Below are 54,514 nucleotides of genomic sequence, written 5' to 3'. Positions count from 1 at the left end.
TGTCGCGCCGCCCGGCGTTGGCTCAGCCAGTCCCGGCTCGGCTCCTCCCCTGCCGGCGCCGCTTCCAACACTGGCGCCGGCCCGCCTTCGAACGTGGCCAGTGGGTGCAGCGGGTAATTGCCTGGCGTGGCCTGACGCGCCACTTTCCCCTGGAAAAAGGGTTGCTCCGTTTCCACGGTCTGGCCGATAAATTCTCCCGTCTCCAGGGTTATGGTATCCTGCAGGCGCACGAGGTTGCGTTCCTGCCAGCTCACGCTCTGGTTACTGCTGCTGCCCGCGCCGCGGGCGCCGCCGCTCTGGCTGCGGCCCAGGCTGGCCGATACCATCTCCCGGTCTTCCTTCCCCACCAGCTCCGATACGAACTTGGCCGTTTCGAGCGAGTTGACTTTGCCGAAAAACTGGTTGTTGAGGTTGCTCACCATCACCTGCATCTTCTCCCGGCCGTAGGCGTCAATCATCTGGCTCAGGTCCTGGGTCATGTAAATCATGGCCACCTTGTTGCTGCGCGCCGTGGCCGGTATCACCTCCAGGTTGGGCACGTAGATGGTGGCCGCCTCGTCAAGGAACACGTAACTCGGGTGCTTGTGCTGCTGGTTCATCAGCTTCAGGGCCACGGCCACGATGCAGCTGATGACCGGGGAGAAGGTTTCCTTGAGCGTGGGGTCGTTGCCCACGACCAGCACCTTGGGAGCTTTCTTGTCGTTCAGCTCCAGGCTGAACACCTCCCCTCTTGCCTCGTCCGGCGTGAGCACCCAGGCAATTTCCGGCGAGTTGATGCGGGTGAGCACAATCTGCAGCGAGGCTATGACGCCGGCTACTTGTTTCTCGGCCCGCTGCTTGACGGCCGTGGTGATGGAGCGTACCATGTCCCCGCACTCGGGGTCCGAGTCGAGCATGCTCAGCACGTGGGTAAAGTCCGGGTGCAGGGCCGTGTTCACCACGTGGGGCAGGGTACAGAACGTAGGGAAGTTTTTCTTATAGAACCAGATGATGGCCGTCAGAAAAGCGTTGGCGCTGGTGTCGAAGAAGTCCATTTTCTTGATGCTCTCCGGGTTCAGGTTGGCCATGATGGCGCGGGCGTACTCGTTGGCGTACGCCACCACCGGCATCTTGTCGGCCCGCAGCGGATTCACTCGCTCGCTGCGTTCCAGGTCTTTAAAGTTGATGATGTGCAGCTGCACTTGAGCGGGCTCCCGCCCGGCCGCCCGGGCTTTGGCATCGGCCAGCACAAAGGCTTTCTGCGCGGCTTCGGCCAGCACAGGAAACTTAAAGTCGTAGATGAGGCCAGCAAAGCCTTTCTCGGTGAACTGCTCAATCAAAGGCTCCCCGATGGAATAGGACTTGCCCGCTCCGGCGCCGCCCAGCACCAGCGTGCCCCGAAACGGGTTGGGAATGTTAATCCAGCCCCCGTCGGTCGTGGCCAAGCTGAAGCCGTGCTCCGACTGCTGCTGCTGGCGCTCGGTGCGCAGGCCAAACCGCTCGGTCTTGTGCAGGGCCCGCACCACACCCGCAACCAGGCCCGCGCCCAGAACCAGCCCGGCGGCCGTGGGGTAGAGCCAGGCAATGATGCCCGCCGAAAACGGGGCCAGGGCCAGCAGCAGCGTCCCGCTGAGTGAGCCCACCCCCGCGGTCGCCAACTGCACGCGCCGCAGCTGTAGCTGCGTGGGCTGCCAGCGCCGCTGCCCGGGCCGGGCGGGGGGCATTTTCAGCAGCACGGCCAGCAGCCCCCCTCCCACCAGCACCGCGCCGCGAACCAGCAGGCCATAGCGCTGGTAGAAGCTTCCCAGACCGGCCAGCAGACGGGTGGTGATTGAGGTGCCCAAGCCCGCTTTCGGGCCCGCAGCGGACGCGGCCCCCGCCATCAGGTCCGGGTGGGTCAGCAAGTAGTACTCGCCGCCGGCCAGCACCATCAGGAGGAAGGTTAGGCCGACGTAGAAGCCGGTCAGGCGTTGGTTGCCCGGCTGCCGGGGGGCGCTCATCATGCTCATGCAGAGTTTATCTAAAGGGTAGGGTTTGATTGAATCACAGCTCGGCTTCCCATTGTCCGCGCCGGCGCGGCTCGCCTATATCCTCGGTTATCACTTGCTCGGGGCCTCTGTTGGCGCGCACGACTTGCTGAAGGCTGTGCAGGGCCTGCCGCACCTGGTGCCCGGTATTGGCGCGGGCCGGCTCCTCGCGCCCCGTGGCCAGCAGGTGGTAGGCGTTGTCCAGCGGCTGCCCCTGCCGGGCCCGGTCTTCCAGCCGCCGCAGCCGGTCGTAGAAAATGGGGTCGTAGCCCCGGGCCTGCGCGATGCGCTGCACCCGCTCCGCCTCCAAGCGCTGGCTCGGGTCCGCCTGCCGGTTTATTTGCTCGACGCGCTCCGCAATCCGCGCGTTGCGTTTCGGGTTAAGCGCAGAAACGGTGGGGGCCTGCTTTCGTTTTGGGGCCGGGCCCTGGTACTGAAACTGGCGCTCGAATTGCACCCGGGCCTCGTCCTGCCAGTCGCGCAGACTGAACCGGCTCACGCGCCCGCCGGGGTTGAGCGTTACGCGCTGATTCCGGTCTCGGGCCGAGACCACCACGTGGATATGAGCCTGCAGGCCGGGGCGCGGCTGGCCCGCTCTGGCTTCCCCTTCTTTCACGGCTGGGTCGGTGCCACGGTGGGTGCGCTCCTGGTGAATGATGGCGCCCCACACCAGGTCATCCTTCCCCACCGCCCCGCCGTCTTTCAGACGAAAGCCCGCCGCGTAGGCCGCCATCACCTCCCGGGTGTAGGCGCGCAGCTTCGCTTCATCACCGCCCCCGATGTGCGCCAGCTCTTCCGGGCTGGGACTCAACACTAGGGAATAGAACTTGGCCTCGTTGGCCCGCAGCCCCTTCACGTTGTTATCGAGCGCCCCCATTACGGATTCCCGGTCCAGTGCCTCCCGCTGCCCGTCAAAGAACTGCGCTTCCTGGCCGTTTTGCCGGGCCTCGTGGGTCAGGTAATTCAAGGCCTGCGCCGCACTGCCCTGGTTATTATAGGCTTTCTTGCCGTTGGCTTTGGGGTTAATTAGCTTGGCGTGCATGGTATTATTTCCCGTTACCAGGCTGTTTATTCAGCGCCTTAATGTTCAGGGCCGCCAACCCGGCGGCCGTTGCTTCCGCAATACGCTCCTGATTTTTGCGCTGGATTTTATGCAGGGCCTCCCCCCCTTCCGGGGCCAATAAATTCTCTACCACCCGCAACGTTTGCTCCTGCACGGCCTGCTGGCTCAGCTGGGAGCGCACCATTTCCAGCAGCAAGCCCCGCTCCTGCTCCTGTAGGTAAGAGAACACCCGGTCGCCCAGCCGCTTTACTTCTGCCATGATGAGCTGCCCTTCCCGGGCCTGGGCTTCCACCGGGTTCAGGCTCCTTTCTGCGAAGTAGCGAATGGCCGCGTCGGCGTATTCCGTGCGGGTCAGGCCCAGCCGGGCCGACTCCGCTCCTACCAGTCGGTGCGCCGGGCCGCTGACCGTAAGGTGCTTCAAGGCCGGGCCCGTGCTTGGCGGGGTCAACGATGATGATTTCTGGTCCTGCATAGTCGATTTTTAACTACTAGCTGCTGTCTGTTAAGACTTTAGAGTCTCATTTTATGCTTTATCAACTCTGTTGATAAATAAATACCCTTTAATCAGCGCGTTAGCGCAATTAAAGGGTAGTCTTCTTGCTAACTACCCTGCTACCTTCTCTATTGACATTTCCGAGACTAGGGGCGAGCTGACTAGGTCGGTTGCGGATATCGCTGCCTCCCCCGGTAGCCCGTGGAGATTCTGCTTTGGGTTGGAGCACGCTGTTCTTCTGGTGAGAGGTTAAGTCTGCTGCTTGTTCGGTATGCACCGCCGCACCAGCAATGCCCAGTCGGAAGGTGATGACGCCTTTTTATTATTTCCTAGGAAACAAGGAAAATAGAAACTCTAACCTTGCATCCCTGCCGCTTTACGACCCGTATTCGGGTTTGTTTCTTAGGATTTTAGGAAATAAGTTTCTTAAGAGCTTTTGATAAATGTTTACTGAGAAGTTGGTAAACAATGATTTTTGTTTCCTTTGTTTTATGTTTTTTAAGAAATAAGTAATCCAAGAAATCAAGCATCTTATTTTCTCGTAACATGATTGCTTTATTTTCTAGGAAACAAAAAAACAAGTTTACAAGTAAGTTTGAAAACTGAGAAATAAGCTGCTTATTTTGCAACCAGCCAGCGCCCGTTGCGGCTTTACCCGTTAGTTCCCTCGTTCTATGAAAATCATCTGCGTTGCCAACCAGAAGGGTGGCATTGGTAAGAGCACCCTCATCACCGTACTGGCCGGCGCGCTCTCGGCCGACTATGGCTACCGCGTACTCGTGGTCGATGCCGACTCCCAGCAAACCCTGGCCGGGGTGCGCCTCACCAACGACCAGCCCAGCGTGGAGCAGGAGCGCCTGGCCGGCACGCTCGCCGAGCCGGCCTTTCCCTACGCGCTGGAGTCCGTGGGCATGGGCCAGGTGTACGACCGGCTTGATGAAGTCAGCGACGACTACGACGTGGTGTTCATCGACGTGCCCGGCCGCTCGGATGACACGGCCATGATTGACGTGCTCAGCGGCGCCAACGTGGTGCTCGTGCCAGTGGGTGCCTCCGACGCCGAGCGCCTGGCCACGATTTCCTTTATGCAGCTGCTGCAGGAGATTTCCCGGCTCTCGCGGGAGCAAGGGCTGGACTTCCAGTTCTTCGGCGTGCACTCGCATCGTACCAACCTGAAAGAGGAAAAGGACATGGACGAATTCACCGACGCCCTGGGCCTCCCACGCCTGCTGGCGTCGCTGCGCCAGCTCGGCTGCTACAAGCGCCTGTCCACCCGCTACAGCTACCTCAACCCCGCCTACCGCCGGGCGGTGGGGGCCGATGCTTCCGTGGAAGCGGAAGTACGCGCCCTGTGCGACGAACTCATTGCCCGCGCTCAACTCACCTCTGAACTCGTAGCGTAATGGCCAAGATTCAACGCCTGAAAATCTCCACGGACGAGAAGATGTCCATGCTGCGCGGGCAGCCCGGCCACATGCCGGCCGCCCCAGCTACCCTGGAGCCCACGGCCGCAGCCCCAGCACCCGTGGCGGCACCAGCACCCGTGGCGGCACCAGCACCAGTAGTTGTTCCACCGGTAGCCGCCGGAGCTGAAGTTCCCGCGGCACCGACGCCAGCACTTCAGCCAGCCGACCGGCCACAGCTAGTCGCGGTAACCCCGGCACCCAAGAAGGGGAGGGGCCGCCCGCCGAAGGTGCAGGCAACGGCCCCGGTGGAAGGCAGCTCCTCGGGGCTGCAGCCCTCCCTGATTCGCCTGGAAGGGGAAACCCAACGGGCGGCCCTTGCTTACATCCATGAGGAACTGATGCATCACAGCCGACGGGTGTATTTGAAAGAGCTGGTCGACGAAGCGGTTAACTATTACCTGCAGCACGGTCCGCCCGCCAAAGGCCGGTAGGGGAAGAGTGAACCATCAAGCGGCCAGCTACCAGCGCAGCTGCGAGCTCACTTCGGTGAAGGCGTCCTGCGCTTCCAGCTGCTCCTTTACCTCTTCGTACGTGCCTACCCGCAGGGCAGCCACAAACTGCTGGGCGCCGCTAAGCATGCGGATGTACAGGCTTGAGTCCGATTGCCGGCTCAGGCGGCGCAGCGCATCCAGGTAGGCTTCCCGGGCCCGGGTGGTGACGATAATCCGGCACTGGCCGGCGCTGACCAGCTCGGCGTTCATCATCAGACGGGCCAGGCGGCCGTTGCCGTCGTCGAAGGGGTGCACCTCGCTGATTAAAAACATCATGAACATGGCCCGGGCCAACGGGTCCGTCAGGCCCTGGTACAGGGCAAAGCCCTCGTGTAGGGTGCCGCGCACCAGCTCGGGCTCCACGAAGTTGGTCAGGCCGGCCTGGTTGGCGTATTCCTTCCACTGACCGGGCCGCTTGTCGGGCCGCGCCTGCATGAGCTGGCCGTGGCGCCGCTGCAGCAGGGCCAGCAGCTCTTCCGCCGAGCGGGGCACGACGCGCATCTCGGCCGGGTTGCTGCAGAGCTGGTACGTGCTCAGCACGTCGTGCGAATCGGCGTGCCGCCCGCCCACGGCCTGGCCCGTTTCCACCATCCGGTGCGCCTCGTCCACCTGGAAGACCGTGCCCTCAATGAAGTTGGAGAAGTACGCCTCGAAAAACGCCACCGTGTAATACGCCGGGGCCCCAGGAGCCGGGTCTACGCGTTCCGGCAGGGCCGTGGTGCGCAGCGCCCCCGCGAGCGTGGTAAACAAGGCCACCCGGCCGGCATCGAAGGGCAGCCCCAGGGCCCGGGCCCGCGCAACCGGCGAGGAAAGCACTTTAATCGAGTGGGTGGTGAGCAGGGCGCCCACAATGCGCTGCAGCGCGGCCAGCTCATCGGGCCAGTTCAGGGCCGTGGCCACGTCGCGGGCCTGGTCGCGCAGGGCATTCAACCCGGCTTCGCCCCGCACGCGCAGCACCATCTCCAGCCGCTCTTCCACCGTCTCGATGGGCAGGGCCTTGCTGACGCCCCCCTTGCGGACGCGGGCCGGCTGCAGGTTCTCCAGCAACCCCCGGGCTTCCGACGCGAAAAGGATGTCGCCTCCCCCAAAGGGGGCGTCGCCGGGCTGGGGCCCGGGCCCTTCGAGCAGGTGCACCGTCAGGCCAGGCAGTTCAACATTGCGCGTGTATTTATACGTTAGAAACAGGTGTCCCTCGCTGGAGGGCTGGCCTTCGAGCTGGGAGCGGTGGCTAATAATGGCCCCCGGAAAAAGATGCTGGACAATCGGCAGCCAGTTCTTGCGCACCAATACGGCCGGGGGCGTGCTCAAATCCGGCGAGTAGATACGCGGCGCTACTTCGCGCAGCTCTTCCCGCTGACGCGCCTGCCGAATCCGGCGGTTTAGCGCCGGGTCCGACGTGCCAAATACCAGTAACGGCCACTGTACATTTTTTTCCATTAAGGAGCTGCCGCAGGCTGATGGTGTTAATTATTTGCTGTTAAAGCGACAATTTCGGCTTTTATTTTTGATTAACGAATATTTGGCACGAGAACTTGGCAGACACTTAGGCAAGCTGCGCCACGCATGTGCCCTTGGATACCAGCCAGGATTTATCGGATATTCCATGCGGCGCAGTTGGGCAAAGCGGCGGCGCTCAGACCGAGCTGGTAAGTAGTCAGGGGATTAAGCGTGGCGCGCAGCCGGGCGGCACCTTTTGGGTCAGCCTGCTGCTCTAGCACAGCCCCCAGTATGGCGCGGGCACGGGGCGGGGCCTGGCGGAGGGCCAGTTCCACGAGGCGGCGCCGCCGGGCAGGAGAGAGGCCTTTCACAAAGCGCTGCACGCGGGCCAACACCTCGTCGGGCCGGGCATCGGGAATGCGGCGCAAATCGCGCAGCACTTCCAGCCACTGCAGCAGCGGCACGTCGCTGGCCTGCTCCGGCGCCGGGCGCACAACAAAGGCCACGCGCGGGGGCCGGTTGCGCCGCAGCTTGGGAGAGGCAACCACCACTTCGGCCGGCACCTGGGTGGTCAGGCCAAGCTGGTTGTAGAGGGCGGCGCCCACCGGATAAGCCGAAACAACGCCTTCTCCGGCGGTTAGCGTCCGCAGTACGGCCCCTTCGGACGGCTGCAGCGCGCCAAACCGGCTGGTCTTGGGCCGGTAGTACTGGCCCTTGGCATAGCGCCTGACCACGCCTTCCCGACTCAGGCGACTCAGCGCCGCCGCGACGGCCCCGAAAGTAGCCGGGTCAGGACTCAAATCCGTATACGTCAGCAGCTCGCCCGGCTCAAAAGCCTGGACTTGCTGGCGGACGCGCTGCATAATGGAACCGGTCATGGCAGCAGGAATAACAAAGGCAAAAGTACGCAAAAGTGTCAAGTTTTTACATGTAAAAACTTGACACTTTTCACGTCCGGCTGGTTCCGGCAGGTAGGCCCGCCGCAGGGGCCTGCACCTCGGCTAGGACCACGGCGATAATATCCTGCACGGGCTCATTGAGCAAGTCGGCCACGCGCAGCAGCTCGGCAATGGTGAGGGTGGAGGGGTCGGCCTCGCGCTGCTTGATGGTGCGGTAGGTCATGCGCAGGTGTTCCATCAGCTCGCGCTCGGTGAAGGTGTAGCGCCCGTGCCGCAGCAGGTCGCGGAAACTGCGGGGCGGCACTTGAGTTGGGGCGGGCTGTGGGGGAGGGGAGGAGGGCATAAAACGGTAGGGTAGCGTTGGGACGGAAAGACGGGAACAGGGCGGCGGTACCCCACTGCCCCCGGCCCTGCCGATGGAATCAGCACTCATCGGGCGAGCAGGGGTGCGCATGCTGGCGCGCCTCCTCGGCCAGCGTGTGGTCTTCCCACGCGGCCACGCACTGCATGATATTGGTCAGCCAGCGGCCCAGGCGGGCGGGGTTGGTTTCGGCCAGAATCCGGCCGGTAGCCGTGCGGCGCTGCTCATCGGTAAAGGCGGGGTGCTCCAGCAGCCGGGTCAGCTCGATGCGCTGCGTGGCCACGACGACCGTGGTCAGGGAGGGCAGCGTTTCCTGCCCCAACACCACCAGCGGCAACGAAGGGAGGGCCGGGCGGGGCGGCACCGGGCCGGCATTCAAAGGGCGGGCATCCTCCTCGCTGGTTGCCAGTTCTACCGACGCGGCGGGGCTGGCAGGGGTCGGCTGCGGGTCGGGCTCAGCATCGTCTGCGCCCGTGGTACCGAGGATAAACTCGGCGGCGCGTTGGGCCCGGCTGGCAGCTTGCACCACCAGCTTTTTATCCCCGCGCAGCTGCTCCAGCCAAAACTGCAGATAAGCGGCCGTGTTCTCCAGCGTCGCGCTGGGGTCTAGACCTGCATGGCCACACAGAAAAGCGGCACCCATCTCGGCGGTCAGCTCCTCGCGGGCGTAGCCGGCGCGGCCACTCGGACGCAATGCTTCGGCTAAGTCAGAACGGTCCAAACGGCTGGCGTGGCCGGTGGCGTGGGTCAGCTCGTGAAACAGGGTTGAATAGTAAGCCTCCCCACTGGTGAAGGTTTCCGGGCGGGGCACTTGCACCAAGTCGGGACCGGGAGTATAAGAGGCCTGCGCGCCGCCGTGCTCGATGCGAGGACACGTCGCCCAACCGGCTACCAAGGCTTCGGCCGCGGCCAGGGGCTCGTGCGCCCGGTCCTGGGGCTGCTCGGGCAGGACGATGTCCACACCTTCCACGTCGTCCACTGAGAACACCGTGAAGTACTTGATAAAGGGCATTTTCTCTTCTTCGCCGGTTTGCTTGTCGGTGCGGGTCGTGACGTTGTAGTAAATCACGGGCATGCCCTTGGCACCCTTGCGGATGTTGCCGCCCAGCTCCTTGGCCTGCCGGAATGTGAGAAAGAACGGCGTGCTGCCAACCAGGTGCAGCAAAAAGGCATTGATGCCGGTGTAGGCCCGGCCGCTGACGTAGTTGCGGGGCAAACCGTAGGCAGCGTGCCAGGGCTTGCGCCATGCAATCTGACCGGCTTCGAGGGCCTCAATTACCCGGTCGGTTACAATCTGGTACACATCGGGGCGGGCAGTGTTGTGGGCGGCGGGGCGGGCTTGCTTTTTCATCGCTGAGTAAGGGCTAAGTGACTGTTTCTAAAACCGTTTCCTTACTTATTAAACGCATTTATCACATCTTTTGTTGCTTTTTAAACAACAATTATTGATTTATTTGCACTTCCTAAAACATTTCTCCCCCACTGCCCCTGGCGCCAGAATTACCTTGGGTAGTGGTCGCATCTGTAACCTGGGGACGGTGGAATGGCGCGGCCATGTGCGTCCGTATGGGAGACCGGCGTTTAAGCTTTAAAACGAAAACGCCCGATTGGATAACCAACCGGGCGTTTCAGCGAGCCGAGCCGCGACTTACTGCGCGGAGCCAAATTGCTGCTTGAGAAACTTAAGCAGGCTTTGACGGGAAGCTTCCCCAATTTGAATCAGCGGGGCGCCGTCGTTGAGATAAAACAGGATGGGGTTGGCCTTGGTAACGGCTTCGGACCAGGCCTCGGCGGACAGAGTTGGTGGTAGTTGCAGCAGGGGTTGGTATTCGTCCCGGATAAGCTGTAAAATCAGGCCTTTCATGGCCGGGCAGAAGTTGGAAAATGGCCGGTGACCGGTAGATATCATAACGGAGGGTACTAGCGTGGAAGGGAATACAAAGAGGGTCCCGGCTCGCCCGCACTAGCGGGGGCCGAAAAAAACAGCCCCATCCGCCGGCTATAAGCAAGCCGCGGGCAGCCGCAGAGTTGCGGTGGGGCGTTTACCAGGAAGTTGGATTAGCCTCGATGTGGACCCACAAACAGGGCCGGACGCTCGGAAATAGGCAGCGGCCGCAGAGCAGCGGGTGCCAGGGTCTGGTCTGCTAAGAGCAGGCCAAACGGAGCATGGAAAGAAGTGGGGCCTGTTTTTGCCAGCATGGTGGGCAGCTTGCTATTCCTGCAAAACTAAAGAATCAACGCACATGTTCGGGCGCCTGGCCTTGGAATCAGCCGGCTTTTACCGCTCGGGACCGGCGTTGCGCTCGGTCAGGTTGCTGGCCGTAACGCCGCTCGGTGCCAGGCGCTGCCGCTCGGCTCGGTCAGCCGCGTGCTCGTGCAGATGGGCGCCGGGCTGGCGGGCCACGTCATCGAGCGCGGCACTTACCCGCGCCAGGTTCGGCTGGTCGAGCCGGTAGCTGACCTCGATTTCGCTGTGGCGCTGGTGAGTGGCCGTGTCGGTAGCGCTGCGCAGCGAGCCGGTGTTCAGGCCCGCGGCGCGCAGCTGCTCTGCTACGGCTTCGGCCTGACCGGTTGCCCCCGGCCGCGGCTCGGGCTCGTCGATGCGAATGATGGCCGTTTTCGTTACCGATTGCTGCTCCGGGAGCGCCGCGGCCAGTTGGCGGCGCTCGGCCTGCTCTTGTACGGGTTCCTGGAGCGCTACGAGCGGCGACTTATCCAGCGCATCGAGTGTCTGGCTGAGTTGACGCAGGCCGCCGGGGGTACCATGGGGATGGTAGCGGACGTCGAGCTCACTGCGCAGCTGGCCACTGGCGGGGTCCGTTTCCGCGCGCAACTCCACTTGCGCCCCGGCTTTGCGCAGCAGCTCCCGCATCTGCTGGGCCTGGCTGGGCGTGGCCTCGTCTGCCGGGGTGGGTTCGTTCACCGTCAGCTGCACGGCCCGCTGCAAGGCTGGGTCGCCGGTGGCCGCGCCGACTACGAGCCCAGCGGCCTGGCGCTGCTGCTCGGCCTCTCGGCGCTGGGCTTCGGGAGATTGAGCGGCCAGCTCACGCTCCGTTTCCCGCTGCTGGGCCTGCTGGCGCTGCTCCTGCTCCTGACGGGCTTTTTCCTGGCGCTGCTGCTCCTTGGCCAGCTCGTCGGCGCGGGCCTGCTGGGCAATCTGCTCCTGGCTGAGGCCCTGGCTTAACAGCTCCAGGTCACGGTTAAAGTCCTTGCTGATGGCGTACTCGGTGCGAAGGAAGTTCTCGGGCTGCCGGCCGGGCTCCTGGGGCTGACGCTCCAGCTGCTCGCGCTGCGTTTCGCGCTGGGCGTGCAGGGTACGGACCAGGTCTTCGAGGGCGTGGCTGTCGGCGTTGGGCACGACCAGGCGCACGACGGTTTCCTGCCGGGTGGCCCGCTGCACTTCCAGGGCCACGGCATCGTCCGCCGCCGGCCGTAGCTGCTGTACCTGCGCGGTGAGCTGGCTCAACTGCTCGGTGCCCTCGGCGCGGCTGGCGTGGTGATACTCCACGCGCAGGGCGGTGTGGTACTTGCCGGCGGCCGTGGCGTGCCACTCCACCGGGCGCGGGGCCTCGTCGTAGGCCACCTGGCCGTCGGCTACTTCGCGGGCCCGCCGCGGCACCTGCAGCTCGTTGAGGTAATTGATGTTGAAGCGCCGGCCGGCGGCGTCGTTATCGTTGGCCAGCACCACTTCCCGGGGCTCCTGCTTGTCGATGAGCTTTTGAATCAGCTCCACCTGCCGCTCGGTGACGGTGCCGCTGGTGGCCACGTACAGCGTGTTGGGCTGCCCTTGGGCGCCGCGGTGGTGCAGCTGGTGGTAGCTCATGGCATCCACGGGGCTCTCCGACACCACCAGCCGCTGCACCGGCGTGTCTTTGCCCTCGGTGGGATGCGACACCCACACCCCGGTTTTGGGCAGCTGCAGCAGGTGCTTGTACTCGTTGTTGCGCTGCTCCACGGTGGCAATGCCGTGCTCGTTGTAGAGCGGAAAAGCCGTGTTGCGGAAATTGCCCTGCTGACTGGTGAACACCCGCCCTTGAAAGGCGGGGCTGTCGATGGTCTCGTCCGATAAATGCCGCTGGTGCAGGTAGCTGCGGTCCGTCAGCGACGCATGGGTGCCCATCACCGCCGCGACGAGGCGGGCCCGGCGCTCGGCCTCCGATTCCATCTCGGCCGGTCCGGTGTGCGTGGGCGCATACGCCACCGGGGTGGGCAGTGGGGGAGAAGTGGCCGCCTGCCAGCCTTGCTCGGGCTCGCCCAGGTACTGGCGCAGGGTTTGGCGTACCTGGCCCAGCGTCTGGTTTTCGCGGGTTTTTACGAAGTCGATAATGGAGCCCGAATCCCGGTCGTCGCCGGGGTTCAGGTACACCTGGTGGTCGCCCTTGCGGGAAACGATGAGCATCTCGCCGTCCTTTTCCAGCTGGTGCCAGTGGCCGCGGGGGCCAGCCTTTTTCACGTCGTAGCCGTGGCGCCGGGTGGCGTAGTCTACCAAGTCGATGGATTGCTTGAAGCGGTCGAGCTCCTGGGGGTCGTTGTCGCGCGGGGGAGGAGTTGCGGGCATAGAAAGGGAAAGGAAGGGGTACAAACCAGCCGCGCCGCCGGAGTCCGGGGCGGGAATAAGAGCCAGAAGACTGGCCGGAAGGCAACAGGGGAGGGGCGGCTAGCTGACTAGCTGCTCGTGGGCGGCCAGCTGCTCGCGCAGGGTCGCGAGCAGGGCGGCGTCAGCAAAGAGGTAGTGCTCGCAGAGCTGGCCGTTCACGTACAGGCGCACCAGCTCGGTCTCGAAGCCGAACACGCGCAGGTGCTTCTGCACCAGACGGTACTCTTCGCGCTGCAGGCTGCCGGTTTTCAGGCCCACGCTGGTTGTGTAGGGAAAGCCAAAGGCGGTGCAGGTGGACCGCAGGCCCCCGTGGGGCAGGCTGCGCAGTCGCAGCTGCACGTAGCGCCGGGCCTCGTCATAGGCTATGGCCAGGGCCGGATTAGGCAGCTGGGGGCCCAGAGCGGCCGGGGTAGTCGCAGGTTTGCTGGCCGGGCGGCGGGAAGCAACGGAAGCAGGCATAGGGAAAAGAGCAACGTGGAGCGGTTAGGCTCCAGGGCCTTTCCGCTAGTTAGGGGATGAAGTGGTAGGTGGCGCCGGGGCGTCGAAGGGTGGGTTGTCGAAGAGGTTGAGCTCGGCCTTGAAGCGGGTCAGGCTGTCGGGCGAGGTGAACAGGAAAAAGTGGCGGCGCGACTGGTGCACGATGATGCGCAGCAGCTCAGTGGGAAACTGGAAGTGAGTCATCAGCCGCTGCAAGAGCACGGCCTGGGTTTCCTCCTCCAGCTTTTTGATTTCAATCAGCCGGGCGTAGTTGAACTTGTGCTGCTGGGCCCAGGGCTTGAGCTGCCCGTGCAATAGCGTGTTGAGGCGGTGGCGGATGTAGCGCAGAACGGTGGCATAGGAAACGATGAGCGCGGGGTCAGGAAAGCCCGCATTGACCGGCTCTACTGGGGTGGTAGCCGGGGGAGTGGGAATAGAAGTGTTCATGCAGCAGCAATTGGAGGGCGCGCAAGGTAGCAAACCAGCCGGCCGTCTGCACTACCGCACTTGCTGCGGGCATTTAACCACGTCGGCTCCGGGGCGAGAACACCCATAAAGCTTCGGCGTAGCTGCTTCAAAACTTCTCCTAAAGCAGAACTTATACGGAAGTGCTCCGTATAGTTGCCGCAATTGCTCATAAAAAACTTCGACCTGTTGCTTGAAACCCATGCTGTGGTTGGTGCTCTTTCTGCTCCTAGTAGCCCTGGGCGGGCTTTGGTGGCGCTACGCTATGCCGGCTGGCGCTGGCAGCGCCCTAGCCCCGCCCGCGCTCGACGGCAACCACGCCTCGCTGCGCACCCGGCACTATCGGCTGGCCGACTTCCAGGATGCGCCGCCGCAAGCACCTCCCGCACCAGCCCCGGCGGCCGATGTGACGGAAACAGAATCGGAAGCAGCCCCAACGGACGCCCCGATGGAAGCGGCCGCGTCAATCACAGATGAAAGTCAGGCCGAAGACCAGGCTCCCGCGGCTACGGCCGAAGCGGGCCTGCTGCCCGAAGGCGCCAAGCACAACTACATCACGGCCCCGGCGCCCACGGCGACCGACGCGCACAACCGCGGCGTGGAGCTGACCGCCGCCGAGCGGCGGGCCAAAATGCGCCTGGTGATGAATGAGGCGCTGGAAAACCAGCGCTCCGCACCCGCCACTGCCTGAGGCGCGCGCCTTTACACTCACCCTATTCACCTTTTCACCCTCCTACTTTTTCCATGCAAACACCCCTGTTCACCTCCCTGCGCCGCGGCGCGACTACTGCCGCCGCCCACGGCCTGAATCTGCTGGCGGCCGGCCAGACCTACCAACCCTCCAAGCTGGAGCAGCGCGGCTACGCGCTGCTGACGGTGCTGGCCCTCTCGACCAGCGCGGCCCGGGCCCAAAGCGCCGAAGCGGCGCTCACGCAGGTTAAGGAAAAGGTGATTGGCATCGTGCAGGTCATTTTCGCCATCATCCTCATTATCGGCCTGATTCGGGTGGTGATGAAGTTTATCCAAGGCTCCCCCGACGCGCTGGGCTCCTTGGGCTGGCTCGTGGGCGGGGTGCTGCTCTGGTTCGGCTTCCAGCTCTTCAAGGACGACCTGGTGAGTGCCGTGGGCGGCAGCGAAGGCGGGGGCTTGACCAACTAAGCCGCGGCCATGCGCTCCTATAAATCCATCGAGCGGCCCGCTCAGGTGCTAGGCATGAACCTGCAAGACCTTGGCCTGCTGGTGGGCCTGTTCATCGGCTCGGTGCTGCTGCTGGGCTTTCTGGGCATGGCGGTCAAGATTCCGCGCCTGGTCTACCTGCTGGTCATCCTGGCGGAAATCGGCCTCCTCCTGGGCCTGCGCTACCTCACCCGAACCCAAGCGCCCGGCTTTTTGATGGGGTGGCTCTCCTACACCTTCATTCAGCCCCGCCGCCTGGCGGTGGGGCCATTACCTCTTCCCGCTCATGGCAAAAACACCCAAAACAACCGCGTTTAACGCGGTGATGCCGGTGCATTCCTTTGAAGAAAACAAGGTGGTCTTCAAGGATGGCCGTGTCGCCGTGGGCTTCGTGATTGAGCCGGCCGAAATGGAAAGCTGGACGGTCGAAGACTACGACGCCTTCCAAACCGCGCTGGTGGGCGTGCTGCGCCCGCTCCCCGTGGGCACCATCGTGCAGAAGACGGACGTCTACTACGACCGGCCCTACCGCGAAGACAAAACGCAGCAGACCTACTTCGAGGGCAAGATGAACAAGCACTTCTTCGAGCGGCTGGTCTTGTTCCAGAAGTCCTACCTCTTCCTCTCCTTCGCCCCAGTCGCGGTGAAAACCACCCGGACCAATGCCGTGAATGCCTTGGTGGCCCGTGCCGGAGAAGCCCTCATCAAGAATCCCTTCGCGCAGCTTGTGCAAACCCTGGGGGTGGCCGAGGCCAGCGCCGTGGAATTTACCCAAGGCCTTAAAAACCTGGGTGGCGTGGCGTTTGAGCGCCTGAGCAGCCGCGAGATGCACCAGCTTTATTTGCAGTACTTCAACCTCAATTTCGATGGCCAGCCCACGAGGCAGGAGCGCGAAATCGGCAACGACCTGGGCACGCTCAGCGTGGGCGAGCACAAGGTCAACATCCTCTCGATGGTGGGCCAGGGCAGCGAGGCCCACGCGGCGGTCAAGAACAGCTACGGGGTCACCGCGCCCATGCTCTACCCGCTCACCCATGTACTGCAGTGCCCCCACGTGCTGACGCAGGCTCTGCTCGTGCAGGACACCCGCGCCGAGCTCAGCAGCCTGGATACCGACCGCAAGCTCAATGCCTCGCTCTCGTTTCTTTCCACCCAGGACAATGCGCTACGGGCCGCGGAAGTCGAGGAGTTCACAGCTGAAGTGCGGGCTGAAAACAAGCAGATTGTGGGCCTGCACCTCTCGCTGCTACTCTGGGACACCAACGACAACAGCCGGCGTGAAAACGTCGAAAAGGCCACGGCGGCGTTCCGGTACATGTTCGGCACAGAAAGCGTGGTGGAAAGCTACTTGGCCCTGCCGGTGTTCTTTGGCCTGCTACCGGGCAACGCCTACCAGGTGCCGGACCGCTGGCTGACGAGCACCGCCGACCGCGGCGCCTGCTACACGCACTGGACGGCCACTTATAAGACTGACCCGGTAGGGGAGTACCTCACCGACCGGTTTAGGAATCTGGTGCAAGTGAACCTCTTTAACACGGCCCTGGACAACCAGAACGCCATCGTCATCGGGCCTTCGGGCTCGGGCAAGAGCTACACCTTCGGCAACCTGATTGTGCAGCGCTTCGAAAAAGGAGCCCGTCAGATTATCATGGACGTGGGCGGAACCTACCGCAACGTGCTGCAGTCGCTCAACGGCGAGGACTTCGACAACACCTACTTCGAGTACGACCCTGCCCGGCCGATTGAGTTCAATCCCTTCATCGTGCCGCGCGACGCTTCGGGCAAGTGGCTCTACAACGACGAGAAAACCAACTTCCACTTGGCCCTGCTCGCAGCCCTCTGGAAGGGCGGCAAGGATACCGGCCTAGATAAGTCGGAGCGGACCATTCTGAGCCGCTTTCTGATTGAGTACTACACCTGCCTGAACGAGAGCGACCGCCTGAATCAGAAGGACGAGGAGTTTCCGGGAATGGAAAGCTTTTATAAGTTCGTCGAGCAGTTCGACCACGAAATGCAGAAGCCCGTGGCTGTACCCGGAGAAGGGCAAGAAGCTGACCCACTGGACGGAGCGCGCCGGCAGTACCAGAAAAACCTGAAGTACATCGACATGCACCAGTTCTTCCTGGTGCTGGGCCAGTACATCAGCGGCGGCCGCTACGAGCGGGTGCTTAACGCCCGGCGCGACGTGGATTTGAGCGAGTACCGGCTCATCTGCTTTGACCTGGCCAAGGTGCAGGCCGACCCCGACCTCTACCCGGTGGTGGCCATGCTCATCACCGAGCTCTCGCTGGACTTGTTCCGCAAGTTCCCCGACGACATCAAGTACATCGCCCTGGACGAGGCCTGGACCATGCTCTCGGGGGTGCTTTCAGAATTCATCGAGTCGATGTACCGCACCATCCGCAAAACCAACGGCTCGGTGACCATCATCACCCAGGGCATCACCGAGATTACCAGCAGCAAGATTGGGCCGGCCATCATCAACAACTCGGCTACCAAGATTATCCTGCGCCACGTCAACCCCGACTCGCTGGCCCAGCTGCAGCCCCCGCTGGGTTTGACCGGGCACGAGATGGATTTGATTAAGTCGGTGCGCTCCACGGATGCGCTGCGCGAAATCTTTATCAAGCAGGGCGCCAAGGGCAAGATATTCGGAGTGGAAGCCTCGCCCCAGCTCGATGCTATTCTCACCTCCAAGCCCGTGGAGCGCAACTACCTCAACAAGCTGGTCAAGTTCTACCAGCAGACCAACCGCAAGCCGGTGCTCGACAAGAGCGGCCGGCTGCAGTTGGACGCCGATGGAAACCCGCAGTACGAGCCCGTCAAGGTGCAGCGCCTGGACTACGCGGTGGACCAGTTCGTGGAAGATAAACAGGCCCGCACGGGCGTACTGGCCAAATGAGCGGCTGCTACCTAATGGTCGCCTACGGGGCCGACCCGACGTTTCTGAGCGCCTGCGACCAGACCCTGCAAATCGTGCTGCGCGCCTGCCGCTTCATCACGCCCACCTTCATGCTCATTGCCTTACTCTACACGGTCGGGCGCGGCTTTCTCTCGGGCCATGGGCTCTCCATGGACTGGGGGCCCATCCTCAAGGCCGTGTGGATATTCTTCCTGCTCTTCTTCTATAAGGAGCTGATTGACACGCTCAGCTCGGGGGTCGCCAATTTCACCCGGCTCTTTGCCACCCCGGACGGCTCGACGGCTGCCTCGGCGCTGGGCGCGACCATCAGCAGCGCCGAGACCCTCTCGCAGAAAACGGTGGTCGAGCAAGGGGTGGACGAAATCAGCAACCTGCTGAAAACCATCACCTCGTTCAGCTTAACCAACATCCTGCTGCAACTGGTGACCGGGGAAGTGGTGCTGCTGATTAGGCAAATCATGCAGTTCATCCAACAGTTCATTCTCGGGTTCCTGTTCGTCTGCGGCCCCATCTCTATCTGCCTCTCGGTGATTCCTTCCTTCGGCCAGCTGGCGATGAAGTGGCTGCAAAACTTCCTGGCCGTGCAGTTCTGGGGGCTCTCGTTTGCCCTGCTTGATTTGCTCTACACCTACTACACGGCCTCCAATACCACGTTCGGCGGGGTGTTCGCGGGGCCCGCGGCCGTCGAGCAGGACACCAAGCAGCTGGTGGTGTCGGTCGCCTTTATCATGCTCTACCTCATGGTGCCCTACCTGACTAGCCTCATCATCGGCTCCTCGGCCGCACAAAGCTTTGTGGGCTCGGTGGTGGGCATGGCCGCTTCGGCGGCCGCGGCGGGGGCCGGCGTATCGGCGGGCATGAACGGCGGCGGACACGGCGTATCCGGCGCCATCGGCCGGGCCATGGGCGGTGGCAGCAAAGCGGCCAGCGGCAGCGCGGGCGGCGGCGGTGATGGTGGTGGCAGCTCTGGCGGCGGAACACCGGCACCGAGTGGCGGCAGCTCGGCCTCGGCGGGCCTGCCCACCATCACCATGTCGGACGCGCTAAACCCTACTTACCGACAACGCCCCTCCGGGCTGTGGACGGTTTAACCAATCCCTCTTTTTTCCGATGAACCATTCAACCCGTTACTTGGCCCTACTCGCTCTAGGTTTGGCCAGCGCCTGCCAATCCCAGGAGGAAAAGTCGGCCACGCAACTTGTCGACGCCCTGCAAACCAGCGCCAACAGCCCCGCTGAGCAAGCCAAAGCGGATGCTTGGAAAGCAGCCACTACGTTGCCTCCGGCCCTGCCCGCGTCGGCGCTGAACGTAGCGCCCGGGGTGGCCCAGATGCTGCCTGAAGAAGGGTACCTGGAGCTGGTTTCGGTCACCAGCCAAGCCCCAGTACCGGCCATCCTCGCCTTGCCCGCCGGCTTGCGCAGCGCCCAGCGGGGCTATCCCAAAGTTGGACCCGGCTACCGCATCCCCTTTGCGGCCACGCTGCGCTGGAAGCCCACCGGCTATGGCAAGAGCAAGCCCAGTATCGGCAAGCTGCAACTGCCCTCCACCAAAGATTCGCTACGCATCTTTTTCATCAGCGACATCGACCGGGGCGGCCAAGTGGTGCCGATGCGGCCCGCGCAGCCCGTCACGGTTCAGGGGGTGCTCTATACCTATGCCAAACCCGGTGGCGGTAAGGACACCGGCTTGCTAACCTACCCCTACCGGGGCCTGCAAATCTCCCTGCCCCTGGCCAAATAAGGGGCCGTGGCGAAGAAAATTCCGGCCTCCGACACCCCTCTTGATGACTTAACCCGCATTTGCTATGGATTCTGCCAAAAACCTAAGTACCTCTTTCTCCACCATGCGCAACCTCGCCATGGGAAGCGTGCTGGCCCTGCTGCTCGTGGCGCTGGCGGCGGGATTCCTGGTGTACCGGGCCTACGAGAACAGCGGCCGGCGCGTGTACGTGGTCGGCCAAACCGGCTCGGTGGCCGCGCTCTCGGCGCCCACCACCGAAACGCACACCGCCTACGAGGCCCGCAACCTGGTGCGCAACTTCATGCTGACCATGTTCGGGCACGACCAGTACACCTACAAAACCAACCTGGATGCGGCGCTGCCGCTCATCGAAGGTCGCGGGGGTCGGCGCATCTACGACGGGTTCACCCGGGGTCAGGTGCTGCAGAATTACGAGCGTTACGCCGCCCGCAACGTGGTGACGGTGGACAGCGTGCTCGTGGACATGAATCACCGCCCCTGGTCGGGCCGGGTGTACATCAAGCAGCGCATTTTCATCGGGGGCGAGCAAAAGGAGCCCCTGCCGCTGGCCGCCAAGTTTAACCTGGTGGAAACCAACCGCTCGGATGCCAACCCCTACGGCCTGCTGATTACCAACTTCGACTACATCCCCTACAACCCGCAGGTGTCGCGCGAGGAGCTGCAAGCCCTGAAAGAGCAGGAAGCCGACCGGCAGCGCGCCCTGCAGGAAGCGCAGCGTAGCGCGGGGGCCGGAGCTCCCGACGCCGGCATCGCCCCGGTCTCCCCCGTGGCTCCTGGTCAGGCCTCGCCTGCAGCGCCCGGCAAATAAGTCTCTTCCTTTCTAAAGCGTATTCCTATGTTGTCTAAACTTCTGCTGGCCCTGGGCCTGCCGGTGCTGCTGGCCTCGGCCAGCTCAGCCCAAACCACTTCTGCCACGTCGGCCCTGCTGCGGCCGTCTTCCTCCGCAGTGCACGGCGCGCCCACGTTGCTGGACGTGGCCGTGTCGGACAGTTCCACCACCTACCTCGTGTTCAGCGGCCCCGTGTCGCTGGTCGACGTGGGCATGGCCAACAATTACCTGGTCAAGATTGAAGCCAACGCCGTGTTTGTGCGCGCCCGCCGCAAGGCCGCGCCGCCAACCCCCATGCTCATCCGCTTCGGCAGCAAGTACTGGATGGGACGGCTTGTGTACGTGAACCGCCCCGTGCTGCAGCTCTACGACTTTCAGAAAGACGGGGCCCTGGGCTTGAGCAATGGTGCTGGCTCTGTGGCAGGCGCGGCGCCGGAAAATGAGCTGGCACTGGACAAGGAGCGGGAAAAGAAAGCCGCGGTGGAGGGCAAGCTCTCCGCGCTGCGCAAGTCCAAGGAGGAGCACCAGGCGGTGGCCGTGGTCGACAACGACCTGGTGCTCTCGCTGGCCAACGTGCGCAATGACCGGGACTTTACCTACCTGCGCTTCAAAGTCATCAACCACTCGGCCATCGACTACAATGTCGATTTCACCGACTTCCAGCTGGTGGAAAATGCCCAAAAGAAGTTTCTGGCCAAGAAAAAGAACGAAGCGCGCCGCCCGCTGGCCCCCTCGGGTGGCGGGACCAACCAGGTCGTGTCGGGCCGCACCACCGGCTACCTGACCTACGCCATTCCGCTCTACGCGGCGACCGACCGGGGTTACCTGGAGGTGACGCTGCGCGAGTTGAACGGGGCCCGGGTACTGGTGCTGCCGGTGCCGTCGCGGGTCATCAATCGGGCCTCCACCATCTAATCCTGCCTTCTTTATGGAACCTGCAAACCCCCATACTCAATCTCATTCCACGGGCTCGGCCGAGCACAACGACCACGAACGCCTGGGAGCGGACCGGCCCACTGCTGACAAGGCAAAAGCAACTCCGCTGGAGGTGCTGCGCAACAACTGGATACCCCTGACTGGCCTGCTAGTCCTGCTGGTCGCCGGGGGCCTGTTCCTCTGGCTGCGCTCGGCCACGCAGGCCGCCCAGCAGCAGAAGGAAGTCGTGGCGGCGGCTTCGGAAAACATCGAGCCGGAGATTAAGGCTGCTCCCACGGAGCCAACCGCCCCCGTTTCGCCCTCGGCGCAAATCGAGCAGCAGCGGCGGCTGGAGCAGGAAGCTCAGAGCACGCCGGTTCGCCCCAACACCGACGAAGTAGTAGAAGCCTTTGTGGCCGATACCCTGGGCCAGGCCCTGCGCCGGAAGAGGCGGGCCGCGGCGGCTACCCTGGCTGCCCGTCGCCGGCAGGAGGAAGCCCGCTTGGCCGCGGCCGACGTGGACACAATTGAAACGACTCTACAAGACCCTACCACGGGTTCTTACCACGCGCAAACGCTGGTGGTGCCCCGGCGTCGACCTGGCCAGGTAATAGGCTCGACGGCCCGTCGGGTTAGCTACCGGGCTGGCCGGGGCTTGCGGACCGGGCTGCTGCCCGCGACCGATACCGACGGCACGCCCTTTGAAACGGACCCGGACGTGCTGGCCATGCTGGGCTCCTCGCCGCCCGAAACCCGCGCTGCCTACGAGCGCATGACCGGCAAGCGCTTCCGTGACCCCAAAGCGGCTGCGCAAACCCTGGCCAATCGTACCAACGCTTCCGGCAGGGATGGCTTCAACACCGTCAAGGTGGGAAACTCCGCCCGGATGATGGCCCAGGGCAGCCAGGCCGAGCTCACACCGGATGTGTTCTTCAAGTGCGTCATCAACGGCGAGCAGAAGGTGCGCACCGGCTCGGTGGTTTTGCTGCGGCTGCAGGAAGACGCCGTGGTGTCGGGCGTGACTTTCCCCAAGAATTCCGTCTTCGCTGGCATTGCCTCCGTGGGCACCAACAACGTGATGCTGGAAGTCAACCGCCTCGGGCCCACTCGGGTCGCGGCCAGCATCTACGACTACAACTACCTGCCGGGCATCATGATTGACCCGGTGAAGCGGGTCGCGAAGGATGCCAGCCTCGCGGGCCAGGACCTGCAGCAGCAATCCATGCAGGAAGTGAGCACCGCCATCGACCGCTCGGCCTCGGCTGCCAACTCGGTGGTGGGCGTGGGCGGGCGCGTGGCCATGAACGTGCTCAGCCGCCCGAAGACCCGCACCAAGCTGCGGGAGGTGCTGCTGCCCGATGGCTACCCCATCCTGATTACCACGGCCGCCGCCGGCCAGCTGGGACCGGCCACGGCGTCGGGACGCTAACCCTTTCCATTCACCAATTCTACAACCATGAAAAAGACTCTTTTTCCGGCCCTGGTGGCTGTCGCGTTGATACTTGTCCCGGCCGGTCAGGCCCGGGCGCAGATGGTCGTTAACGACCCGGTGCACATGGGCGTGCACATCGGCGACTTCGCCAAGCGTCTCGCGCAGTGGACCGAAACGGTCAAAAACTACCAGGTCGTGAAGGATGCCCGCCAGATTGCCGGCGTAACCAAGGACATCACCAGCGAAGTCCGCAGCCTGACGCAGGAAGCCCTGGACTTGCAGAAGCAGGTGCAGGCGGACCTGCGCAAGGTGCAAAGCATCCAGGATTTGCGGCTCTCCAACCCGCAGGAGCTGTTTGCGCGGGCCCTGGCCATGTCGGGCCGGAGCCAAACGAATCAGATGATGCCAGTCTATGCCAAGGCCCAGCGCCTGCGGCAGGCCCTGCAACTGACTAACCCCGCGCAGGACGTGAACACCATGTACGATGTGTTCTCGCGCTTCGGCAGCAGCTCCACCGACCCCAATGGCAACCTGACCAGCGACCAGTACCAGGCCAAGCGGGAGGAGTCGACGGTTTCCCTGTTCGCGGCCGAAGAGATGATGGCCAAGCGCAAGCTGGCCATGGCTGTTAACTACTACAAGATTGCCGACGAGATGACCGCGCAAAGCGTGGAGATGCAGGCCACCCTGAAAAACCCCGGCCGCTACGCCATGACGGAGGGGGAGCGGATGGCCGCCCTCAATTCCTCCAACGACAACATGATTAAGGCCATGCAGCTGCGCGAGCAGGGCGACCGCCTTTTCATGGAAGCCTCGCAGGCGGGGCCGGCCCATCAGGCCGCCGAAGCCGTGTACGCCTCGACCCTGAGCCGGAACGCGCTCATTAAAATGGACCGTAACCGGCCGCGCTAGCCCTATGAAAAAGCTTCTTTTGCTGGTGCTGTTGACCGCAGGGGCTGGCATCTTGCCGGCCTCCGCGCAGCGCCACGTTAAACACCTCGCCTCCTGGGGCGCCCACGTCGGCCGCTCTGCAAAGGGCGACTACTACGAGCTGAGCTACACGCCCATGCTCACCAACCGCCTGGCCCTGCGCCTGAGCGGCGGCTACGAACACGGTACGCTGCCGGCACGCGGAGAATATTCGGGTTTCCAGGGCCGCGTGCTGCTCTCCCCCCAACTGTTCCGCCTCGGGGAGGTGGTTTACTTCCACCTGCTGCTGGGCGCGGGCGCCGGCTACGAGTGGACCAACCAAAACGGCAGTGGGGAGCTGGCTGCCGGGTCGGCTGAGCCCCAGCGCTACACCTATGGCCCGCAAGCCGGCCTCGAAGCCGATGTCTTCCTGGGCAACCGCCTCTCCCTGGTCGCCACCGGCACCAAAGGCTACCTCTTCAATAACCCGCTCATTGACCGCTGGCCGGGTATGGCCAGCGTCGGCCTGCGCTATCACTTCCGCTAAACCTTCCTTTCTGAACTATGAAACGACTTGCCTATCTGCTGCTGAGCTACGCAGCCCTGACCGCGGCCGCTGGCTGCTCAAAAGATGACGCCACTCCCACCGGTCCGAAAGAATACCAGGTAGAATACAAGGTTATCTCAAACGCCCCGGCATCAGATTACCTGAGCTACACCAACGAAAGCGGCGGCAACACGACGCTTAACAATACGCCCCTTCCGGCCAGCTACCGATTTAAGCGCACCATGAAACGGGGCGACAACCTGACCATCCTGGCCAGCATCGACGGGGGCACGGCAGCCTCGGAAATCACCTGCGCCATTCTGCTGGATGGCAAAGAGGTGAAGAAAGAAACGGGCCGTGGCGTCGATGCTCAGGCCGTTCCGGTTTACGTTATCGAACAATAATTCATTTCACCACTCGTCCCCAATCGCAAGGTGCTCAACCACATTCTGGTTGGGCACTTTGCTTTTACCACCGGTAGTATCGACACCGGGTCCTTGCCTTAAAGAGCGAGGCCTTTGTCCTTTTACTGTAATTGCCGGTGCGCTCTGCCGATTGCGGCAGTCCGTTCCGGCGTCATTCCCGCCGCGTCGGCAAATTCCGGCCAGCGCGCCACCTGCGTGAGCACGTCGGCCACGAGGTCGTCGGCCCCGCGGATGTTCATTTCCCGGGCCACGGCCTTAAGGTCGGCCCGGTTAAAGCCTTCGCGCTTGCCGTTCAGTGACATCTGGTGCTGGCTCGTCCAGCGGTTGCCCGGCTGGTAGGCATAAGCCACGTCATAGGCCGGGGCCAGCCGCCACTGCCCGGCCAGGTCCATGAGAAAGGAGATATTTTTGGTGTGGTCGTCTTGGTTGCGGGCCACCACGTTGAACACCATCCGCCGAAAGAACTGCTCGGCCGCGGTATAGGGCAGGCGCAGCGTGCGCATCACTTGGAAGGCCTGCTCGTAGGAATAGGCGGCCGGCTGGTTGTAGTCGTAGTGCGCCAGCGCGCACAGCGTCTGGGCGTGCACCTTTTCGCCTTCCGCCGTGCGGTCAAAGCGTCGGGTCATGAAGTGGGCGCGGGGGCCTTCCTCGTACAGTCGACACTCGCTCATTTCCAACCCGCTGGCCCTGGCCATGAGGTAGTAGGCGTATTCCAGCCGGCCGAAATCCTGGGGGTCGGCCAAAGCTTGGTCGCGCACTCCGTCGAGCTTGAGCAGCCAGTAGCCGAAGCCTTCGGGTGCTGTCACCTGGCCCGAGCGCACCTCCTGGGTGTCTTCATTGAAGGCAATGATGGCCTTAGGCCGCGCCCCGCCGGCCGAGGTGCCCACCGCCAGCAGGGCCGCCAAGCCGTCCGCGGCCTCGTCGCGCAGGCTGGCTTGAAACCCTTCGCGCTGGTTGAGCACATCCTGGGCCAGGTGCACCAAGGCTTCGATTTCCAGGGATTGTGCTCCGGCCGCGCTGCTGCCTACTTGCGGCTCAAACTCCAGGGCTCCCATGCCGCGTTTGGCGATGTAGCACAGGCGCTCCACGGGCGAGAAGTCGGCCGGGTCGCGGCCCTGGGTAGCCAGCCAGGCGTTGATGAGCTGGTTGCCGAACCGGTCGGGCAGCGCATCGGCCAGCAGGCCGGGCAGCCCGTGGTAGGTTTCCCGGTTGAGCTGTGGAAACGCGTACACCTGGTCGGCGCGGGTGGGCAGGGGCATCATCAGCGGCGCCACGTTCAGGCCGGTCCGTACAAAGGCGGGGTCGTAGGCGAACGTTGCCAGGGACCGGGCCGCGTCCCAGCGCACGGCGCCGACTAGCTGCCCCCACAAGCGAACCAAAGCGAGGTCTACCATTCAGCGGGCGGCGGCGGAGGTGGGGTATTGGAAGTAGGTGGGTAGGCGTTGCGGCGCTGCTTTTTAGCCATGCGGGCCATAACCAACGGGCTGATTTCAGCTCTCGTCATCAAGGCGTCCAGCAACTCCAGTTGCTCGAGCGTGCGCAGCAATTGCACGAAGGTGAGCAGGGAGGTGGGTCGGCCGTGCTCAATCTGGCTCAGCGTGGCCCGGTCGATGCCCGCCGCGTCGGCCACCGCCTGCTGGGACTGGTTGCGGTTCAGGCGCACCTGGCGCAGACTGCTGCCCAGCTCGCGCAGGATGGCTAAATCAGAGAGGGCGTACCAATTCATGTTGTACAAACGCAACAAATATGGCCAAATGTAACCTATTTGTTGCGTTTGTACAACATCAAATGACACCTTTCTGGGTGTAGATTATGCAGAAAGCAGTCGTATAACTTTGGAAGCCACTACTCTGAACCCCGCATAACTTATCAATTACCTGACTGGGGCCATATGCCATGACGACTTACTTAAGGAACTTAACTATGGAAAGGCCACTGGTAAAGTCAGAATAATCACCTCACCGGGTATGGGCAACGGCCAGCCCGGGGCCCTTTATGAGCCCATTCAAATGACCATTCCCCTTCTTATAACTGCCTGTTCATTAATACTATAATAACTCCTACTGAACTTGCATTGTCTCGTAATGAGCCAATCATGAGCCAATTATCAACCCTTTAGCTTGGTTTCTGAACCACGGCCAATTGAGGCCTTTACTAACTATATCAAGCCCTTCCGGAAGCTTCCGGTAGCTTCCGGAAGGGCTTGAAACTGCACGTTTTTAGTGAAGTTGATTAGCGCGGAGCTATTCTAGGTATGCGGACTGGGTAGCGGAGAAGCTAGTGTAGGTTCCTAAACGCTTTTCGCAATCTTGCGCATGGCGGCCGGCGAGTCGCCAAACTTGCACAGCGCTTCGCAATGCTGGCGTAGCTCCGAGAACAAGATGTAGTGGATGGTCGCGCCGGCGGCGCGGATGGCCGGCCGCGAGAGCTGCGCCTGCACTTCCTTCTCGCGGGCGTCGGGCACCACCAGGTACAACGCCGTCGCGTTCTCGGGCATGGAAAACGCCAGGTCCGTCAGGCGCAGGATGCCGCTGTAGATGCTGGTGCTCTTTTCCACCTCGAAAGCAGCCACAACTCGGCTGGTGCCGGGCGCAAACCATACGATGTCAATCAGGCGGATGGTGCTGGCCACGTCGGCCGACACGGGCAGCTCGGGGTGCTGGTCGAGGCACAGGAAGGAGAGCTTCTGGCCCCCGCAGAGGCGGTTGCGGTCGTTGATGGCCGTCGTCACGTCGCAGCCCAAGGCCTTGCCCACGCGCAGCAAATGGTGCTGCATCTCGGTGTGCTGGTTTTCTTCCTGCGCTTCGGACTGCACCTCTTTGTGGCGCTTCTGGGCCTGCTGCTGGTACTTATCGCGCTCTTCGTCGGTGGTGAACTGCTGGTCGCCGGCAATCATCTTTTTCACGCCCACATCGAAGAGCAGGCCGCTCAGCGAGCCGTAGTCGAGGCTTAGGTGCTGGCGGTGCTCCTGATTGAGGTCGCGCAGCCGGTCGCGCATGCGCAGGTACTCCGGCCAGGAGCCCAGCTTAATTTTCTCCCCGAACAAGGCATTAAAGCCGTTGACGATGGCCGTGTTGCAGGGCGGCATCAGGGTCGGGTGCAGGAAATACAGGATGCTGGCCACGGCCGGACCCAGCCCCTTGATTTTGCGGCGGTCCAGAATGTCAATTTCGCGCAGCAGCTGCTGCTCGGTGGTGGCGGCCAGGCAGCTTTCCAGGAATTGCCCGAAGGCCCGCTTATTGTCCTCGTGCTCGTAGATGTCGGGGATGCGCAGCTTGGGCTTCCAGTAGAAGGGGTGGGCCGCGCCCTGAAACACCTGCTTTTGCTCGCTGATGACGCTGAGCACGAATTCGAGCGAGGTGCCCTTAAAGTCGTTGCCGAAGCTCCCGGCCTTGATGTCCTTGACCACCTGCTGCACCCCGCGCCGGATGGAGCGAAAGGCCTTCAACCGTTCCTCGTTGTTGATGAACCAGGTGTTGTAAACGGACTCGGGATCGGCCTTGTATTGCTGAATTAAAGGAGGTAGAGCGGCAGACATAAAGGAGCGTAAGGCCAATAAAGCGGCTAAGATGCACAGAAGCGCGCAATAGCGTTCCGCTTCAATCAAGCGCGTTATTTAAGACTTGGCCGTAGGGCACTTACAGGCTCCGCAGGGAATACCTGAAGGGAAGCTATTTAGTCCCGCCGCCACTTTTTTGACGGATTTGGCACAAATGATGTTTACAGCCCAGCAACTAAGCCGGCACTTCTTTTCTGTTGAACTACTGTTCATGCTACTGGCTTTTAGGACACAACCTACCTCCAACTTCCCCCATGAAAATTTCGCACTTCCTGCTGGCCGCTACGTTGTTCGCCGCCCCGCTTTCTCTTTCGGCTCAGCACAGCCACAAACCCGGCGCTGCCGCTCATGGCCATAAGGCTGTGGGTGAAACCCACTCCCATAAATCCCCCCACGGAGGCACGGTGCGCACGGCGGGCAAATACCACATCGAGCTGGTACAGCACGCCAACGAGGTGCACGTGTACCTGCTCGACGGCAAGGAAAACTCCTTGGCCGTTGACCGCACCACCGGCTCCGTCATGCTGCTCAGCACAACGGGCAAAACCAGCACGGTAAAGCTCACGCCCGCTGGCGACCATTTGGTGGCCGCTCTGCCCGCCGGCTCGATGTTGCGCACGGCCATCGTGAGTGTGAAAGCCAACGGCAGCTCGCTCAGCGCCCGGTTTGAAAAGCTGGACGCGGCCGCCAAAGCCAGCCCGGCGGCAGGCACGGCTTATGAGTGCCCCATGAAGTGCGAAGGCTCGGCCAGCGACAAGCCCGGCAGCTGCCCCAAGTGCGGCATGGCCCTCGTTAAAAAAGCCTAAAGGCTACTTAGCTGCCGCAGGCACACGTCCGACCTATTTGTTTAGCCAGCGCAGTCCCATCATTCGTTTGGGGCCGCGCTGGCTATTTACATTCGGTGGCCCGGCATGTCCATGCCGGGCATGGCCTCCATAGGTACCCCCGGCCGCATGGTTAAGTCGCCGTAGCGGGCCGCCAGCCAATACCCCGCCGCCAACATCAGCAGAGTGAGCAGGGTAACCACGGCTTTGCGCAGCCCCGACACCTGAGCCCCCCCGCTCATGTCCATGCCCGGCATCGCGGCCATGTTGTGCCCGGTAGCTGAAGGAGACGCGGACTGGCCGTGGCTCATGCCGGCCATGCCAGCCATCGTATGACCCGCGTGGGCGGAAGCCGCCGCTTCCGGCAAGGGCGAGCCGCCGTGGCCCAGGGCTCGCTCGGTCCCCATCCCGTGCTTGAGCTTGTTCTTTACCAGCCAGTAGTTCACTGGGTAAGAAACCACCACGCCCACCAAGGTAGCCGCCGACATCGAGGCCCAAAACCAGGGGGAATTGGCTTCCATGGCCCGCATGTCCCGGGTCATCAGGATGACCATAGTCGGCAGCATGCCGGCCATCATGGCGTTCATCGACATCCACTCCGGCAGAAACGACTCGCGCACTGCTTCCCCATAGCTCAGGCCCATCATGTCCTTCATAAACAGGGCCTGGAAAATGAACAGCCCAAAGGCAAAGCCGGCGGCGTACTCCAGCCAGATGTCCACGCCCATGCTCAAACCAAAGTAGCCCGTAATGGCGGCGGCTACAATGATGCCCGTGGCGTCGCCGGCGGCGCAGTGAATGGTGGAGCCCACCGCCTGCTTCCAAAGCGGGGCAATGAACTGTTCGTGGGTGCCGGGCGATGGCTCCCGGCAGGAAAACCAGTACACCAGCAGGCCCACCGGCCCGGTGTAGAGCGTCACCAGCACCCAGCCCCACTTCATCACCTTCATTTCCGGGGTGCTGGTAAACAGGTCCCAGGCCACGTAGGCCACGGACAGGGCCGTCAAGGCAAACCAAATCCACAACAAATACTCGGGAAACAGGGGTTCAGGCATCTGGTGCTGCATGGGGCAGGGAAGTAAGTGAAACAGAGAGATGGCAAAAGAACATACCTAAAAGGCCGGAGCCTTAGCGGGGCGGCAGGCGCAGCTGGGCCTCCATGGCGGCGGTCAGGGGGTCAGCGTATACGCCGTAGGCATTGACGAGCACGCCCCGCAGGTCGAGGCCGGGGGCGCTGATGGCGTACAGGATGGACTGGTCGGCCGGGTCGGAGGGCCCCTCGAACCGAAAAACGGCGTCCACCTTAAACTGTTCGGGCGCCAGCCGCAGGTCGCGGGCCGCGCAGTACAGGCAGTCGGGCCGCAGGTTAAAGTCCTCAGTGTAGCCACGGCCGCGCAACTGCTGCATGGCGGTGGAAAGCGTATCGGAAGGTTCCATAGAACAGAAGCAAGAAAAGAGAGCGCAAGGCACTGGACAGCTGATTACTGCGGCCAGATGATGCCCAGTTGCCAGCACTCGGCGTAATCGAGGGCCATGTGCAGCAAAAAGCCCACGCCCCACACGCGGGTAACCCGTGGAAAGAGCATCAGCACGTAGCCGCCCATGGCCCAGTAAGTATGCAGCAGGTGGTAGTTGATACTACAGCGAGCGGGGTCGAACATGGGCGTGGCCAGCACGTGGTCCACGTCCAGCAACAGCGCCGCCGCCAAAATGAGCCAGGCCCGGCGCCAGCGGGGCCGGTAAAACAGCAGGGCCACGACCCCGGGCACCAGCAAGTGGAGAAGAGCGTGCACCATAGGCAGCAGACAGAAGGAAAAGAGGAAGCAATGAAAAGAGCGGCCCCGAAGAGCCGCTCACTTCAACTGAATGCAGCGGGATGACTAGTACTTCTTATTTTTAAGCAGCCAGTCCTGCAGCTCTTTAATTTCCATTTGCTGGTCGGCAATGATTTTGGTGGCCATGGTCTTGGGCGTGGTCTCGCGGCCCAGGGACAGTTCGTCCTCGCTCATCTCGATGGCGCTGGTGTGGTGGTCAATCATGAGCTGGGCAAAGTCCTGGTCCGCGTCGCCGGTGAGCACGCGCAGGTCGTTGTTCTTGTCCATGGTTTCCATGGCCATCATGGCGCGGTCCATGAATTCCATCACCATCGGGGCATGGGCCGGGTGGCTGGTCAGAAAGGCGTTGAACTGCGTGATTTCCGCTTGCTGCGCCGCTATCATCTTCTGGGCAATGTCTTTGATGGTGGCGTCGTCGCCGTCGCTGAGCTCCTTCTGAGCCATTTTGATGGCGCCGGTGTGGTGCATCACCATCATCTTGGCGTAGTCGTTGTCGGGGTCCATGGTGGCGGTCATCATGTCCATCTCCTTGCTCATGTCGTGCATGATGGTCATGAAGGCATTCTGGTCGTGGGGCTGCACCATGAGGCCATCGGCGTCGTCCTTTTTACAGGAAGTCAGGGCACCAAAGGCCAGCAGGGAAGCCAACAAGGGGAGGCGGAAGGAATGTGGCATGGAAAAGGATTTTTAGTCGGAATGATGGAGCAAATGCTCCTGCTTCTTAACGGACTAAGCCCCCCCTGGTATGCGCACAATTTGCCCTCCGGCGTTGTAAAGTTTCCAGCTTTAGGCCAAGTTGTGCAGGCTCAGCCGGCCCGCGCTGCCCGGGCCCAGGGCCTGGAAGTCGGACGGGGACATGCCCGTCACCTGCCGGAACTGGTTGGTCAGGTGCGCCGCGCTGCTGTAGCCCAGCAGGCGGGCCACTTCGGCCACCTTGGCGTCCTGGTAGCTGAGCAGCTCCTTGGCGCGCTCCACCTTCTGGCGGATGATGTACTTCTCCAGCGTCAGGCCCTCACGCAGCGAGAACTGATGCGAGAGGTAGGCGTAGGAGCGGCCCAGCCGCTCGCTGATGAAGTGTGAGTAGGTCTGATAGGGCTGCTGCTCGGCCGGGGTGTAGTGGATGAGCTCCACCACCAGGGCCTTGACCTGCTCCACGAGCTGGTCGCGCGGGTCGTTGACGAGCGCGAAGCCGAACGCCTGCAGCGCGGCCTCCACCACCGGCATGTCCACCGGGCTGCCATCGGCCATGCGCACGTTGGCGGCACCCAGGGCCACGTTGTCCACCACCAGCCCGACCTTCTCCAGCTCGCGCTGCACCACCCGCAGGCAGCGGGGGCACACCATGTTGCGAATGAAGAGACGGGTGGCCCCGGCCGCGGGGGCCGGCAACACCGAAGTGGCGGATTGCAGCATGACGCTTATTTAACGACGAGGCTCCCCCGCAGCATGTGCATGCCGCAGGTGAACTCAAAGGTACCGGCTTGCTTCGGCAAAAACTCAATGGCCGTGGTTTTAAACGGCGCCAGGTCCCGGCGGATGTTGAAATCGGGCAGCAGCAGCTCTTCGGAGCAGGTACCTTCCTCGTCGCGGTAGAAATTTAGCTGCACGGGCTTGCCGTGCTCCACCTCGATGACGTTGGGCGAGTAGCCGCCCTTCACCACGATGTCCACCTGCTGCACGCCCGCCGAAGAGGACACAGCCGCCGCCACCCGGTGCGGGGCCAGGAAGAAAAACCAGCCCACGAACGCCAGCAGGCCCACGCCCACCAGGGTCACAATTATCTGAGAAGTATCCATAAGAACGAGAACAAAAGGGAGAAAAAATAGCCCCGCGTTAGGCCTATGCCTTATAGCCGCGCAGGCGCAGTGAGTTGGTGAGCACCGACACCGAGCTCAGGGCCATGGCCGCGGCGGCTATCATAGGGGAAAGAGTCCAGCCCGTGAAGGGGTACAGCAGCCCCGCCGCAATAGGAATGCCCAGCGTGTTGTAGATGAAGGCGAAAAACAGGTTCTGCTTAATCGTGCGCATGGTCTGGCGGGAGAGGTCGATGGCCGTGACCACGCCCTGCAGGTCCGAGCGCATGAGCGTGATGCCGGCGGCTTCCATGGCCACGTCGGTGCCCCCGCCCATGGCCAGGCCGATGTCGGCCTGCGCCAGGGCGGGCGCGTCGTTGATGCCGTCGCCAACCATGGCCACCACCCGGCCTTCGGCCTGCAGCTCTTTCACTTTGCTGGCTTTGTCGGCCGGCAGCACTTCGGCAAAGAAGCGCTTGATGCCGACCTGCTCGGCCACCTTAGCGGCCGTCTGCTGATTGTCGCCGGTCATCATCACTACTTCAATGCCGTCCGCCTGCAAGGCCTGAATGGCTGCCAGACTCGACTCACGCACCGTATCGGCTACCCCAATCAAGGCAGCCACGTGCCCGCCGATGGCGGCGTAGAGCACCGTTTTGGCCTGGCTCAGCAGTTGGGCCGCGGCTTGCTCGGTATCAGTGGAAAGCACCACGTTGTTTTCGCTGAGCAGGCGCCGGTTGCCGAGCAGGATTACCTGCCCGTCGACGGTGGCCCCGGCGCCCCGGCCCTCGTAGGCCTGAAAGGCGGTGGCTGTGAGCGGTGCGCTATTCTGGGCATCGGCGTAGCGCACCACTGCTTCGGCCAGGGGGTGCTCGCTTTGCCGTTCTACGGCCGCCAACAGGGGCAGCAGATGGGCGGGCGTGTCGCCGTTGGTGGGCACAAAGTCAGTCACGGCGGGCTCACCCCGGGTAATGGTGCCGGTTTTGTCCAGCAGCACGGTGGTTACTTTCTCGGCTTTCTCCAGGGCCTCGGCGTTGCGAATCAGCACACCGTGCTCAGCGCCTTTGCCGGTGCCCACCATGATGGCCGTGGGCGTGGCCAGCCCAAGGGCGCAGGGGCAGGCAATGATGAGCACGGCCACGAAATTGACCAGCGCCAGCGGCACGCGGCTGGCTTCGGGGGCCAGGTCAAACCAGAGCAAGAACGTAGCAATGGCAATCATGATGACCACCGGCACGAACACGGCGCTGACCTTGTCGGCCAGCTGCTGGATGGGCGCGCGGCTGCCCTGGGCTTCCTCTACCAACTTCACAATCTGGGCCAGCATGGTTTCGGCGCCCACCTTACTAACGCGAAAGCGAAAGGAACCGGTCTTGTTGAGGGTAGCCCCGAACACGTTGTCGCCTTCCTTCTTCTCCACCGGCAAGCTCTCGCCGGTGAGCATGCTCTCGTCCACGGCCGAGCTGCCGGTGAGTATCATCCCGTCAGTAGCTACCTTCTCGCCCGGGCGCACTACCACTTCGTCGCCCACCAGCACCTGCTCGATAGGCACGTCGATTTCCTGGCTGCCCCGCACCACTCGGGCGGTTTTGGCTTGCAGCCCCATCAAGGCCTTGATGGCGGCCGAGGTTTTGGACTTGGCCCGGCTTTCGAGCACCTTGCCGAGCAGAATCAGGGCAATGATGGTGGCCGTGGTATCATAGTACACCTCCGGCATGATGTTGTGCTGCCGGAACCAGTCCGGAATCAGCGTCGCGGCCAGGCTGTACAGGAACGCGGCGCCCGTACCAACAGCAATGAGCGTATCCATGCTGGCCGTGCGGTGCAGGAAGCCGTTCCAGGCGGATATAAAGAACTCGCGGCCGCTGTAGAGCAGCACCGGCAGGGTAAGGGCCAGCAGCACGTAGTTCAGGACGGGCATCGAGACGCGGCTCATCATGGCAGGCCAGAGCATGAGCATACTTAAGGCCATGACAATGACGGCCAGCACCACCGCTACCTGAAAGCGGCGCTTCAGGCTCTCGTAAGCGGCGGCCTTGCGGGCCTCAAGCTCTTCGTCGGAGGCCAGCACGTTGGCAGCCACGGCCGGATTAGCTTCGTGTACACCATAGCCGGCCTGCTCGACGGCGGCTTTGAGGCCGGCGCGGTCAATCTGGCCCGGCAGGAACTCAATAGTGGCTTTTTCACTGGCCAGGTTTACGGTGGCGCTTTTGACACCGGGCGTGCGGCTCAGGGCCTTTTCCACAAAGTTGGAGCAGGAAGCGCAGGTCATGCCCTCGATGTTGAGGGTTGCCGTTTCAGTGCCAGGGGCCGGCACCGGGGGCGGACCCACGGGCGCCGCCGGTGCTGGATGGTGATGATGAGTGGTTTCCATAAGTAGTAAGGTACAGGGCAAAGCAGCAGCAAACCGCTGACGTCCTAATCAACACCAACTAAACTCCTTTCCGTTGGCAATAGATGTGTAGAATTGAGCCTAGCACTTACAACATTCACGGCCCAAGTCATCTTTCTGAATCGGGTGTATATGATTAGGCTATCAGGCTTGTAAAATTTCCAGCGCTGGAGAATGACGAGCATCTCGTGCCGGGACTTGATTGACGGGCTAAAGAGCTGGTTACCGCACTAAAACCCGCATTTTCAACGGCATAGAAGATGAGTAGTTGAAGCCAGCTGCCCGTAGGGAGGGGGCAAGCACATGGCGGGCCTTTCAAACCTTTCGAATAATTTTGTCGTTGCTTCGTACCAATGTTCCGACTCAAGACCCATTCCCGACGCACGATGGCGGCCTCCTTGCTGGTGGTCTTCCTCAACGTGTTCTTTGGGCAGGTCGTCTGCGCGCTGGCCATGCCGGTCGCGCCGGCCGTCGGACAGCCGCATCAGCACCCGGCCGGTACGCTGGCCCATGAGCATAAGCAAGAGCACAAGGCGCCGCACTCCCACGAGGAAGGTCATTCCCATGGGAAAGAGCCCGGCGCTACGGCCAAGCACGAGCACCACGAGAGCGAAACCCCGGCACCGCACAAGCACGGTTCCAAGGGAGCCTGCTGCCAGGACGATGCCGCTGCCGTGTGGGCCTCGCTGGCCCATCCGCCGAAAGCCGGCATTGAGAAGATGGCATTCATGCCGGTGGCATTGCCCCCGGCCCCGCTGGCCCTGGTGGTCCGCTTTCAACAATGGGACCGCACGCGGCCCGTGCTGCTGGTGGCTCGCCGGCAGCTAAAACCCAAAATACCCGACATCCGCATTTTCATCCAGTCGCTGACTGTCTGATTAATCCGACGCGCTAAGGCTCGCGCCGGCACAGCTATGCTGTGTCCGGGGCGGGCCTTTTCGTTTGCCCGTCGCGCCGCCTAAGCTGGCTTTTCCTCCTCTTCCATCTTCCGGGATTACCCTTCTCCGCAATGAAAGATTGCTGCGAACCGGCCGCCGGCCCGTCCCCCCGCGGGCCGCTACGCCGCCTGCTCACGGGCTTGCTCTACGCCGTGCTGGCCGCCGCACTGGTCTTCGTGCTCTGGCAGCAGTGGCAGGCCTAACGCGGCTCCTGCTGCCGCCGAGGTCGCCACTGCTGGCGCCTCCTTTTCTCACCCAATTCCCATTTTATGTTTCGCTTACCCGTTTCCCTGCTGGCCGTCGCCGGCCTGCTCACTGTGGCCAGCTGCTCGTCCGATTCCGCGTCGAGCAGCGCCACCAACACCGTTACGACGCCTACGGACGGGCCGGCTGAAGGCACGGCTGACCACGCCAGCGGCCACACCTACGCCTGCCCCATGCACCCCGAGGTGACCAGCACCAAGGAAGGGGAGAAGTGCCCCAAGTGCGGCATGAACCTGGAGCACAACGATAAAGTGGCCAATGGCAAGTCGTACGCCATGAAGTTCGAGCCGCAGCCCGTGCAGCTCACGGCCGGCCAACCCTCGCAACTGGTTTTCACGCCGCAGGAAGTCGGCAACGAGGCCGCCCCCGTCCCGCTGGCCGTGGTGCACGAGAAGAAGATTCACCTCATCATCGTCAGCAAAGACCTGGGCCAGTTCTACCACGAGCACCCCGAGTATACCGCCCAGGGCAACTACAAAGTGCCCTACACCTTTCCCAAGGGTGGCGACTACGTGCTGTTTCAGGACTACACGCCCACGGGCTCGGGCCACCAGCTGGGCCGCCAGCCTGTTTCGGTGAAGGGTCCGGCCTACACGCCGGTCAAGTTCAAAAACGACGACATGCAGTGGAGCCAGGATGGCTACTCGGCTACCCTGGCGTTTGACAAGCCCCTGAACACCGGCCAGCTGCTGGGCATGAAAATCACCATCAGCAAGGACGGCCAGCCCGTGACCGACCTGGATAACTACCTCGGCGCGCTGGGCCACGTGGTGGTCATCAGCGAAGACACCGAGCGCTACCTGCACGTGCACCCCAACGACCAGGCCGACAAAGGCCCCGCCATCGGCTTCAACACCAACTTCGAGGCCCCCGGCCTCTACCGCGTCTTCCTGCAGTTCAACCACGCCGGCAAGATTCACACCGGCGACTTCACCATCAACGTGCAGGGCCCGGCTGCCAGCTAAGTCTCATCCCGCTTACCAGTTCCTTTTTCCAACCCTCAACCAATCCAAAAACCATGAAAAAGTCCGCTTTTTTCCTCGCCGCCCTCTGCTCGGGCTCCCTGCTGGTAGCCTCTTGTAGCAGCGACAAAACCACTGATACCACGGCGACGACCACCGAAACGACCGCAACTGATGCCACCGCTTCCGGCGACATGGCTGGCATGGACCAGTCCAAAATGGCCGAGGGCAGCATGGCCGGCGACTCGCCGCTGATGGCGTCGATGAACGACATGATGGCCAAGATGAACGCCATGAAGATGAAGGGCAACACCGACCACGACTTTGCCCACCACATGATGGAGCACCACCGCGGCGCCATTGCCATGGCCGACATCGAGTTGCGCGACGGCAAGGATGCCACCATGAAGCAGATGGCCGAGAAAATCAAGGCCGACCAGCAGAAGGAAATCGGCGAGTTGGAGCCCATTGCCGAGCGCCTGGATTCCGCCCCCAACAATTACAAGCCCATGGACCCGGCCGACCCCTTCACCAGCAAAATGAAGGCCTCCATGGACGGCATGATGCAGAACATGCCCAAAATGGTGGCGGACCCGGACATGAATTTCAACATGATGATGAGCGTGCACCACCAGAGCGCAGTGGACATGGCCAAGGCCGAACTGGCTCACGGCAAGGACACCAAGCTCAAGGAGATGGCCCAGAAAATGATTGACGCCCAGCAGAAGGAAATCGCCGATTTCAAAGCTTGGCACGACCAGAACGCCGACAAGATGTAATCCCGGGAGGCGGGTAGCGGCCGTTACCCGCCCCCACCCTTACCCCTTCACACCAACCCCATTTTCTAGTTTCCCCATGAAGATTTTAGGAATTTCATTTGTTGCCGCCGCGCTTTTCGCCCTCGCTCCGCTGGCCTCCCAGGCCCAGCATTCCCACGCTGCGGGGGCAGCCGACAAGCACATTGCCCCCGGCGAAACCCACGCCCACAGCGCCCCGCACGGCGGCATGGTGCGTTCGGCCAAGCCCTACCACATGGAGCTGGTGCAACAGCCTACCGAGCTGCGCATCTACCTGCTCGGTGACAAGATGGCCGCCGTGCCCAACTCCACCCTATCCGGGTCGGTGATGGTACAGACCACGAACAACAAAACCATCACGGTACCCCTGACGGCCGGCGGCACGGACTACGTGGTGGCCAAGCTGCCCGCGAAAGCCAAAGCCCGTACGGCCATTGTGAGCCTGAAAAACGGCAGCGAGGCCCTCAACGTGCGCTTCGACAAGCTGGATACCGACGCCAAGGCTGGTAAGTCTGTGTCGGCGGCTTATGAATGCCCCATGAAGTGCGAGGGCAGTGCCAGCGACAAGCCCGGCAGCTGCCCCAAGTGCGGCATGGCCCTGGTCAAAAAAGCCTAGGCGGAGCCTGTTTTTCGGACGCAGGGCGTCCGGGCCTTTCTCCGTCTTGGGTCGTCTGCTGCTGCAACGGTGGGCGGCCCTTTGACCGGCTTTAACCTGATTATATGAAGTACTTGAAAATGACACGCGTGGCGAACCGATTGCTGCTGCTAGCCCTGGTGCTCCTCGGCTTGAGCCCGGCCGGGGTGCATGCGCAAACCGTTATTGGCCTCGACAGCGCTGAGGCCCAGACCCTGCGCCGGCACCCGCGGCTGCGGCAATCCGACCGGGAGATTGAGGAGCAGCGCGCCCTCAAGCGCGGCTCTTTCGCGCCTGCCAACCCGGACTTTCTGTTCTCGGCGCCCACGGGCGAGATGTGGGCCCCGGGCGTGGTGCAAACCATCGACCTGCCCAACGTGTATCGCCAGCAGTCCCGTGTGGCGCAGGCCGGCATCACCCTGGCCGAGCGCAACCGCGACGTAAGCCGGGCCAGCGTGCTACGCGACACTCGCCTGGCCTATTTGAGTTTGCAGTTCGCCGAGGCGCAGGTGCGGCAGCTCACCTACCAGGATAGCTTGTTCCGGGTGCTGCGCCAAGCTACTGAGCGCCTGTTCACGGCCGGCGAAGTCACCTCGCTGCAGCGCATCAGCACCGACGCCGAAGCCCGGCAGGTGACCGTGCAGCTGCAGCAGGCCACCGCCGACAGGCAGGCCGCTCAGCGCCGCCTGGGGCTCTTGCTAGGGCGGCCCAACGAAGCGCTGGCCACCAGCACCGACCTAGGCCGTACCGGCGCGGAACTGGCCCAGACCGGCACGGCCCTGCTTGCGGGCCTGCCCGCCGAAGACAGCAGCGCCTTGGTGCGCAGCCCCACGCTGGCGGCCGCCGCGCAAAACGTGGCCCTGAGCCAGTCCGGCATCAGCCTGGTGCGGGCCCGCCGTACCCCGGCCCTAACGGTGGGCTATCAAAACCAGGCCTTTGAGAACTCCGCGCTCAAGTACCGCTTTCAATTCGGCGTGTCGGTGCCCATCTGGTTCTGGACCTACCGCTCCCAGCTGCAGGCCGCCACGGCCCGCTCTCAGGCCGCCAGCTACCAGCTGCAGGCCCAGCGCCTGGAGCTGAGCAGTCAATACCAGCAGGCCCTGGCCGACACGCGCAAGTTCTCGGCCTCGTTGGGCTATTACGAGCAAACCGGCCTGCCCCAGTCACGGGCCATCATCAGCCAGTCCCAGCGCCTGTTCCAGGCCGGGGAAGTGAGCTACCTGCAGCTCATCCTGAGCTTAAATCAGGCCTTTGCCATCCAGAATACCTACCTGACCACCATCCGCGACTACCGCCAGGCTTTGGTCGAGCTTAACTACCTGCGGGGCGAATAACCGTCAACCATCATGAAACAACTCCTGATTTTGCTGCTGGGCCTGCTGCTGTGCGGCACCGCCTACGCCCACGGGGGCGAGGACCACGGCGACGGGCCCAAAGCGGGCACGGCGGCGGGCGCTACCTCGTTTTCGGTGGCCGCGCTCTCGGAACAGTTCGAGGCGCTGCTGCGCTACGAGCCCCTGGAAGGGGGCAAGCCCGCCGACCTGCGCCTGTTCCTCTCCGACTACGCCACCAACGCCCCCATCAAGGGCGCCAAGCTCACGCTCACCACCCCGGAAGACGCCAACCTGAAGTGGGCGGTGAAGGAGCAGGAGCCCGGCGTGTACCTCGTGGAAGGCCAGTTTCCGGCCAACAAGGCCTACAGCTTTGCCCTCAATGTCGTAGCCGGCGAGACGGCCGATTTGCTGCTGCTCGAAGGCATCAAGGTAGGGGAGAAGCTGCCCGTCGCGGCTGCGGCCCCCGTCGCGGCCACCTCGCTTTTCTCGTCCTGGAAGTCCGTCCTGGCCCTGGTCGGCGCCTTTGTGCTGGGCATCGGCCTCACGGCCCTGCTCATGCGGCGGCGCCGCCAGCCCCCGGAGCCCGTGCTGCAAACCTCGGAGCAGGCGTTGACCGCCAGCCGCCGCACCCCCTTCCCTTAATGCTACCCCGATATGAAAACCAAGCATAAATTCCTGGCGGCCACGGCCGCCGCGGGACTGGTCCTGACGGTGCTACTCCCTCCCCCCGGCCTGGTACAGGCGCACGGCGGCGAAGACCACGGCGGCACGGCCAAAGCCAGCACCGGCGTGGCGTCCACCGACGAGGTGCTGCTGCCCAAGGAAAGCCAGTTCCTGTTCGAGGTCCGCACCAGTTTGGCGGCTTTCTCGACTACCTACAGCCGGGCCACGCTCTACGGCACGGTGTCGGCCGCGGCCGGCGGTGAAGGCCGCGTGGTGGTGCCCCAGACCGGGCGCATCGTGAGCCTCGCCGCCCAGGTGGGCAAAACCGTGCGGGCCGGGCAGACGCTGGCTGTCATCGAGCAGACCCTGGACGCCACCCAGCAAATCGGCCTCAGCACCGAGCGGGCCAACGCCCAGGCCGAGTTGCGCGCTGCCCAGCAGGACTACGCCCGCCTGCAAAGCATTGCCGACATCGCCGCCCGCAAGGACGTGGTGGCCGCCGAGCTGCGCCTGCGCCAGGCCCGCCAGAATGCCGGCATCCAGAACGGGCAGGCCGGCCAGCGCCGGGTTAGCATCACCTCGCCGGTGAGCGGCACGGTGGACGTGTTCAACCTCGCCGTGGGCCAGCAAGTGAATCAGGGCGACGAGCTGTTCCGGGTCATCAATCCCGGCAAGCTGCGGGTGGAGGCACAGGTGTTTGCCCAGGATTTGGCCAAGGTGACGCCTGGCGCCCGGTTTCGGGTCGAAGGGTTGCAGGGCCAGGCCGGGGTACCCGCCAGTCTCGTGGTGTTCAGCAACGTGGTCAACCCCGTCAACCAGGCCCGCCAGCTGGTGCTGGAACTAGATGCAGCCGAAGGCAGCGCCTACCGCGCCGGCCAGGCCGTGAACGTGCAGGTGGTGGGCCAGACCGGCGGCGGCACCCCGCAGCTGGTGGTGCCCACCTCGGCTATCACCGACCTCAATGGCAAGCCCGTGGTGTTCGTGCACACCGAGCCCGAGCGGTTCAAGATTCGCTTCGTGCAGCCCGGCGCCGTCAACGGCCAGCAGACCGTGCTGGTGCAGGGCCAGGTCAACGAAAATGACCGGGTGGTGACCACCGGCACCTACCAGCTCAAATCCATTTACCTCAATCAATAGGTCCCGCTCCGCGGTGGCTGCTTCCTTCATCCCCATGAAAAACCTCTTTGCTCTCGCGGTGCTGACCGCCACGCTTTCCCTCACTGCCGCGACGGCGCAGGCCCAGACGGCCCCGGCCCCTGCCGCCAGCTCCGCCGACGAGGCCGCCGTGAAAGCGGTGCTGACCAAGTACCAGCAGGCCGTGCAGAAGCTCGATACCACGGGCACCGCCCGTCTGTTCACGGCCAACTCCCAGGTGTTCGAGTCGGGTGGGGTGGAAGGCACCTACCGCCACTACGCCGAGCACCACCTGGGGCCGGAGCTGAATGAATTCAGCGCTTTCACCTTCAGCGACTACAAAGCGGCCGTGCAGGTCGACGGTCCTTATGCTTTCGCGACGGAAACCTACACCTACACCATCAACCTCAAGAAAGGCCCCCAGGACAAGGAAGCCAAGGCGCCCATCGTGCGCCGCGGGGTGGCCACGTCGGTGCTGCGCAAAAACGCCGCCGGGCAGTGGCAAATCATGAGCACCCATACCTCAGCCCGCACTCCGCGCGTCAAAAAATAAGCTGTCCGGCGGGCCTGGGCGACTGCCCGGTTCGCTGCCCATTCCGGAAGGAGAGGGGCCCCACCCGGCCGCTCTCGCTTCTTCCTCTTTGCGCTAACCACCGATGCTAGACAAGATAATTCGCTTCGCCCTGCAAAACCGCCTGCTGATGCTGGCCTTCGCCGTGGGCCTCATCATTGCCGGCTCCTACACGGCCGGTCAGCTGCCCGTGGACGTATTGCCCGACCTAGACCGGCCCCGCGTGACCGTGTTCCTGGAGGCCCCGGGCATGGCCCCCGAGGAGGTGGAAGCCCTGGTGACGCTGCCCGTGGAAACGGCCCTGAACGGGGCCACCGGCGTGTCAGCCGTGCGCTCCAACTCGGCCATCGGCCTGGGCATGGTGTTCGTGGAGTTCGACTACGGCACCGACATCTTCACCGCCCGGCAGATTGTGAGCGAGAAGCTGCAAACCACCGGCGAGCAGCTGCCGCAGGGCGTTACGCCAGTGCTGGGTCCCATTTCCTCGGTCATGGGCCAGATTATGCTCGTGGGCTTGTCAGGCGGCAAGGAAACGAACGCCGCCGACCTGCGCACCTTAGCCAACTACACCGTGCGCCAGCGGCTGCTCAGCATTCCCGGCGTGGCCCAGGTCATTCCCATCGGCGGCGACAACCGGCAGTACCAGGTGCTGCTCGACATGCCCCGCCTGAACGCCACCGGCTTGACCGTGAACCAGGTGGAAGAAGCCCTGCGCCAGTCCAACCTGAATACGACCGGCAACTTCTTCGACCGCCAGGGCTCGGAAGTCCTCATCCGCAACCTGGGCCGCCTGCGCTCAGTCACGGACATTGAAAATATCGTCGTGGGCTACCGCGAGCAGTCGCCCATCCGGGTGGCCGACATTGCCAAAGTAGAGTTCGGGGCCCGCTTCAAGCGCGGCGACGGCAGCGTGAACGGCAAGCCGGCCGTGATTCTGAGCATCGAGAAGCAGCCCGGCGCGGCCACCGTGGGCCTGACTGAAGCGGTGGAAAAAGCCTTGGTGGAGCTCAAGCCCTCTTTGCCCAAAGACGTGCAGGTGAATACGCGCCTGTTCAAGCAGTCGGAGTTCATCGAGTCGTCAATTTCCAACGTGGAGGAGGCCCTGCGGGACGGGGCCATTCTGGTGGTCATCGTGCTGTTTGCCTTTCTGCTGAACGTGCGCACCACCTTTATTTCCCTGGTAGCCATTCCGCTTTCGTTGCTGGTCACGGCCTTGGTGTTTCGCGTAGCGGGCATCAGCATCAATACCATGACGCTCGGCGGCTTGGCCATCGCCATCGGCGAGCTGGTCGACGACGCCATCGTGGACGTGGAAAACGTGTACCGGCGCCTGCGCGAAAACAAGCAAAGGGCGAATCCGCAGCCGGTCTTGAAAGTCATTTACGCCGCTTCTTCCGAGGTGCGCAACTCCATCGTGTACGCCACCATCATCGTGGTGCTGGTGTTCCTGCCGCTGTTTGCCCTTGAAGGGATGGAAGGCCGCATTTTCGCGCCCTTGGGCATTGCCTACATCACCAGCATCGTGGCCTCGCTGTTCGTGTCGCTCACCGTCACGCCGGTGCTCTGCTACTACCTGCTGCCCAAAATGAAGCAGATGGACCACCCCGAAACCGACGGGGGCCTGGTGCGCTGGCTTAAGAAAAAAGACACTCGCCTGTTGGGTTGGGGCCTGCAGCATCCCAAGGCCATCCTTGGGGTAACCGGGGCGCTGTTCGTGGCGGCCATGGCGCTGATTCCGTTCTTCGGCACCGAGTTTCTGCCGCCCTTCAACGAGGGCTCCCTGACGGTCAACTTCTCCGCGCCCGCCGGCACCTCGCTCGCCGAGTCCAACCGCCTGGGCACCCTGGGCGAGAAGCAGATGCTCAAGATTCCGGAAGTGGCCTACACCGCCCGCCGCACCGGCCGCGCCGAGCTCGACGAGCACGCCGAGTCGGTCAACAACTCGGAAATCGAGGTGGCGTTTAAGACCGAAGCTGAGTTGGAAAAGGAGGGCAAAACCATGCGCAGCCGGGACGAAATTCTGGCTGACATGCGCGAAAAGCTCAGTTTAATTACCGGTGTCAACGTCAACATCGGCCAGCCCATTTCCCACCGCCTTGACCACCTCTTGTCGGGCGTACGCGCCCAGGTAGCCATCAAGGTGTTCGGCAACGACCTGCTGGAACTGCGCCGCTACGCCAACGAGGTTCGCGCGGCTGCCTCTACGGTACCGGGGGTGGTGGACCTGCAAGTCGAAAAGCAGGTGCAGATTCCGCAACTGCTCATCCGGCCGAAGGACGACGCCCTGCGCGCCTACGGCATGGCCCGGGGGGAAGTGGTGCGCGACCTGGAAACCCTGTTCCAGGGCGCCGTCGTTTCGCAGATGCTCGATGGGCAGAAGCGATTTGACCTAGTGGTGAAACTGCCCGAGCAGCAGCGCAACGACATTGCTGCCATCGGCCAGACCCGCATCGAAACGCCCACGGGGGCCATGATACCGGTCAGCCAGGTGGCTGACATCGTCTACGAACCCGGCCCCAACACCGTCAACCACGAGAATACCCAGCGTCGCATTACCATCTCGCTGAACGTAGCTGAGCGCGACCTGGGCTCCACGGTCAAGGAGATTCAAGCCAAGGTCAATTCCCAGGTGAAGCTGCCCCCCGGGTATTACCTGACCTACGGCGGGCAGTTCGAGAGCCAGCAGTCGGCATCCCAGAAGATTCTCTGGCTGAGTCTGTTTTCGCTGGCCGGCATCTTCCTGGTGCTGTTTTCGCACTTCAAGTCCAGCTACATGGTGGGCCAGATTATGCTCAACATCCCGCTGGCGCTGATTGGCTCGGTGGTGGCGGTGCTGCTCACGGGCGGCACGTTCAGCATTGCTTCGCTGGTGGGCTTTATCACGCTCACGGGCATTGCCTCGCGCAACGGCATCATGATGATTTCCCACTACATCCACCTCGTCGAACACGAAGGCGAGAAGTTCGGCATCCCGATGATTATCCGCGGCTCGCTAGAGCGCCTGGTGCCGGTGCTAATGACGGCCCTGGTGGCCGCCCTGGCCTTGGTGCCGCTTACCCTAGCCAAGGATGCACCGGGCAAGGAAATCTTGTATCCGGTGGCCACCGTCATCCTCGGCGGCCTGCTCAGCTCCACTTTTCTCGACATCATCGTGACACCCGTCGTCTTCTGGCTGGTGGGGGAGAAGGCGCTGGCCCAATACTTCGCGTCCCACCAGGAAACGGGCTTGGACGAGCACCCGCAGGAACTGGACGCGCAGCCCCTCACGCCGCCCGCCGACCAGAACGATTTATCGCCGGCCCTGTAATCCCGACTCATGGCCTCCACGCTTCTTTACATCCGGCACATGGTCTGCTCGAAGTGCATCCTAGTGGTGCGCGAGCAGCTCGTGGCGCTGGGCCTGGTGCCGCTCCGGGTGGAGCTGGGGGAGGTCGAACTGCGGCACGACCCCGCGACCATTGACTGGCCCCGGTTGCGGCAGTGCCTGGAAGCCGAAGGCTTTGAGATTCTGGACCAGCTGTCCCCGCAGCAGCGGCTGGTGGCTCAAATCAAAGAAATTATCGCTCACCTGCTGGCCTCCGAGCCGGCGGCGCTGCGCAGCGGCCACTTCTCGCGGCAGCTCAGCGAGCGGCTGCAGCGGCGGTTTGCCTACCTGAGCGACGTGTTTTCCGCCACCGAAGGCCTGAGCCTGGAACAGTTCGTCATCCGGCAGCGCGTAGAAGCGGCCCGGTGCCTGCTGCGCGAAGGCACCCTCCCCGTGGGCCGCGTGGCGCGGGAGCTGGGCTATAGCAATCTGGGGCACCTGTCCCGGCAGTTTCAGCGCGAAACGGGCACTTCGCCCACCGAGTTTCGGCAGCAATGCCTGGCAACAGCAGCTAGTCAGCTGAGCGATGAGCAGTAGGATGACTTGGTAAACCGCGTGAATTATGCAGGGCTGCGCTGGCAATCGTACATAACAAGGTCGGCTTTAAGGAGTAAACGCATGCATACCATTCCCCACCTAACCTTTCATTCCATGCACGCTCAAAACCAAAGCCTCCTCGACGCCCTCAACGCCTGCATCGCCTCGTGCGAACACTGCGCCACCGCCTGCCTCAGTGAGCAGGACGTGCAAATGATGGCCCGCTGTATCAGCCTGGACCGCGACTGCGCCGACATCTGCGCCCTGACCGCCCGCTTCCTGGCCCGCGGCTCCGAGCACGCCCAGCACCTGCTGCGCGAATGCGCCGAAATCTGCAAGGCCTGCGGCGACGAGTGCGAAAAGCACGGTGCCCACATGCAGCACTGCAAGGAGTGCGCCGAGGCGTGCCGCCGCTGCGAGCAGGCCTGCCGCCAAAGCATGAGCACGGCGGCTTAAGGGATTCCGCATAAGAAAAGGCCAGTCCATCTCGTGTGGGCTGGCCTTTTTGCGTTTACCAGCCATTAAATCTTGTAAGTGGCCGGCGCAATCCTGTACCTCTTTCGTTCGCCAAGCCGATACTTTTGAGCGTTCGGCTATAATGCTAATCCTCCTCTGAAATGACCTTGGCCCCTTCTGTTCGCAAACTCATGCTCACGGCCCACATCACCTTCTCGGTGGGGTGGCTGGGGGCAGTGGCCGTGTTCCTGGCTCTGGCCGTCACGGGCCTGACCAGCCACGAGGCGCCGCTGGTGCGGTCCGCGTACTTGGCCATGGGTCTGAGTGGCTGGTTTGTCCTGGTGCCCTCCAGTTTCGCGGCGGTGCTCACGGGCGTGGTACAGGCCGTGGGCACTCCCTGGGGCTTGTTCAAGCACTATTGGGTGGTGGTGAAGCTGCTGCTGACTGTGGCCGCTACCGTGCTGCTGCTGGTGCACATGCAGCCCATCAGCTACCTAGCCGAAGTAGCCGCCAAAGCCGACCTGTCCGCAACGTAGCTGCGCGGTATGCGGCTGCGGCTGCTTGCCGACGCCGTGGCGGCCTTTGTGGTGCTGCTCGCGGCAACGACCATCTCGGTGTACAAGCCCTGGGGGCGCATCGGCAACTGGCTGCAGCAGCGCCAGCAACCCGGTGCGGTGGCCCCCACGCCCACTTCCTGGGGCCAGTATGTGCTGCTCGGGCTGCTCGGGCTGGTGGTGACGTTCATTATTGTGCACCTGCTCGGCGGTGGCCTTAGGCATCATTAAGCTGGCTTGGCTACAAATCATGTAAGCTGCCGGCGCAATCCTGTACCCCTGGGCGCGCACGCGCCGCTGGTTTTCCGCGTTACTTATTCGAAACCGACCCGCTCGGCTTACCCTAAATCCTCTTCCCATGAAAACCCTTCTGTTCAAGACCAATATCAACTGCGGCGGCTGCATCAAGGCCGTAACGCCCACCCTCAACCAGGAAGCCGGGGCCGGCAACTGGCAGGTGGACACGGCCAACCCCGACAAAATTCTCACCGTCACTTCCGACAAGCTTACGCCCGAGCAAGTGGTACAGGCCGTTGAAAACGCCGGCTTTAAGATTCAGGCGGCCTAAGCACCCTAGCCTCTCCTTAGTAAAAATAAAACGCCCGGCCCTGCCGGGCGTTTTTGGTTTCAGCCCACAAGGAAAGCGGCCTGCCAGTGACAACCGAGTCCACGCCACTTGCAAAGCAAGCAGAAGCCACGCTGCCAATTCCAGGTTCAAACTTTCTGGCAATTCCATAAGCAAACAGGTCTAATCGTGCAAATATATGCTCATACAGTGTGCATTAGCTGATTAAAGTCATTGGCTGGGGCCGCTATTGTCATGTCAGCCGGGGGAGGGAATGGTGAATTTTGCATCATACTTTTTCCCTTCCGCTATCCCCATCTGGTTGAAGGACCGACGGAGAAGGGCAGGTCTTTAGTCCGCATTAATCACCTCTTCATTTTCAACCATGAACAAGCTCCCCTTCTTCTTCGCCCTGCTGATTTTCACCGGAATTGGCAGTGCCGCGCAGGCCCAAACCGCACCCAAACACCAGCATGCCGCTGGGGCAAAAAACACCCAGGACTACATGACAATGCAGAACGGCAAAATGATGATGTCGCACAGCGGCAAAATGATGCCCATGACCAAAAACATGACCATGGCCGATGGCACCGTGTGCATGACCGACGGCACCTGCAAAGCCAAAGACGGTACCCTGACCAAGATGAAAGAAGGGGAGCACTGCATGATGATGAACGGCAAAATGATGGTACACCCCGGCTCGGGCAAGCGGCCCATGAAGGCCGGCACCATGGAAAAAATGAAAATGTAAGCTGCTACTGGGTGCCGGCGGCCATCCCGTCGGCAACCATTTAGGCGCGCGCACCCCCTTACTGGTGGGTGCGCGGTGCCTTACCTACTGCTGCTTCACCTGGACAGGGAACTGCCCTTTTTCAACCCTGGCCATGCCCTCGCTCACGATAACGCCGCCGGCCCCACCGGCTCGCAGCCTTTACACCCACCGCACCAGCCTCTATCAAGCCATGATTTGGCTGCTGCGCTACCAGCAAGGACTGGCGCGTTTTTTTGCCCACGCACCTTTTTTGCGGCCCGACCTGAAAGTCCTCGACGCGGGCTGTGGCACCGGGGCAGCCACGCTGGCCCTGCACGCGGCCCTGGCCGAGCGCGGCTGGCAGCCTACGCACGTCGATGCGTTCGACTTGACCCGCAGCATGCTGAGCCGGTTTTGGCAAGCCTTGCAACGCGCAGCCATTACCGGGGTTGAACTCGCGGAGGCAGACGTCCGGCACCTTGACACCTTACCGGCCGCGTGGCAGGACTACGACCTGATTGTCTCCTCGGCCATGCTCGAATACCTGCCCAAAGCAGCGCTGCCCGCGGCGCTGCAGGGGCTCCGCCAGCGCCTGCGCCCGGATGGCACGCTGGTCGTCTTCATTTCCCGCCAGAGCGCCCTCATGGTGCCTTTTATCACGAAATGGTGGCACGCCCAACTGTACGGAAAGACGGAACTGCGCGCAGCTTTCCAACAAGCCGGGTTCGCGGATGTCGTTTTTGAGCGCTTTCCTTTCCCCTACGGCTACCTCAATGCGTGGGGCCACGTGGTCGTAGCCCGGCCCTGAAGGTGCCAAGCCGCGGCCGGAGTCAAACAACTTACCGCCATTTCACCATTCCCATGAAAACTGTCTTGATGGCCCTGTTGGGCGTCTTCGCCTTGGCCGCCTCGTCGCAGAGCCAGTCCTTGCCCCTCGGCAGCGGGCTCTACCGCTCGGCCGCAGACTTCCGCCAGCACCGCCTCGCGCTGGCGGTGGACTGCAAAACGGCGACCCACAAACTGCGCCTGCACGAATTTAGCGGCAAGCCCACCATGACAGTCATTCACGGGGGCCAACCTTATCAAGTCGCCAAGGACAGCCTGTTTGGGTTCCGTGACTGCGACGGGCGCGACTTTCGGTTTGCTTCGAACAACCAGCACTACCCCATCGTGAACCCGGGCGAAGCGCTGCTACTCTACAAGGTGGAGCAGGCTGCCGTGGGCAAGAATCCCGGCTACGTGCGCCTGTATTTCAGCCCCACCGCCTCCGACCCCATTCAGCCCCTGACGCTGCTGGCGGTCAAAAAAGCCTTCCCGAACAACCACCGGTTCCACGACCTGCTGGACGCGCAGTTTCAAAGCGGCGACCTGGCCGCTTACGATGCGATGCACCGCATGACCAAGCTCAACTGGCTGCTCCGCCAAAGCCAGCCGGCGACGGTCTCCCATTGAGTTCAGGGCGCATTCGCTACCGACATGAAGTTTTCGCCCTACTACCCCAAGGCTCTGGCGCTCGGGGGCCTCAGCCTGCTCGGGATGGGATGCTACTTCCTTTTCCTGCGGCCACCCCTGCTGCCCGAGGATGCCCGTTACCTGGGCATTTCCCTGCCCGCGCTGCAAGTGGCCGTGCCGGGGCTGGGGCGCTGGCTCCAGAAGGTGTTCTGGGTGATGGGCGGCTACATGGCCGCGACCGGCATGCTGACGCTCCACATTGCTCTTTCCTCCTTTCGGGCCCGCCGGCCGGGCGCTGTTCCGGTGGTGGCGCTGGCCGGCATCAGCTCGATTGGCTGGATGGCGACGGTGAATTTTCTGCTCGACTCCGACTACAAGTGGCTGCTGGCGGGACTCACGCTGCCGTGGGTTGCCGCCTTGCTGCTGTACCGAACTGAGAAATAAACACCCGCTTTACTCATCTACGCAAAATAAGCCAGTACATTCCATCAACGCCATGAAAACGAACCAGATATATCTCATTATCGCCGCCGGGGCAGCCGTTTTTCTCGGTAGCTGCGAGACGCAAAATCGCTCCGACCGCGACACTGCCGCCGCCGCTCAAAGTGATGTTCAATTGGACCACGCGAGCGAGGGCATGGACATGATGCACCGGGGTATCGAGCTGGTGAAGTCCGGCAAGGAACTCGTGGACCGTGGCCAAGACACTCAGAACCGCGCCATGATGGGCCGGGGTATGCGGGTGGTAGACCAGGGCCTGGCCGTCATGAACGTAGCCAAAAATCTGCTGGCGAAGGAACGTCACGCCGAAGCCGGGGAGCACATGGCCGACGACATGGGCATGATGCACCAGGGAATGGGCATGATGAGCCAGGGCAAGGACATGGCCGGCAAAGGCATGGGAGCTATGGGCCCGGACTCGGCGGCCGCGCCGGGCATGATGGACGATGACATGATGGCCAAAGGCATGGCCATGATGGATAAAGGCATGGTCATGGCCGACAAAGGCGCTGCCATGATGAAGGAAGACCAGATGAAAAAAGACGCCATGAGCAAGGACCCCATGGCCAAAGACGCACCCATGATGGACGACGACATGCCCATGACGGATAAGCCGATGCCGGATAAGCCGATGCCGGATAAGCCGATGCCCATGGAAGATGATATGTGAGTCCGCCTCACCTAAATCATTACCTGCCCCCATTAGGCCTGCGAGCCAAACACCTCCTTTCCAGCCCCCCGGACGATGAAGTATTTCCGCGCTGCCATTGCCGTTCTGCTGCCGGCCACGCTGCTGCTCACGCCAGCCCAGGCGCAAACGGCTCACGACAGCCACCACCCGGATACGGCAGCGGCAGCTGGTGCACCGGCCATGTCGGGCTCCGCCAGCACCCCGGGTGCTGGGGGCATGGCCGGCATGAGCAGTGGCGCGGCCGGTGCGAAGCCCGGCGGCATGGGAGGCGGCATGGGTGAGATGATGGAGGGGATGACCAAGACGCCGAAAATGCCCCTGTATCCCACCATGATGCAGGACCCGGACCCCAAGCAACGCAACGAAGCCCGGCAGCTGGCCAACGAGCGCATGAGCGAGGGCAGTGCCCTGCTGACGGACGGGCTGGAAAATTTCGCGGAAGCGTCCAGCAGTCGGCGCCAGGACTTGGGCGCCATGCAGGAGGCGACCGAGCAAATCCGGCGCGGGCAAGACTTGCTCGAAAGCGGGCTGGCAGCGCAGCGCGCACTGGCTGATAACGAAGACCCGCGCGCGGCGGCCCTGCAGTGGTTCAACGGCGAGATGAACCTGACGCCCCGCTTCTCCGAAGAGCAGCCGCACGGTTTTTTCGGACTGAACTGGTTTCATTATGTCGTGATGCTGACGTTGGCCGCCTTCGTGGCCGCGATGATATGGATGTATTTCCACAAGATGCAGCGGGCCAACGCCCTCGTGGCCAAGCTGACGGGCGCAGCGGCCGGAGGAACTCCGGCCCCAGGAGTCGCGCCCCCGGGCGCCCCGGCCCCGGCCGCTGGAGTTGTCAAGCCCGCCGGTGGGACACCGCCGGCTGTCGCGGCCCCCAAGCCCGCGGCTCCGGCGGCCGCTGCCCCGCCAGATGTCAAACCCGGTGCGCCGTCCAAGCCCAACGCGTGGACGGGAACGCTGCTCGTATCCGAAATCTTTGAGGAGACGCCCGGGGTCAAAACGTTTCGCCTCATTGACGTTGCGGGCGGGAAAATCCCGTTCGTGCCGCTGCCGGGCCAGTTTGTTTCCCTTACCGTGCGCCCGGAGGGCGAGCCCGTCACCCGCTCGTACACCATGGCCTCGTCGCCCACGCAACCCGATTACTGCGAAATCACCGTCAAGCGCGAAGACCAGGGCGTGGTGTCCGGGTACCTACACCAGCTGGTGCACGTGGGCGAGCTGCTGCAAATCACGGGGCCGGCCGGCCGGTTCACCTTCACCGAACCCGACGGCGACAGCGTTGTGCTCATCGCGGGCGGGGTAGGGGTCACGCCGTTCATGAGCATTATCCGCTACCTGACCGACCGGTCCTGGAAGGGCGACATCTACCTGTTCTTCACCTGCCGCGACGAGGGCAGCATCATTTTCCGCGAAGAGCTGGAATACCTGCAGCACCGCTACCCCAACCTGCACGTGTTCATCGTGCTGACGCGCGCCGAAGGGCCCATAAGGGAGCCGTATCTGGGGGGGCACATCAGCAAGGAATTGCTCAGCCAGCACGTGCCGGAAATTGCGACCCGCCGCATCCACATCTGCGGACCGCCCAGGATGATTGACGCTGTATCGCAGATGCTCAACGAGCTGGATGTGCCCAAGGGCAACGTCAAAACCGAACTCTTCGCCAGCCCACCCCCGGTGCCCCCCAGTGCGAATGGAGGCGCCCCCCCGCCTGCTACTCCGCCGGGCTCCTCACCGGAAGGAGCGACCCCACCAACGCTCCCACTACCTGCCACCCCGACTGCTGCGCCTCTGGCCCCGGAGCCAGCGGGCCCACCGCCCGCGCCCCCGCCCGAGTCCTTGATGCCTGCCGCCGGGGAAGAACCGGCACCACCCGCCGCTGCCGCGCCCGCCGCGACGGCGGCGGTTGTTACGTTCGCTAAATCCAACATAACGGCGGTTCTTACGCCCGATAAGTCGGTGCTCGAAGCCTCGGAGGACGTCGGCGTGAATATCGACTACCAGTGCCGGGTGGGCACCTGCGGCATCTGCAAAACGCAGCTGCTGTCTGGCAGCGTCACGCAGGCCGTGCAGGATGCGCTGAGTGAGGAGGAAAAGGCGCTAAACGTCATCCTGGCCTGCCAGGCCAAAGCAACGGAAGCCATTGAGGTAGACGCCTAACCGCTATGAAAAACGAACGAGCCCTGATGATTGCCTTGCTTGTCCTGCAGCTGGTGCTGTGGCTGGGCTTTCTGTTTCATCGGGCGCCTCGCTTCGCTGGTAGCCTGCCGGGGGGCGTGCTCGGTATTTTGGGGGCCCTGCTGCTGCTGGTGCCGCCGCTGCTCTACTCCGCCGTGAAGCGCATCGAAGCGGTCAAGCAGTTGGTGACCAAGCGCGTGTCGCTGGGCACGCTGCTCACCTGGCACGTGTACACGGGCATCCTCGGCGCCATTCTGGCCATCCTGCACACGGGGCACCGCTTTGAGAGCAACCTCGGCATCTGGCTGGTGGCCATGATGATGCTTACGGTGTTCAGCGGCTTCGTGGGCCGCTATTTCCTCGGGTATTCTTCGATGGAGCTGCGTGAAAAGCAGGACCTGCTCACCCGCCTCGCCACCGAATACAACCAGCTGGTGGGCGCCCTGGCCCGGCAGCCCAACGCCGAAGTGGCTTACGCCGCCACGCACGGCTCAGCCGCCCGTGCCTTCAACAGCTTGGTGGGCACGGCTGCCGCCCAGGCTGACACCAATGGCCCGCTTTCCATCCGGGCCCTGCGCCTGGCCGAATCAATCGCTGACCTGGAATACGCCATCGAGACGCATGAAGTCTTGAAAAAGCGTACCGCGCGCTGGCTGTACGCCCACATTGCTACGTCGGTGGCTTTCTATTTACTGCTCGTTTTTCACATCTGGTCTTCCATTTATTTCGGCCTGCGATGGTTCAACTAACCCCCAAAAACTGGGCGCAGCTGCTCGGCTTAACGGTCGGGGTGCTGGCGGTGCTGGTCGCCAGCCTGGTGGACTTCGGCATTCGCGCGCCCACGGTGGCCACCTGGCAGCGCCAGGCAAGCCCGGGTCATTTATCGGCGGCCCACGCCGTGCTGGCCAACAACTGCGCGGCCTGCCACACGGGCGTGAAGGGCGTGGACGTAGCCAAGTGTATCAGCTGCCACGCGGGCAACAAAACACTGCTGGCCCGCCAGCCCACGGCCTTTCACGCCACCATCGGCAACTGCCCGGCCTGCCACGGCGAGCACCAGGGCCGCAACGCCAACCTGCGCGCCATGGACCAC

Annotated in this window: 59 protein-coding genes (2 of these 59 only partly in view); 38 read left to right on the top strand and 21 right to left on the bottom strand. The window is 62.9% G+C overall.

The features are described 5' to 3' along the window. The 3 genes in view from I5L79_RS19940 to I5L79_RS19930 are tightly spaced (at most 34 nt apart) and all read right to left on the bottom strand, a layout consistent with a single transcriptional unit that may run on beyond the window. Positions 1-1,988, bottom strand: partial view of a TraM recognition domain-containing protein gene (locus tag I5L79_RS19940; protein ID WP_231403229.1) — the 5' portion only. The gene continues 157 nt to the left of window position 1, outside the view; only the first 1,988 of its 2,145 coding nucleotides appear in the window; the start codon lies at positions 1,986-1,988; the stop codon falls past the left edge of the window. A gap of 34 nt (positions 1,989-2,022) precedes the next feature. Further along, entirely contained in the window at positions 2,023-3,048 is a 1,026-nt protein-coding gene (locus tag I5L79_RS19935; protein ID WP_196956840.1) for a DUF5712 family protein, read from the bottom strand. 4 nt (positions 3,049-3,052) lie between these two features. Beyond that, the gene (locus I5L79_RS19930; RefSeq protein WP_196956839.1) at positions 3,053-3,490 is read right to left on the bottom strand and encodes a hypothetical protein; all 438 of its coding nucleotides are present in this window, start codon (positions 3,488-3,490) and stop codon (positions 3,053-3,055) included. A gap of 746 nt (positions 3,491-4,236) precedes the next feature. Here I5L79_RS19930 and I5L79_RS19925 point away from each other — a divergent pair. Both I5L79_RS19925 and I5L79_RS19920 read left to right on the top strand, forming a co-directional pair. Then, positions 4,237-4,965 (top strand): ParA family protein, encoded by a 729-nt coding sequence (locus tag I5L79_RS19925; protein WP_196956838.1) that lies wholly within the window; start codon positions 4,237-4,239, stop codon positions 4,963-4,965. Continuing rightward, positions 4,965-5,459: a hypothetical protein gene (locus I5L79_RS19920; protein ID WP_196956837.1), complete on the top strand. Its 495-nt coding sequence runs from the start codon at positions 4,965-4,967 to the stop codon at positions 5,457-5,459. The genes I5L79_RS19925 and I5L79_RS19920 overlap by 1 nt, the downstream gene beginning before the upstream one ends. Positions 5,460-5,486: 27 nt before the next feature. Here I5L79_RS19920 and I5L79_RS19915 read toward each other — a convergent pair whose 3' ends face one another. The 8 genes from I5L79_RS19915 to I5L79_RS19880 form a co-directional block, all read right to left on the bottom strand. Further along, complete coding sequence (locus I5L79_RS19915) at positions 5,487-6,956, bottom strand: Fic family protein (RefSeq protein WP_196956836.1); 1,470 nt, start codon at positions 6,954-6,956, stop codon at positions 5,487-5,489. Positions 6,957-7,108: 152 nt separating this feature from the next. Continuing rightward, positions 7,109-7,834, bottom strand: coding sequence for a DUF6088 family protein (locus I5L79_RS19910; protein WP_196956835.1), 726 nt, complete (start codon positions 7,832-7,834; stop codon positions 7,109-7,111). 70 nt (positions 7,835-7,904) lie between these two features. Then, positions 7,905-8,198 carry a hypothetical protein gene (locus I5L79_RS19905; RefSeq protein WP_196956834.1) on the bottom strand — a complete coding sequence of 98 codons (294 nt, stop codon included), beginning with the start codon at positions 8,196-8,198 and terminating at the stop codon, positions 7,905-7,907. A 79-nt stretch (positions 8,199-8,277) separates the two neighbouring features. Further along, positions 8,278-9,567 (bottom strand): ArdC family protein, encoded by a 1,290-nt coding sequence (locus tag I5L79_RS19900; RefSeq protein ID WP_196956833.1) that lies wholly within the window; start codon positions 9,565-9,567, stop codon positions 8,278-8,280. 297 nt (positions 9,568-9,864) lie between these two features. Continuing rightward, the gene (locus I5L79_RS19895; RefSeq protein WP_196956832.1) at positions 9,865-10,125 is read right to left on the bottom strand and encodes a hypothetical protein; all 261 of its coding nucleotides are present in this window, start codon (positions 10,123-10,125) and stop codon (positions 9,865-9,867) included. 369 nt (positions 10,126-10,494) lie between these two features. Further along, on the bottom strand, positions 10,495-12,774 hold the full coding sequence (locus I5L79_RS19890; RefSeq protein WP_196956831.1) for a toprim domain-containing protein: 2,280 nt from the start codon (positions 12,772-12,774) through the stop codon (positions 10,495-10,497). 99 nt (positions 12,775-12,873) lie between these two features. After that, the gene (locus tag I5L79_RS19885) at positions 12,874-13,272 is read right to left on the bottom strand and encodes a hypothetical protein (RefSeq protein ID WP_196956830.1); all 399 of its coding nucleotides are present in this window, start codon (positions 13,270-13,272) and stop codon (positions 12,874-12,876) included. A 45-nt stretch (positions 13,273-13,317) separates the two neighbouring features. Then, the gene (locus I5L79_RS19880) at positions 13,318-13,737 is read right to left on the bottom strand and encodes a hypothetical protein (RefSeq protein ID WP_196956829.1); all 420 of its coding nucleotides are present in this window, start codon (positions 13,735-13,737) and stop codon (positions 13,318-13,320) included. A 211-nt stretch (positions 13,738-13,948) separates the two neighbouring features. Between I5L79_RS19880 and I5L79_RS19875 the strand changes: the two genes are divergently transcribed. From I5L79_RS19875 to I5L79_RS19820, 12 genes are all read left to right on the top strand, one after another. After that, positions 13,949-14,446, top strand: a complete 498-nt coding sequence (locus I5L79_RS19875) for a hypothetical protein (RefSeq protein ID WP_231403228.1) — start codon at positions 13,949-13,951, stop codon at positions 14,444-14,446. Between the two features lie 53 nt (positions 14,447-14,499). After that, complete coding sequence (locus tag I5L79_RS19870; protein ID WP_196956827.1) at positions 14,500-14,913, top strand: hypothetical protein; 414 nt, start codon at positions 14,500-14,502, stop codon at positions 14,911-14,913. Between the two features lie 9 nt (positions 14,914-14,922). Beyond that, positions 14,923-15,249: a hypothetical protein gene (locus tag I5L79_RS19865; protein ID WP_196956826.1), complete on the top strand. Its 327-nt coding sequence runs from the start codon at positions 14,923-14,925 to the stop codon at positions 15,247-15,249. After that, positions 15,218-17,833 (top strand): VirB4 family type IV secretion system protein, encoded by a 2,616-nt coding sequence (locus I5L79_RS19860; protein WP_196956825.1) that lies wholly within the window; start codon positions 15,218-15,220, stop codon positions 17,831-17,833. The genes I5L79_RS19865 and I5L79_RS19860 overlap by 32 nt, the downstream gene beginning before the upstream one ends. After that, positions 17,830-18,945: a conjugal transfer protein TraG N-terminal domain-containing protein gene (locus I5L79_RS19855; protein WP_196956824.1), complete on the top strand. Its 1,116-nt coding sequence runs from the start codon at positions 17,830-17,832 to the stop codon at positions 18,943-18,945. Before I5L79_RS19860 ends, I5L79_RS19855 begins: the two co-directional genes overlap by 4 nt. A 19-nt stretch (positions 18,946-18,964) precedes the next feature. Continuing rightward, complete coding sequence (locus tag I5L79_RS19850) at positions 18,965-19,594, top strand: hypothetical protein (protein WP_196956823.1); 630 nt, start codon at positions 18,965-18,967, stop codon at positions 19,592-19,594. Positions 19,595-19,658: 64 nt separating this feature from the next. Next, positions 19,659-20,423: a conjugal transfer protein TraK gene (locus tag I5L79_RS19845; RefSeq protein WP_196956822.1), complete on the top strand. Its 765-nt coding sequence runs from the start codon at positions 19,659-19,661 to the stop codon at positions 20,421-20,423. Positions 20,424-20,450: 27 nt separating this feature from the next. Then, positions 20,451-21,359: a DUF4138 domain-containing protein gene (locus tag I5L79_RS19840; RefSeq protein ID WP_196956821.1), complete on the top strand. Its 909-nt coding sequence runs from the start codon at positions 20,451-20,453 to the stop codon at positions 21,357-21,359. A 13-nt stretch (positions 21,360-21,372) separates the two neighbouring features. Continuing rightward, the gene (gene traM / locus I5L79_RS19835) at positions 21,373-22,788 is read left to right on the top strand and encodes a conjugative transposon protein TraM (protein WP_196956820.1); all 1,416 of its coding nucleotides are present in this window, start codon (positions 21,373-21,375) and stop codon (positions 22,786-22,788) included. Between the two features lie 27 nt (positions 22,789-22,815). Continuing rightward, positions 22,816-23,703, top strand: a complete 888-nt coding sequence (locus I5L79_RS19830) for a hypothetical protein (protein WP_196956819.1) — start codon at positions 22,816-22,818, stop codon at positions 23,701-23,703. Between the two features lie 4 nt (positions 23,704-23,707). Beyond that, complete coding sequence (locus tag I5L79_RS19825) at positions 23,708-24,247, top strand: hypothetical protein (protein WP_196956818.1); 540 nt, start codon at positions 23,708-23,710, stop codon at positions 24,245-24,247. Positions 24,248-24,264: 17 nt separating this feature from the next. Beyond that, positions 24,265-24,651, top strand: coding sequence for a hypothetical protein (locus I5L79_RS19820; protein WP_196956817.1), 387 nt, complete (start codon positions 24,265-24,267; stop codon positions 24,649-24,651). Positions 24,652-24,773: 122 nt separating this feature from the next. On the opposite strand, the gene I5L79_RS19815 is transcribed toward I5L79_RS19820, so the two are convergent. The 3 genes from I5L79_RS19815 to I5L79_RS19805 form a co-directional block, all read right to left on the bottom strand. Continuing rightward, entirely contained in the window at positions 24,774-26,066 is a 1,293-nt protein-coding gene (locus I5L79_RS19815) for a type II toxin-antitoxin system HipA family toxin (protein WP_196956816.1), read from the bottom strand. Beyond that, positions 26,060-26,398, bottom strand: coding sequence for a helix-turn-helix transcriptional regulator (locus I5L79_RS19810; protein ID WP_196956815.1), 339 nt, complete (start codon positions 26,396-26,398; stop codon positions 26,060-26,062). Before I5L79_RS19810 ends, I5L79_RS19815 begins: the two co-directional genes overlap by 7 nt. 564 nt (positions 26,399-26,962) lie before the next feature. Then, positions 26,963-28,210 (bottom strand): hypothetical protein, encoded by a 1,248-nt coding sequence (locus tag I5L79_RS19805; RefSeq protein WP_196956814.1) that lies wholly within the window; start codon positions 28,208-28,210, stop codon positions 26,963-26,965. Positions 28,211-28,485: 275 nt separating this feature from the next. On the opposite strand from I5L79_RS19805, the gene I5L79_RS19800 reads away from it, so the two are divergent. Next, positions 28,486-29,037, top strand: a complete 552-nt coding sequence (locus I5L79_RS19800) for a heavy metal-binding domain-containing protein (protein ID WP_196956813.1) — start codon at positions 28,486-28,488, stop codon at positions 29,035-29,037. 86 nt (positions 29,038-29,123) lie between these two features. On the opposite strand, the gene I5L79_RS19795 is transcribed toward I5L79_RS19800, so the two are convergent. The 7 genes from I5L79_RS19795 to I5L79_RS19765 all read right to left on the bottom strand — a co-directional run bounded on the left by I5L79_RS19795 (position 29,124) and on the right by I5L79_RS19765 (position 35,057). Then, on the bottom strand, positions 29,124-30,122 hold the full coding sequence (locus I5L79_RS19795; RefSeq protein ID WP_231403227.1) for a DUF4396 domain-containing protein: 999 nt from the start codon (positions 30,120-30,122) through the stop codon (positions 29,124-29,126). Positions 30,123-30,183: 61 nt separating this feature from the next. Further along, positions 30,184-30,492, bottom strand: a complete 309-nt coding sequence (locus I5L79_RS19790; RefSeq protein WP_196956812.1) for a phosphoribosylpyrophosphate synthetase — start codon at positions 30,490-30,492, stop codon at positions 30,184-30,186. 44 nt (positions 30,493-30,536) lie between these two features. Further along, positions 30,537-30,851, bottom strand: a complete 315-nt coding sequence (locus tag I5L79_RS19785) for a DUF6122 family protein (RefSeq protein WP_196956811.1) — start codon at positions 30,849-30,851, stop codon at positions 30,537-30,539. Between the two features lie 84 nt (positions 30,852-30,935). Beyond that, complete coding sequence (locus I5L79_RS19780; protein ID WP_196956810.1) at positions 30,936-31,565, bottom strand: DUF305 domain-containing protein; 630 nt, start codon at positions 31,563-31,565, stop codon at positions 30,936-30,938. Between the two features lie 111 nt (positions 31,566-31,676). Continuing rightward, positions 31,677-32,303 carry a helix-turn-helix domain-containing protein gene (locus I5L79_RS19775; protein WP_196956809.1) on the bottom strand — a complete coding sequence of 209 codons (627 nt, stop codon included), beginning with the start codon at positions 32,301-32,303 and terminating at the stop codon, positions 31,677-31,679. Positions 32,304-32,308: 5 nt separating this feature from the next. After that, on the bottom strand, positions 32,309-32,686 hold the full coding sequence (locus I5L79_RS19770) for a cupredoxin domain-containing protein (RefSeq protein ID WP_196956808.1): 378 nt from the start codon (positions 32,684-32,686) through the stop codon (positions 32,309-32,311). 43 nt (positions 32,687-32,729) lie between these two features. Further along, positions 32,730-35,057: a heavy metal translocating P-type ATPase gene (locus tag I5L79_RS19765; protein ID WP_196956807.1), complete on the bottom strand. Its 2,328-nt coding sequence runs from the start codon at positions 35,055-35,057 to the stop codon at positions 32,730-32,732. 371 nt (positions 35,058-35,428) lie between these two features. Between I5L79_RS19765 and I5L79_RS19760 the strand changes: the two genes are divergently transcribed. The 23 genes from I5L79_RS19760 to I5L79_RS19655 all read left to right on the top strand — a co-directional run. Then, complete coding sequence (locus I5L79_RS19760; protein WP_196956806.1) at positions 35,429-35,953, top strand: hypothetical protein; 525 nt, start codon at positions 35,429-35,431, stop codon at positions 35,951-35,953. A gap of 131 nt (positions 35,954-36,084) precedes the next feature. Then, positions 36,085-36,216: a hypothetical protein gene (locus I5L79_RS23525; protein WP_262894915.1), complete on the top strand. Its 132-nt coding sequence runs from the start codon at positions 36,085-36,087 to the stop codon at positions 36,214-36,216. Between the two features lie 66 nt (positions 36,217-36,282). Then, positions 36,283-37,242: a heavy metal-binding domain-containing protein gene (locus I5L79_RS19755; protein WP_196956805.1), complete on the top strand. Its 960-nt coding sequence runs from the start codon at positions 36,283-36,285 to the stop codon at positions 37,240-37,242. Positions 37,243-37,295: 53 nt separating this feature from the next. Continuing rightward, positions 37,296-38,018: a DUF305 domain-containing protein gene (locus tag I5L79_RS19750; RefSeq protein WP_196956804.1), complete on the top strand. Its 723-nt coding sequence runs from the start codon at positions 37,296-37,298 to the stop codon at positions 38,016-38,018. A 76-nt stretch (positions 38,019-38,094) separates the two neighbouring features. Beyond that, positions 38,095-38,652, top strand: coding sequence for a heavy metal-binding domain-containing protein (locus tag I5L79_RS19745; RefSeq protein ID WP_196956803.1), 558 nt, complete (start codon positions 38,095-38,097; stop codon positions 38,650-38,652). 104 nt (positions 38,653-38,756) lie between these two features. Further along, complete coding sequence (locus I5L79_RS19740; RefSeq protein ID WP_196956802.1) at positions 38,757-40,004, top strand: TolC family protein; 1,248 nt, start codon at positions 38,757-38,759, stop codon at positions 40,002-40,004. Positions 40,005-40,016: 12 nt separating this feature from the next. After that, complete coding sequence (locus tag I5L79_RS19735; protein WP_196956801.1) at positions 40,017-40,646, top strand: hypothetical protein; 630 nt, start codon at positions 40,017-40,019, stop codon at positions 40,644-40,646. A 12-nt stretch (positions 40,647-40,658) separates the two neighbouring features. Further along, the gene (locus I5L79_RS19730) at positions 40,659-41,804 is read left to right on the top strand and encodes an efflux RND transporter periplasmic adaptor subunit (RefSeq protein ID WP_196956800.1); all 1,146 of its coding nucleotides are present in this window, start codon (positions 40,659-40,661) and stop codon (positions 41,802-41,804) included. Between the two features lie 34 nt (positions 41,805-41,838). After that, positions 41,839-42,354, top strand: a complete 516-nt coding sequence (locus I5L79_RS19725) for a YybH family protein (protein WP_196956799.1) — start codon at positions 41,839-41,841, stop codon at positions 42,352-42,354. Positions 42,355-42,457: 103 nt separating this feature from the next. Continuing rightward, on the top strand, positions 42,458-45,679 hold the full coding sequence (locus I5L79_RS19720; protein WP_196956798.1) for an efflux RND transporter permease subunit: 3,222 nt from the start codon (positions 42,458-42,460) through the stop codon (positions 45,677-45,679). A 9-nt stretch (positions 45,680-45,688) separates the two neighbouring features. Further along, positions 45,689-46,273, top strand: a complete 585-nt coding sequence (locus I5L79_RS19715) for an AraC family transcriptional regulator (protein WP_196956797.1) — start codon at positions 45,689-45,691, stop codon at positions 46,271-46,273. Between the two features lie 114 nt (positions 46,274-46,387). Continuing rightward, on the top strand, positions 46,388-46,729 hold the full coding sequence (locus I5L79_RS19710; protein ID WP_196956796.1) for a four-helix bundle copper-binding protein: 342 nt from the start codon (positions 46,388-46,390) through the stop codon (positions 46,727-46,729). Between the two features lie 161 nt (positions 46,730-46,890). Beyond that, positions 46,891-47,265 carry a hypothetical protein gene (locus I5L79_RS19705; protein ID WP_196956795.1) on the top strand — a complete coding sequence of 125 codons (375 nt, stop codon included), beginning with the start codon at positions 46,891-46,893 and terminating at the stop codon, positions 47,263-47,265. 9 nt (positions 47,266-47,274) lie between these two features. Further along, positions 47,275-47,514: a hypothetical protein gene (locus I5L79_RS19700; protein WP_196956794.1), complete on the top strand. Its 240-nt coding sequence runs from the start codon at positions 47,275-47,277 to the stop codon at positions 47,512-47,514. Positions 47,515-47,641: 127 nt separating this feature from the next. Beyond that, positions 47,642-47,851 (top strand): heavy-metal-associated domain-containing protein, encoded by a 210-nt coding sequence (locus I5L79_RS19695; RefSeq protein ID WP_196956793.1) that lies wholly within the window; start codon positions 47,642-47,644, stop codon positions 47,849-47,851. A 382-nt stretch (positions 47,852-48,233) separates the two neighbouring features. Further along, entirely contained in the window at positions 48,234-48,599 is a 366-nt protein-coding gene (locus I5L79_RS19690) for a DUF6799 domain-containing protein (protein WP_196956792.1), read from the top strand. 133 nt (positions 48,600-48,732) lie between these two features. Further along, positions 48,733-49,407: a class I SAM-dependent methyltransferase gene (locus I5L79_RS19685; RefSeq protein WP_196956791.1), complete on the top strand. Its 675-nt coding sequence runs from the start codon at positions 48,733-48,735 to the stop codon at positions 49,405-49,407. A gap of 53 nt (positions 49,408-49,460) precedes the next feature. Then, positions 49,461-50,051, top strand: coding sequence for a hypothetical protein (locus I5L79_RS19680; RefSeq protein ID WP_196956790.1), 591 nt, complete (start codon positions 49,461-49,463; stop codon positions 50,049-50,051). Between the two features lie 24 nt (positions 50,052-50,075). Further along, positions 50,076-50,495, top strand: a complete 420-nt coding sequence (locus tag I5L79_RS19675) for a hypothetical protein (protein WP_196956789.1) — start codon at positions 50,076-50,078, stop codon at positions 50,493-50,495. A gap of 52 nt (positions 50,496-50,547) precedes the next feature. Next, positions 50,548-51,222, top strand: coding sequence for a hypothetical protein (locus I5L79_RS19670; protein WP_196956788.1), 675 nt, complete (start codon positions 50,548-50,550; stop codon positions 51,220-51,222). 75 nt (positions 51,223-51,297) lie between these two features. Continuing rightward, entirely contained in the window at positions 51,298-53,403 is a 2,106-nt protein-coding gene (locus I5L79_RS19665) for an FAD-binding oxidoreductase (protein ID WP_196956787.1), read from the top strand. Between the two features lie 5 nt (positions 53,404-53,408). Continuing rightward, the gene (locus I5L79_RS19660; RefSeq protein ID WP_196956786.1) at positions 53,409-54,170 is read left to right on the top strand and encodes a hypothetical protein; all 762 of its coding nucleotides are present in this window, start codon (positions 53,409-53,411) and stop codon (positions 54,168-54,170) included. Further along, a protein-coding gene (locus tag I5L79_RS19655; protein WP_196956785.1) for a cytochrome c3 family protein crosses the window boundary here: on the top strand, positions 54,158-54,514 show its 5' end (the start). The gene runs 450 nt beyond the window's last position; the window shows 357 of its 807 coding nt (coding positions 1-357); it begins with the start codon at positions 54,158-54,160; its stop codon lies off the right edge, out of view. The genes I5L79_RS19660 and I5L79_RS19655 overlap by 13 nt, the downstream gene beginning before the upstream one ends.

It is taken from the genome of Hymenobacter guriensis, from assembly GCF_015773195.1.
Classification (GTDB): Bacteria; Bacteroidota; Bacteroidia; order Cytophagales; family Hymenobacteraceae; genus Hymenobacter; species Hymenobacter guriensis.
Note: the sequence above shows the minus strand (reverse complement) of the source record. Positions and strands in the feature narration are given on the sequence as shown.

Excerpts from the sequence above, each read along its gene's own strand:
- I5L79_RS19935 (WP_196956840.1), bottom strand. The coding sequence starts at position 3,048 with ATGCACGCCAAGCTAATTAACCCCAAAGCCAACGGCAAGAAAGCCTAT.
- I5L79_RS19925 (WP_196956838.1), top strand. The coding sequence starts at position 4,237 with ATGAAAATCATCTGCGTTGCCAACCAGAAGGGTGGCATTGGTAAGAGC.
- I5L79_RS19920 (WP_196956837.1), top strand. The coding sequence starts at position 4,965 with ATGGCCAAGATTCAACGCCTGAAAATCTCCACGGACGAGAAGATGTCC.
- I5L79_RS19915 (WP_196956836.1), bottom strand. The coding sequence starts at position 6,956 with ATGGAAAAAAATGTACAGTGGCCGTTACTGGTATTTGGCACGTCGGAC.
- I5L79_RS19910 (WP_196956835.1), bottom strand. The coding sequence starts at position 7,834 with ATGACCGGTTCCATTATGCAGCGCGTCCGCCAGCAAGTCCAGGCTTTT.
- I5L79_RS19905 (WP_196956834.1), bottom strand. The coding sequence starts at position 8,198 with ATGCCCTCCTCCCCTCCCCCACAGCCCGCCCCAACTCAAGTGCCGCCC.
- I5L79_RS19900 (WP_196956833.1), bottom strand. The coding sequence starts at position 9,567 with ATGAAAAAGCAAGCCCGCCCCGCCGCCCACAACACTGCCCGCCCCGAT.
- I5L79_RS19895 (WP_196956832.1), bottom strand. The coding sequence starts at position 10,125 with ATGATATCTACCGGTCACCGGCCATTTTCCAACTTCTGCCCGGCCATG.
- I5L79_RS19890 (WP_196956831.1), bottom strand. The coding sequence starts at position 12,774 with ATGCCCGCAACTCCTCCCCCGCGCGACAACGACCCCCAGGAGCTCGAC.
- I5L79_RS19885 (WP_196956830.1), bottom strand. The coding sequence starts at position 13,272 with ATGCCTGCTTCCGTTGCTTCCCGCCGCCCGGCCAGCAAACCTGCGACT.
- I5L79_RS19880 (WP_196956829.1), bottom strand. The coding sequence starts at position 13,737 with ATGAACACTTCTATTCCCACTCCCCCGGCTACCACCCCAGTAGAGCCG.
- I5L79_RS19870 (WP_196956827.1), top strand. The coding sequence starts at position 14,500 with ATGCAAACACCCCTGTTCACCTCCCTGCGCCGCGGCGCGACTACTGCC.
- I5L79_RS19865 (WP_196956826.1), top strand. The coding sequence starts at position 14,923 with ATGCGCTCCTATAAATCCATCGAGCGGCCCGCTCAGGTGCTAGGCATG.
- I5L79_RS19860 (WP_196956825.1), top strand. The coding sequence starts at position 15,218 with ATGGCAAAAACACCCAAAACAACCGCGTTTAACGCGGTGATGCCGGTG.
- I5L79_RS19855 (WP_196956824.1), top strand. The coding sequence starts at position 17,830 with ATGAGCGGCTGCTACCTAATGGTCGCCTACGGGGCCGACCCGACGTTT.
- I5L79_RS19850 (WP_196956823.1), top strand. The coding sequence starts at position 18,965 with ATGAACCATTCAACCCGTTACTTGGCCCTACTCGCTCTAGGTTTGGCC.
- I5L79_RS19845 (WP_196956822.1), top strand. The coding sequence starts at position 19,659 with ATGGATTCTGCCAAAAACCTAAGTACCTCTTTCTCCACCATGCGCAAC.
- I5L79_RS19840 (WP_196956821.1), top strand. The coding sequence starts at position 20,451 with ATGTTGTCTAAACTTCTGCTGGCCCTGGGCCTGCCGGTGCTGCTGGCC.
- traM (WP_196956820.1), top strand. The coding sequence starts at position 21,373 with ATGGAACCTGCAAACCCCCATACTCAATCTCATTCCACGGGCTCGGCC.
- I5L79_RS19830 (WP_196956819.1), top strand. The coding sequence starts at position 22,816 with ATGAAAAAGACTCTTTTTCCGGCCCTGGTGGCTGTCGCGTTGATACTT.
- I5L79_RS19825 (WP_196956818.1), top strand. The coding sequence starts at position 23,708 with ATGAAAAAGCTTCTTTTGCTGGTGCTGTTGACCGCAGGGGCTGGCATC.
- I5L79_RS19820 (WP_196956817.1), top strand. The coding sequence starts at position 24,265 with ATGAAACGACTTGCCTATCTGCTGCTGAGCTACGCAGCCCTGACCGCG.
- I5L79_RS19815 (WP_196956816.1), bottom strand. The coding sequence starts at position 26,066 with ATGGTAGACCTCGCTTTGGTTCGCTTGTGGGGGCAGCTAGTCGGCGCC.
- I5L79_RS19810 (WP_196956815.1), bottom strand. The coding sequence starts at position 26,398 with ATGAATTGGTACGCCCTCTCTGATTTAGCCATCCTGCGCGAGCTGGGC.
- I5L79_RS19805 (WP_196956814.1), bottom strand. The coding sequence starts at position 28,210 with ATGTCTGCCGCTCTACCTCCTTTAATTCAGCAATACAAGGCCGATCCC.
- I5L79_RS19800 (WP_196956813.1), top strand. The coding sequence starts at position 28,486 with ATGAAAATTTCGCACTTCCTGCTGGCCGCTACGTTGTTCGCCGCCCCG.
- I5L79_RS19795 (WP_231403227.1), bottom strand. The coding sequence starts at position 30,122 with ATGCAGCACCAGATGCCTGAACCCCTGTTTCCCGAGTATTTGTTGTGG.
- I5L79_RS19790 (WP_196956812.1), bottom strand. The coding sequence starts at position 30,492 with ATGGAACCTTCCGATACGCTTTCCACCGCCATGCAGCAGTTGCGCGGC.
- I5L79_RS19785 (WP_196956811.1), bottom strand. The coding sequence starts at position 30,851 with ATGGTGCACGCTCTTCTCCACTTGCTGGTGCCCGGGGTCGTGGCCCTG.
- I5L79_RS19780 (WP_196956810.1), bottom strand. The coding sequence starts at position 31,565 with ATGCCACATTCCTTCCGCCTCCCCTTGTTGGCTTCCCTGCTGGCCTTT.
- I5L79_RS19775 (WP_196956809.1), bottom strand. The coding sequence starts at position 32,303 with ATGCTGCAATCCGCCACTTCGGTGTTGCCGGCCCCCGCGGCCGGGGCC.
- I5L79_RS19770 (WP_196956808.1), bottom strand. The coding sequence starts at position 32,686 with ATGGATACTTCTCAGATAATTGTGACCCTGGTGGGCGTGGGCCTGCTG.
- I5L79_RS19765 (WP_196956807.1), bottom strand. The coding sequence starts at position 35,057 with ATGGAAACCACTCATCATCACCATCCAGCACCGGCGGCGCCCGTGGGT.
- I5L79_RS19760 (WP_196956806.1), top strand. The coding sequence starts at position 35,429 with ATGTTCCGACTCAAGACCCATTCCCGACGCACGATGGCGGCCTCCTTG.
- I5L79_RS23525 (WP_262894915.1), top strand. The coding sequence starts at position 36,085 with ATGAAAGATTGCTGCGAACCGGCCGCCGGCCCGTCCCCCCGCGGGCCG.
- I5L79_RS19755 (WP_196956805.1), top strand. The coding sequence starts at position 36,283 with ATGTTTCGCTTACCCGTTTCCCTGCTGGCCGTCGCCGGCCTGCTCACT.
- I5L79_RS19750 (WP_196956804.1), top strand. The coding sequence starts at position 37,296 with ATGAAAAAGTCCGCTTTTTTCCTCGCCGCCCTCTGCTCGGGCTCCCTG.
- I5L79_RS19745 (WP_196956803.1), top strand. The coding sequence starts at position 38,095 with ATGAAGATTTTAGGAATTTCATTTGTTGCCGCCGCGCTTTTCGCCCTC.
- I5L79_RS19740 (WP_196956802.1), top strand. The coding sequence starts at position 38,757 with ATGAAGTACTTGAAAATGACACGCGTGGCGAACCGATTGCTGCTGCTA.
- I5L79_RS19735 (WP_196956801.1), top strand. The coding sequence starts at position 40,017 with ATGAAACAACTCCTGATTTTGCTGCTGGGCCTGCTGCTGTGCGGCACC.
- I5L79_RS19730 (WP_196956800.1), top strand. The coding sequence starts at position 40,659 with ATGAAAACCAAGCATAAATTCCTGGCGGCCACGGCCGCCGCGGGACTG.
- I5L79_RS19725 (WP_196956799.1), top strand. The coding sequence starts at position 41,839 with ATGAAAAACCTCTTTGCTCTCGCGGTGCTGACCGCCACGCTTTCCCTC.
- I5L79_RS19720 (WP_196956798.1), top strand. The coding sequence starts at position 42,458 with ATGCTAGACAAGATAATTCGCTTCGCCCTGCAAAACCGCCTGCTGATG.
- I5L79_RS19715 (WP_196956797.1), top strand. The coding sequence starts at position 45,689 with ATGGCCTCCACGCTTCTTTACATCCGGCACATGGTCTGCTCGAAGTGC.
- I5L79_RS19710 (WP_196956796.1), top strand. The coding sequence starts at position 46,388 with ATGCACGCTCAAAACCAAAGCCTCCTCGACGCCCTCAACGCCTGCATC.
- I5L79_RS19705 (WP_196956795.1), top strand. The coding sequence starts at position 46,891 with ATGACCTTGGCCCCTTCTGTTCGCAAACTCATGCTCACGGCCCACATC.
- I5L79_RS19700 (WP_196956794.1), top strand. The coding sequence starts at position 47,275 with ATGCGGCTGCGGCTGCTTGCCGACGCCGTGGCGGCCTTTGTGGTGCTG.
- I5L79_RS19695 (WP_196956793.1), top strand. The coding sequence starts at position 47,642 with ATGAAAACCCTTCTGTTCAAGACCAATATCAACTGCGGCGGCTGCATC.
- I5L79_RS19690 (WP_196956792.1), top strand. The coding sequence starts at position 48,234 with ATGAACAAGCTCCCCTTCTTCTTCGCCCTGCTGATTTTCACCGGAATT.
- I5L79_RS19685 (WP_196956791.1), top strand. The coding sequence starts at position 48,733 with ATGCCCTCGCTCACGATAACGCCGCCGGCCCCACCGGCTCGCAGCCTT.
- I5L79_RS19680 (WP_196956790.1), top strand. The coding sequence starts at position 49,461 with ATGAAAACTGTCTTGATGGCCCTGTTGGGCGTCTTCGCCTTGGCCGCC.
- I5L79_RS19675 (WP_196956789.1), top strand. The coding sequence starts at position 50,076 with ATGAAGTTTTCGCCCTACTACCCCAAGGCTCTGGCGCTCGGGGGCCTC.
- I5L79_RS19670 (WP_196956788.1), top strand. The coding sequence starts at position 50,548 with ATGAAAACGAACCAGATATATCTCATTATCGCCGCCGGGGCAGCCGTT.
- I5L79_RS19665 (WP_196956787.1), top strand. The coding sequence starts at position 51,298 with ATGAAGTATTTCCGCGCTGCCATTGCCGTTCTGCTGCCGGCCACGCTG.
- I5L79_RS19660 (WP_196956786.1), top strand. The coding sequence starts at position 53,409 with ATGAAAAACGAACGAGCCCTGATGATTGCCTTGCTTGTCCTGCAGCTG.